This is a genomic window from Desulfobacter hydrogenophilus (assembly GCF_004319545.1).
Lineage (GTDB): Bacteria > Desulfobacterota > Desulfobacteria > Desulfobacterales > Desulfobacteraceae > Desulfobacter > Desulfobacter hydrogenophilus.
Map to the genome: position 1 here is coordinate 1 of NZ_CP036313.1, position 57,671 is coordinate 57,671.

General features: G+C 46.3%; 57 protein-coding genes and 1 tRNA gene. 31 read left to right on the forward strand and 27 right to left on the reverse strand.

Features of this window, described 5'->3' with window-relative positions:
- The first annotated feature begins 250 nt into the window (after positions 1–250).
- Complete coding sequence (locus EYB58_RS00005) at positions 251–898, forward strand: peroxiredoxin (protein ID WP_111956559.1); 648 nt, start codon at positions 251–253, stop codon at positions 896–898.
- 139 nt (positions 899–1,037) lie between these two features.
- Complete coding sequence (locus EYB58_RS00010) at positions 1,038–2,420, forward strand: MBL fold metallo-hydrolase (RefSeq protein WP_111956561.1); 1,383 nt, start codon at positions 1,038–1,040, stop codon at positions 2,418–2,420.
- A 63-nt stretch (positions 2,421–2,483) separates the two neighbouring features.
- On the opposite strand, the gene EYB58_RS00015 is transcribed toward EYB58_RS00010, so the two are convergent.
- Positions 2,484–2,957 (reverse strand): chemotaxis protein CheX, encoded by a 474-nt coding sequence (locus tag EYB58_RS00015; RefSeq protein ID WP_111956563.1) that lies wholly within the window; start codon positions 2,955–2,957, stop codon positions 2,484–2,486.
- Positions 2,958–3,156: 199 nt separating this feature from the next.
- On the opposite strand from EYB58_RS00015, the gene EYB58_RS00020 reads away from it, so the two are divergent.
- Positions 3,157–3,426 (forward strand): HU family DNA-binding protein, encoded by a 270-nt coding sequence (locus EYB58_RS00020; protein WP_111956565.1) that lies wholly within the window; start codon positions 3,157–3,159, stop codon positions 3,424–3,426.
- Positions 3,427–3,497: 71 nt separating this feature from the next.
- Positions 3,498–4,250, forward strand: coding sequence for a PilZ domain-containing protein (locus EYB58_RS00025; protein ID WP_111956567.1), 753 nt, complete (start codon positions 3,498–3,500; stop codon positions 4,248–4,250).
- On the opposite strand, the gene EYB58_RS00030 is transcribed toward EYB58_RS00025, so the two are convergent.
- From EYB58_RS00030 to EYB58_RS00125, 20 genes are all read right to left on the reverse strand, one after another.
- Complete coding sequence (locus EYB58_RS00030) at positions 4,224–5,672, reverse strand: exodeoxyribonuclease I (protein WP_111956569.1); 1,449 nt, start codon at positions 5,670–5,672, stop codon at positions 4,224–4,226. The genes EYB58_RS00025 and EYB58_RS00030 overlap by 27 nt on opposite strands.
- 108 nt (positions 5,673–5,780) lie before the next feature.
- Positions 5,781–6,176, reverse strand: coding sequence for a 30S ribosomal protein S9 (gene rpsI / locus EYB58_RS00035; protein ID WP_111956571.1), 396 nt, complete (start codon positions 6,174–6,176; stop codon positions 5,781–5,783).
- Positions 6,177–6,199: 23 nt separating this feature from the next.
- Positions 6,200–6,634, reverse strand: a complete 435-nt coding sequence (gene rplM / locus EYB58_RS00040; RefSeq protein ID WP_111956573.1) for a 50S ribosomal protein L13 — start codon at positions 6,632–6,634, stop codon at positions 6,200–6,202.
- A 72-nt stretch (positions 6,635–6,706) separates the two neighbouring features.
- The gene (locus EYB58_RS00045; protein WP_111956575.1) at positions 6,707–7,126 is read right to left on the reverse strand and encodes a bactofilin family protein; all 420 of its coding nucleotides are present in this window, start codon (positions 7,124–7,126) and stop codon (positions 6,707–6,709) included.
- A 44-nt stretch (positions 7,127–7,170) separates the two neighbouring features.
- A complete protein-coding gene (locus EYB58_RS00050) occupies positions 7,171–8,115 on the reverse strand; it encodes a hypothetical protein (RefSeq protein ID WP_111956577.1) in 945 nt (314 codons plus the stop codon).
- 145 nt (positions 8,116–8,260) lie between these two features.
- Positions 8,261–8,437, reverse strand: a complete 177-nt coding sequence (locus EYB58_RS00055) for a L,D-transpeptidase (protein ID WP_242637491.1) — start codon at positions 8,435–8,437, stop codon at positions 8,261–8,263.
- Complete coding sequence (locus tag EYB58_RS00060; protein WP_111956581.1) at positions 8,434–8,649, reverse strand: hypothetical protein; 216 nt, start codon at positions 8,647–8,649, stop codon at positions 8,434–8,436. The genes EYB58_RS00055 and EYB58_RS00060 overlap by 4 nt, the downstream gene beginning before the upstream one ends.
- Positions 8,649–9,686, reverse strand: a complete 1,038-nt coding sequence (gene ruvB / locus EYB58_RS00065) for a Holliday junction branch migration DNA helicase RuvB (protein WP_111956583.1) — start codon at positions 9,684–9,686, stop codon at positions 8,649–8,651. The genes EYB58_RS00060 and ruvB overlap by 1 nt, the downstream gene beginning before the upstream one ends.
- The gene (gene ruvA / locus EYB58_RS00070; protein ID WP_111956585.1) at positions 9,683–10,324 is read right to left on the reverse strand and encodes a Holliday junction branch migration protein RuvA; all 642 of its coding nucleotides are present in this window, start codon (positions 10,322–10,324) and stop codon (positions 9,683–9,685) included. Before ruvA ends, ruvB begins: the two co-directional genes overlap by 4 nt.
- A gap of 2 nt (positions 10,325–10,326) precedes the next feature.
- Positions 10,327–10,821: a crossover junction endodeoxyribonuclease RuvC gene (locus EYB58_RS00075; RefSeq protein ID WP_111956587.1), complete on the reverse strand. Its 495-nt coding sequence runs from the start codon at positions 10,819–10,821 to the stop codon at positions 10,327–10,329.
- A 31-nt stretch (positions 10,822–10,852) separates the two neighbouring features.
- Entirely contained in the window at positions 10,853–11,698 is an 846-nt protein-coding gene (ybgF, locus tag EYB58_RS00080) for a tol-pal system protein YbgF (protein ID WP_111956589.1), read from the reverse strand.
- A 126-nt stretch (positions 11,699–11,824) separates the two neighbouring features.
- Complete coding sequence (gene pal / locus EYB58_RS00085) at positions 11,825–12,403, reverse strand: peptidoglycan-associated lipoprotein Pal (RefSeq protein WP_111956591.1); 579 nt, start codon at positions 12,401–12,403, stop codon at positions 11,825–11,827.
- Positions 12,404–12,459: 56 nt separating this feature from the next.
- Complete coding sequence (gene tolB / locus EYB58_RS00090; protein WP_242637492.1) at positions 12,460–13,803, reverse strand: Tol-Pal system beta propeller repeat protein TolB; 1,344 nt, start codon at positions 13,801–13,803, stop codon at positions 12,460–12,462.
- Between the two features lie 187 nt (positions 13,804–13,990).
- Positions 13,991–14,962: a cell envelope integrity protein TolA gene (gene tolA / locus EYB58_RS00095; RefSeq protein ID WP_111956593.1), complete on the reverse strand. Its 972-nt coding sequence runs from the start codon at positions 14,960–14,962 to the stop codon at positions 13,991–13,993.
- A 9-nt stretch (positions 14,963–14,971) separates the two neighbouring features.
- Positions 14,972–15,391 (reverse strand): protein TolR, encoded by a 420-nt coding sequence (gene tolR, locus EYB58_RS00100; RefSeq protein WP_111956595.1) that lies wholly within the window; start codon positions 15,389–15,391, stop codon positions 14,972–14,974.
- Positions 15,392–16,096: a protein TolQ gene (gene tolQ / locus EYB58_RS00105; protein WP_111956597.1), complete on the reverse strand. Its 705-nt coding sequence runs from the start codon at positions 16,094–16,096 to the stop codon at positions 15,392–15,394. It lies immediately after the preceding gene.
- A gap of 198 nt (positions 16,097–16,294) precedes the next feature.
- Positions 16,295–17,947, reverse strand: a complete 1,653-nt coding sequence (groL, locus tag EYB58_RS00110; protein ID WP_111956599.1) for a chaperonin GroEL — start codon at positions 17,945–17,947, stop codon at positions 16,295–16,297.
- A 105-nt stretch (positions 17,948–18,052) separates the two neighbouring features.
- Positions 18,053–18,340 carry a co-chaperone GroES gene (gene groES, locus EYB58_RS00115; RefSeq protein WP_111956601.1) on the reverse strand — a complete coding sequence of 96 codons (288 nt, stop codon included), beginning with the start codon at positions 18,338–18,340 and terminating at the stop codon, positions 18,053–18,055.
- Positions 18,341–18,421: 81 nt separating this feature from the next.
- Positions 18,422–18,694 carry an FmdB family zinc ribbon protein gene (locus tag EYB58_RS00120; protein WP_111956603.1) on the reverse strand — a complete coding sequence of 91 codons (273 nt, stop codon included), beginning with the start codon at positions 18,692–18,694 and terminating at the stop codon, positions 18,422–18,424.
- Between the two features lie 143 nt (positions 18,695–18,837).
- Positions 18,838–19,350 carry a hypothetical protein gene (locus EYB58_RS00125; protein ID WP_111956605.1) on the reverse strand — a complete coding sequence of 171 codons (513 nt, stop codon included), beginning with the start codon at positions 19,348–19,350 and terminating at the stop codon, positions 18,838–18,840.
- 104 nt (positions 19,351–19,454) lie between these two features.
- Between EYB58_RS00125 and EYB58_RS00130 the strand changes: the two genes are divergently transcribed.
- Positions 19,455–19,559 (forward strand): 30S ribosomal protein bS22, encoded by a 105-nt coding sequence (locus EYB58_RS00130; RefSeq protein ID WP_004074089.1) that lies wholly within the window; start codon positions 19,455–19,457, stop codon positions 19,557–19,559.
- Between the two features lie 108 nt (positions 19,560–19,667).
- On the opposite strand, the gene hflC is transcribed toward EYB58_RS00130, so the two are convergent.
- On the reverse strand, positions 19,668–20,651 hold the full coding sequence (hflC, locus tag EYB58_RS00135; protein WP_111956607.1) for a protease modulator HflC: 984 nt from the start codon (positions 20,649–20,651) through the stop codon (positions 19,668–19,670).
- A 2-nt stretch (positions 20,652–20,653) separates the two neighbouring features.
- Positions 20,654–21,730: an FtsH protease activity modulator HflK gene (hflK, locus tag EYB58_RS00140; RefSeq protein ID WP_111956609.1), complete on the reverse strand. Its 1,077-nt coding sequence runs from the start codon at positions 21,728–21,730 to the stop codon at positions 20,654–20,656.
- A gap of 262 nt (positions 21,731–21,992) precedes the next feature.
- On the opposite strand from hflK, the gene EYB58_RS00145 reads away from it, so the two are divergent.
- The 4 genes from EYB58_RS00145 (at position 21,993) to EYB58_RS00160 (ending at position 24,326) form a co-directional block, all read left to right on the forward strand.
- Positions 21,993–22,313, forward strand: a complete 321-nt coding sequence (locus EYB58_RS00145; protein WP_111956611.1) for a DciA family protein — start codon at positions 21,993–21,995, stop codon at positions 22,311–22,313.
- A 25-nt stretch (positions 22,314–22,338) separates the two neighbouring features.
- Positions 22,339–23,019, forward strand: a complete 681-nt coding sequence (locus tag EYB58_RS00150; protein WP_242637493.1) for a tRNA1(Val) (adenine(37)-N6)-methyltransferase — start codon at positions 22,339–22,341, stop codon at positions 23,017–23,019.
- 38 nt (positions 23,020–23,057) lie between these two features.
- Positions 23,058–23,149 (forward strand) — tRNA-Ser (locus tag EYB58_RS00155).
- Between the two features lie 118 nt (positions 23,150–23,267).
- Positions 23,268–24,326 carry a KamA family radical SAM protein gene (locus tag EYB58_RS00160; protein ID WP_111956615.1) on the forward strand — a complete coding sequence of 353 codons (1,059 nt, stop codon included), beginning with the start codon at positions 23,268–23,270 and terminating at the stop codon, positions 24,324–24,326.
- Positions 24,327–24,375: 49 nt separating this feature from the next.
- Here EYB58_RS00160 and EYB58_RS00165 read toward each other — a convergent pair whose 3' ends face one another.
- Positions 24,376–25,308: a DHH family phosphoesterase gene (locus EYB58_RS00165; protein ID WP_111956617.1), complete on the reverse strand. Its 933-nt coding sequence runs from the start codon at positions 25,306–25,308 to the stop codon at positions 24,376–24,378.
- Between the two features lie 274 nt (positions 25,309–25,582).
- The gene (locus EYB58_RS00170; protein ID WP_111956619.1) at positions 25,583–26,917 is read right to left on the reverse strand and encodes a UDP-glucose dehydrogenase family protein; all 1,335 of its coding nucleotides are present in this window, start codon (positions 26,915–26,917) and stop codon (positions 25,583–25,585) included.
- A gap of 385 nt (positions 26,918–27,302) precedes the next feature.
- Between EYB58_RS00170 and elbB the strand changes: the two genes are divergently transcribed.
- Both elbB and pepN read left to right on the forward strand, forming a co-directional pair.
- Positions 27,303–27,959, forward strand: coding sequence for an isoprenoid biosynthesis glyoxalase ElbB (gene elbB, locus EYB58_RS00175; RefSeq protein ID WP_111956621.1), 657 nt, complete (start codon positions 27,303–27,305; stop codon positions 27,957–27,959).
- A 63-nt stretch (positions 27,960–28,022) separates the two neighbouring features.
- Positions 28,023–30,629, forward strand: coding sequence for an aminopeptidase N (gene pepN / locus EYB58_RS00180; RefSeq protein WP_111956622.1), 2,607 nt, complete (start codon positions 28,023–28,025; stop codon positions 30,627–30,629).
- Between the two features lie 148 nt (positions 30,630–30,777).
- On the opposite strand, the gene EYB58_RS00185 is transcribed toward pepN, so the two are convergent.
- Entirely contained in the window at positions 30,778–31,782 is a 1,005-nt protein-coding gene (locus tag EYB58_RS00185; RefSeq protein ID WP_111956624.1) for an NAD-dependent epimerase, read from the reverse strand.
- Positions 31,783–32,522: 740 nt separating this feature from the next.
- Here EYB58_RS00185 and EYB58_RS00190 point away from each other — a divergent pair.
- On the forward strand, positions 32,523–32,945 hold the full coding sequence (locus EYB58_RS00190; protein ID WP_242637494.1) for a universal stress protein: 423 nt from the start codon (positions 32,523–32,525) through the stop codon (positions 32,943–32,945).
- A gap of 280 nt (positions 32,946–33,225) precedes the next feature.
- On the opposite strand, the gene EYB58_RS00195 is transcribed toward EYB58_RS00190, so the two are convergent.
- A complete protein-coding gene (locus EYB58_RS00195; RefSeq protein ID WP_111956627.1) occupies positions 33,226–34,365 on the reverse strand; it encodes a PQQ-dependent sugar dehydrogenase in 1,140 nt (379 codons plus the stop codon).
- A gap of 501 nt (positions 34,366–34,866) precedes the next feature.
- Here EYB58_RS00195 and EYB58_RS00200 point away from each other — a divergent pair.
- The 19 genes from EYB58_RS00200 to EYB58_RS00290 all read left to right on the forward strand — a co-directional run bounded on the left by EYB58_RS00200 (position 34,867) and on the right by EYB58_RS00290 (position 57,585).
- Positions 34,867–36,009 (forward strand): SpoIIE family protein phosphatase, encoded by a 1,143-nt coding sequence (locus EYB58_RS00200; protein WP_242637495.1) that lies wholly within the window; start codon positions 34,867–34,869, stop codon positions 36,007–36,009.
- Positions 36,010–36,106: 97 nt separating this feature from the next.
- Positions 36,107–39,934 carry a PocR ligand-binding domain-containing protein gene (locus EYB58_RS00205; protein ID WP_111956631.1) on the forward strand — a complete coding sequence of 1,276 codons (3,828 nt, stop codon included), beginning with the start codon at positions 36,107–36,109 and terminating at the stop codon, positions 39,932–39,934.
- 166 nt (positions 39,935–40,100) lie between these two features.
- The gene (locus tag EYB58_RS00210; protein ID WP_111956633.1) at positions 40,101–42,551 is read left to right on the forward strand and encodes a glycogen/starch/alpha-glucan phosphorylase; all 2,451 of its coding nucleotides are present in this window, start codon (positions 40,101–40,103) and stop codon (positions 42,549–42,551) included.
- Positions 42,552–42,729: 178 nt separating this feature from the next.
- Positions 42,730–43,074, forward strand: a complete 345-nt coding sequence (locus EYB58_RS00215; protein ID WP_111956635.1) for an STAS domain-containing protein — start codon at positions 42,730–42,732, stop codon at positions 43,072–43,074.
- Positions 43,075–43,078: 4 nt separating this feature from the next.
- The gene (locus EYB58_RS00220) at positions 43,079–43,522 is read left to right on the forward strand and encodes an ATP-binding protein (protein ID WP_165477742.1); all 444 of its coding nucleotides are present in this window, start codon (positions 43,079–43,081) and stop codon (positions 43,520–43,522) included.
- 387 nt (positions 43,523–43,909) lie between these two features.
- Positions 43,910–44,191, forward strand: a complete 282-nt coding sequence (locus tag EYB58_RS00225) for a hypothetical protein (RefSeq protein WP_111956637.1) — start codon at positions 43,910–43,912, stop codon at positions 44,189–44,191.
- Complete coding sequence (locus tag EYB58_RS00230) at positions 44,188–45,903, forward strand: ABC1 kinase family protein (RefSeq protein ID WP_111956639.1); 1,716 nt, start codon at positions 44,188–44,190, stop codon at positions 45,901–45,903. Before EYB58_RS00225 ends, EYB58_RS00230 begins: the two co-directional genes overlap by 4 nt.
- Positions 45,904–46,102: 199 nt before the next feature.
- Positions 46,103–46,897 carry a bifunctional demethylmenaquinone methyltransferase/2-methoxy-6-polyprenyl-1,4-benzoquinol methylase UbiE gene (ubiE, locus tag EYB58_RS00235; RefSeq protein ID WP_242637496.1) on the forward strand — a complete coding sequence of 265 codons (795 nt, stop codon included), beginning with the start codon at positions 46,103–46,105 and terminating at the stop codon, positions 46,895–46,897.
- A gap of 36 nt (positions 46,898–46,933) precedes the next feature.
- Entirely contained in the window at positions 46,934–49,924 is a 2,991-nt protein-coding gene (locus EYB58_RS00240) for a 4Fe-4S dicluster domain-containing protein (RefSeq protein WP_111956643.1), read from the forward strand.
- A 174-nt stretch (positions 49,925–50,098) separates the two neighbouring features.
- Entirely contained in the window at positions 50,099–51,406 is a 1,308-nt protein-coding gene (gene nrfD / locus EYB58_RS00245) for an NrfD/PsrC family molybdoenzyme membrane anchor subunit (RefSeq protein WP_111956645.1), read from the forward strand.
- Positions 51,407–51,409: 3 nt separating this feature from the next.
- Complete coding sequence (locus EYB58_RS00250; RefSeq protein WP_111956647.1) at positions 51,410–51,925, forward strand: DUF3341 domain-containing protein; 516 nt, start codon at positions 51,410–51,412, stop codon at positions 51,923–51,925.
- Entirely contained in the window at positions 51,922–53,151 is a 1,230-nt protein-coding gene (locus tag EYB58_RS00255; RefSeq protein ID WP_111956649.1) for a polysulfide reductase NrfD, read from the forward strand. Before EYB58_RS00250 ends, EYB58_RS00255 begins: the two co-directional genes overlap by 4 nt.
- Positions 53,151–53,780 (forward strand): cytochrome c3 family protein, encoded by a 630-nt coding sequence (locus EYB58_RS00260; protein WP_111956651.1) that lies wholly within the window; start codon positions 53,151–53,153, stop codon positions 53,778–53,780. The genes EYB58_RS00255 and EYB58_RS00260 overlap by 1 nt, the downstream gene beginning before the upstream one ends.
- 7 nt (positions 53,781–53,787) lie before the next feature.
- Positions 53,788–55,170, forward strand: coding sequence for a cbb3-type cytochrome c oxidase subunit I (locus EYB58_RS00265; protein WP_423201849.1), 1,383 nt, complete (start codon positions 53,788–53,790; stop codon positions 55,168–55,170).
- Entirely contained in the window at positions 55,167–56,099 is a 933-nt protein-coding gene (locus EYB58_RS00270; RefSeq protein WP_111956653.1) for a cbb3-type cytochrome c oxidase subunit II, read from the forward strand. Before EYB58_RS00265 ends, EYB58_RS00270 begins: the two co-directional genes overlap by 4 nt.
- 132 nt (positions 56,100–56,231) lie before the next feature.
- A complete protein-coding gene (ccoS, locus tag EYB58_RS00275; RefSeq protein ID WP_111956655.1) occupies positions 56,232–56,483 on the forward strand; it encodes a cbb3-type cytochrome oxidase assembly protein CcoS in 252 nt (83 codons plus the stop codon).
- 63 nt (positions 56,484–56,546) lie between these two features.
- On the forward strand, positions 56,547–56,822 hold the full coding sequence (locus tag EYB58_RS00280; protein WP_111956657.1) for a hypothetical protein: 276 nt from the start codon (positions 56,547–56,549) through the stop codon (positions 56,820–56,822).
- 4 nt (positions 56,823–56,826) lie between these two features.
- Positions 56,827–57,060 carry a hypothetical protein gene (locus tag EYB58_RS00285; RefSeq protein WP_111956659.1) on the forward strand — a complete coding sequence of 78 codons (234 nt, stop codon included), beginning with the start codon at positions 56,827–56,829 and terminating at the stop codon, positions 57,058–57,060.
- Positions 57,061–57,585 (forward strand): c-type cytochrome, encoded by a 525-nt coding sequence (locus tag EYB58_RS00290; RefSeq protein ID WP_111956661.1) that lies wholly within the window; start codon positions 57,061–57,063, stop codon positions 57,583–57,585.
- Positions 57,586–57,671 lie beyond the last annotated feature (86 nt).

Below are 57,671 nucleotides of genomic sequence, written 5' to 3' on the forward strand. Positions count from 1 at the left end.
ACATTACCGGCAACCTCCCCAAAAAAACCTAACCCCCTTTTTTTACAAAGGCTTTCTATCTGGAAATTGATATTTCATCAGACCGCTTCAAAGGGACTTTAAACCGAACCAATTTAAAAGAACATGTTTGGCACGGAACCTGCTGAACAAAAAAACGAAAAATGCTGAGGCCCCTTAGATACATAAATAGATCTCAGGTAGAAATAAACAAATACGTAGTTTAATCTGATATCAAAAAAGGAGAAAAAACATGGAACAACAAAACACAAACCCGCCCCTTCTTGGTGATGAATTTCCGGAAATGAATGTGGCCACCACCCATGGTCCCATGAGTCTACCCAATGATATGAAAGGGAAATGGTTTGTTCTTTTCAGCCATCCGGCTGATTTCACCCCGGTTTGCACCACTGAATTTGCAGATTTTCAGAGCCGTGTTGCCCAGTTTGAAAAAATGGGGGTAAAGCTGATCGGCATGTCTGTGGACCAAATATTCAGCCATATTAAATGGGTTGAATGGATCAAGGAAAACCTTGATATCGAAATTACATTTCCCGTGATTGCGGCCAACGACTCAGTGGCAAACAAGTTGGGCATGCTGCATCCAGGTAAGGGCTCCAATACGGTGAGGGCGGTGTTTGTGGTTGATCCTGAAAGCAAAGTGCGCTTGCTCCTGTATTATCCCCAGGAAATCGGACGGAATATGGATGAAATTGTCCGGGCCACAAAGGCGTTGATTACTTCGGATCAAAACGGGGTGGCCATGCCTGCCAACTGGCCGGAGAATGAACTTCTCAAAGACCGGGTCATTATTCCGCCGCCACAGTCACAACAGGATGCGGCGCAACGGATGAGTCAATACGAAGGATACGACTGGTGGTTCTGTCACAAAGCGCTCTAATCCTACGTTAAATAAAATATAGCACCAGGCCCGGAAAATCTATTTTTCCGGGCCTTCCTGCGATATCAATGTATCATTATCAACAAGTTGAAATTATATCAGCTTAACAAGTTATTTACTTCAAAAGGAGGCCTGCTCCATGTATTTTAACCAAATTTCAGTAAAAGGTCTTGGGTGCCAGTCCTATTGCATTGGCTGCCCTGCCGCACAACAAATGATGGTCGTGGATCCCAAAAGGGACATTCAGGACTATCTGGACATTGCTTACCAGGAAGGTATGCGCATCACCCATATTGTCAATACACACCTTCATGCAGACCATATTTCAGGCGACCAGGAGTTAAGCGCAGCTACCGGCGCGGATATTTATATTAATGACAGTGTAGAAATCAGTTATGCCCATAAGGGTATTGAACCAGGCGATGTTTTCACCCTTGGGGCGGCAAAGGTGGAAGTGCTGCACACACCGGGTCATACGCCCAATTCCATTTCCCTAGTCGTCACGGACACAGGACGTTCCGATAAACCGGAAATGATTCTGACCGGAGATCTGCTGTTTGTGGGGGATATTGGACGGCCCGACCTTCCTGGTGCCGAAATCCTGGATGAACAGGTTGAGAACCTTTACAACAGCCTGTACAAAACCCTTGCAGCCTATCCCGACTACCTTGAAGTCTATCCCGCCCATGGAGAAGGGTCTCTTTGCGGCAGGGGCATGAGCTCAAAAAAGAGTTCCACGCTGGGATATGAACGCAGCGCAAACCCCATGCTGCAGTTTGATTCCTTTGAGGCTTTTAAAGAAAACATTATGTCTGCCTTCCCGGCCCGGCCCAAAAGCTTTTCATATATCATTTCCACCAATAGAAAAGGCGCAGACCTACTGGATGCATGCACCCTGGACAAACGACTGACACCCGACCAGTTCCAGGAATTGATGGAAGAGGAAACCACATTGGTCATGGACACCCGGGACAGTGCTGCATATGGTGGATTCCACATTCCCGGCAGCATCAACATCGGGTTTGAAAAGCAATTGGCTAACTGGGTGGGGATGGTGATTGATCCGGGCACTGAACTGCTATTGGTGGTGGAAAACCGGGATGCGTACGACCGGATGCTCACCGAACTTCACCGTATAGGCTATGATACAGTCCTAGGATATCTTTCAGGCGGTATAAATGAATGGCTCATGAGTGGCAGACCTGTGGATCAGCTGGCCCAGATTTCTCCCTTGCAGCTTCACAAAAAAAATGGTCCGGATGGCCCCTTAATTCTGGATGTCCGTACCATGGCAGAGTGGAATAACGGTCATATTGAACACGCCATTCACTTTCCTTTGACCGATATTTTAGATCATAAAATGCCCAAAGCAGATAAAGACCGGGAGATAGTTTTGCAATGCGGCAGCGGATACCGGGCCAATATTGCAGCCAGTTTTCTTAAAGACCAGGGATTTACCAATATAAAATCACAGGCAGGCGGCATATTTGCCTGGCACAACGCGAATCTGCCCTTAGTGTAATAATCTAAACTTTTTTCGGGTTCATGATCAACATTTAAGCACCACAGATAGGCAAAATTTTGATCATGAACTTTGATCCGAATAACAAATTTCAAGCAACACCTTACCCTTGGTTGTACGAAAGGGGATACCTACGACATGACTACCGGCCTCGGTATGTAAAATTTCCTCGGTTTGACCGGTCACAACCCTTACGAATTTAACTTTTACTTTTTTTCCCAATTCCCCAATTTTTGTTGTCACATGTCCGGCAACCATGTTGCTGATCTCACCAACTGCATCGGTAATTTCTTCATTAATTTCGGTCATTTCCTCGCCAAACATAGCCGATACAATGCCTAATATACTTTTTTTGGTAAAAGAAATCGCAACGGTTGCTTCCAAATCTCCCTCAACCGTCAAAAGCCCTGAAATATCGCCATGATGAACGGTATCTCTCTTTAAAAAAGGCGGCTCTGGCTTTACTTTTACTAGAGCAGTGGTGTCAAGAATGTGTAAAGTTCCTTCAATGAAAGGATTGACAAGCGCTACATCCATTTTTACCTCCTAGTTTTCAAACATTTTATGCTGTCCAGAGAAAACAGGCAACCAATTTTTAATAAAACCGAATAAATACTTGACACACGCGGCTCAACGACGTAACGTAGCCAGAAAAGCTGAATGAAAATATTTTCACTAAAAATATACTTTTAACTTAAATATTTCCTAACAAACCCCAAAAAAAGGAGTGAGCACGATGAACAAAGGCGATTTAATTAACAAGGTTTCAGAAGTTCTCAGCAGTAAAAAAGACGCTCAGGCAGCTGTTGACTGCATGATTGAAACAATCACTGATGCGCTGGCTTCTAATGACTCTGTTACCTTGGTGGGTTTTGGCACATTCAAAACCGCTGAGAGAAAAGAGAGGAAAGGCAGAAACCCCCAGACAGGAAAAGAAATCAATATTCCGGCCAGAAATGTTCCCAAATTCGTACCCGGAAAAGCACTTAAAGACGCTGTAAAGTAATTTATATTACACAGGCATCAATCAGGCAGCATTGACGGGGGAGTCAATACTGCCTGATTAAATTGTAGGGCATGGAATTTGACGTCAAAAAAATATTTTTCCCTTCGGTGGGAGTAAATCTGGTATTTAACATAAATACCGATTTTCCCATTTCAAAAGCCTCTATTATTTATGATGCTGATTATAAAAAACAAACCATCACCCTTGCCCAACCAAGTATTCCTGTAACCCAAAACACACCGTTTGAACAGCTTCACCTGACAACGCTTGTTTATATTAAGCAACGCAGGCTCCGGATAGGAATCCGTTGCAAGCCGACCCAGTTTACCAGCAACTATCCCATGGCCGACGGTACCCCGGTAAAAGCATTTGTGGTGCAATACCGGCTACCAGCCATCGAAACTAATATACGGTCCGCATTCAGGCTTCTAATGACCAACAGGTATGCGGTAAAGGGTAAAATAGTCTATAATAAACAGGAATACCGAACACCGGGTGATTTCAAAATAAAGGACATCTCTTTTTCAGGTTTAGGTCTTGTCATACTTGAAAAAAAAGGGCAGCGCCCGTCCCCCTTGTCTGCGCTGAAAGTCGGTACAAAGATGATCATGGGGCTTGCGTTAGTGGATCGTGACCAACCGGGCGCTAAAAAAACTGTACCCGTTCAAATTCAGGTTGCGCGAATAAACATTAATTATTCAGAAATCCATACATTGATCGGCCTGAAGATCACTAACATTACCAGAGAGGATGAAGAGGTGCTAAACCTGTTCATCCACACTGCCCAGATAGAGGAATTAAAACGCATCAGCAAAAAAAGATAATTGACCCTGAATATGGACTTTAAGCCACTTTAAAAGATCTTTCTGGCCAGAATCAAAGGACTGCATTGTTTCTGTTTCAATTTTTTCAAGCTCGTCAAGCGCCTTGGCACAGGTCAATTTGACATCCGCCTTGTACCCTTTGATAGATTCCTCCGGATCACTCCCACAAAGGCATTTTAAATGCGCACAGAACTCAGGGGCACAACCCGGATTTTCATTGAAATTGCGCACAAGGATTCTTTGGGCCAGCATCCGCACCCTGTCACTTTGAAAGCCCTGGGCAATCTGACATCTGTTTTTTTCTTCTGCTTTATGAAAAATCGCGATCTCTTTTTTATCTTGAAATGAAAAGAACCCGCTCTGATACAAATCCGCATCGGGATCTATATCAGGCACCTGGGGATATTTGAAATTCTGATGAAAACTGACCGTTTTATCAAAACCGGACATGTTCTGTTTTATAAAATCAAGATTCCGTATACACACTGTACGCGATCCAGGTGAAAGTTTTTCCCAAAAACGATCCAGAACAGGCAAAATAAACAATTGATCACCCGGCTTTTTTCGTATTGTAATGAGATCATATACGCCAAAGGCCTCATCTATCCGGTCAAACAACCTGTCCTTATCCAAACGAATCCACAGGCTTTGATTTTTATAAGGAACAGATCCACCCACATAAACCACTGGGGCCATATAGTTGCAGTCTGCACCAAATGAGACTGATACCATAAGGGCTAAATCCATTCCGTACGCCTGAGATAATTTCGAACTCTGAAGACTGTTCATGCGTTTAAGATCATCATTCTTGTCGAAAAAACTTTGGACATACGACCAGATTCTGCTGTATTTTGAAAACGCCTCTGCAAGACCAACAACAGATTCAACATCACTCATGGCTTCATGAGCCCTACCCGAAGTCTTAAATTTATTTTGCCGGGTTAAATGCTCAAGTTTCATGGTTGGCTGCCCATTTTCAAGCACAGGCCAGGAAAGCGCCTGGGCACAGAAAAGATAATATATCAATGTAATCGGCAACATATCCATCCGGCTGCACCCGTTAGCAAACTGATGCGAATACGGATCCAATAGATTACGATAAAAAAGGAAACGTAAAAATTCGTCATCAAATCCAAGGGAATTATACCCTATGCTGATGGTCTGTGGCGTATTCAAAAGTCCATGAATTTTCAAGGCTGCATCATATTCACAGATACCGGTCTCAAGTATTTGAGCATCAAGTTTGTGCGTAAGAAACGCCCATGGAGAGGGGACGATATCCTTCCTGAGACGAATGACAATATCCTCTCTGCCGATCTCATTTAAAGACAGATCCGTGCGAATGCACGCAAAGGTCAGTACCTGGTCAAAGGCTGGATTCAGCCCGGAAGTTTCGATATCATAGAATAAAAGTGTTTGCATTGATTATATAAGGGATGAATCCAATACGTTAAAACTCAAAAAAGGGAAGCAAATATAAATTTGCTTCCCTTTGATATTTTTTGAATACGTAAAATGAGATAGTGTATTTTATCTCTTTGAGAACTGGAAGCTTGCTCTTGCTCCCTTTTGACCGTATTTTTTACGCTCTTTCTGTCTAGCGTCCCTGGTAATAAAACCTGCAGATTTCAAAACACCACGCAGATCCGGATCGGATAAAACAAGCGCTTTGGAAACGCCGTGACGAATTGCGCCTGCCTGACCGCTAGCCCCACCGCCCATCACAGTTATTTTAATATCAAAGGCATCGCTTTTATCAGTGAGAGTAAGAGGAGAAATCAACACATTCCTGTTTACCGGGATATCAAAATACTCATCCAATGCCCTATCATTAACAACAATCTTTCCTGTACCAGGCATAAGCCACACTTTGGCCACAGAATTCTTCCGCTTACCTGTTGCGTAAAATTGGTTTGCACTTTCCATTTATTCTATCAAGTCCTTATGTATTAGAATTCAACAACCTGAGGCTTCTGGGCAGCGTGGGGATGCTGATCGCCTGCATAAACAAATAACTTTTTCCCAAGTTTACGGCCCAGTCTGTTTTTTGGAAGCATCCCGCGAACAGCCTTTTTTAAAACATTTTCGGGGTTTTTCCCAAGCATCTCTTTAGCCGTCTGGGATTTAATTCCCCCGATATAACCAGAATGACGGTAATAGGTTTTCTGTCCCATTTTATTTCCGGTCAAACGTACCTTGTCCGCATTGACAACAATCACCCAGTCACCAGTGTCCACATGGGGGGTGAAAAGTGTGTTATGTTTACCCCGGATTCTATACGCTATCTGGGAAGCAAGCCGCCCAAGCACTTGGTCTTTTGCATCAATAATGCACCAGTTTTCTTTGTTGTCAGATCTTTTCGCACTGTATGTATATTTTTCCAATGTTCTCCATGCTCCTCTAAATAAACGCAATCAGGTATAACTATAGAACTTCGCTTTTAAAGTCAAGCGTTTTTATAATTCTATCTGTTTTTCCTCTTTCTGCTTTGATCCGCCCTCCTTTGAAAAAAACGAGCTCTCTTTCTTGGCAGGCGCCATTTTGCTGGATGTCTTACAGGAGATATCCGCATTAAGCACTCCGCCGTTTTCCACAATCAGGTCCTGGCATACAACTTTTCCTGCACAGGAACCGGTGGCCAGAATAATCAACTCTTTAGAGGCGATCAACTCTCCTTTAAAGCTGCCACCAATGATCAGACTAGAGACCTTTGTCAAAGTTGAGTGAACCTCGCCATCCTGGGCAATAATTACAACATCTCCATCAATTGTGCCCTTTACCTCTCCTTTGATGATAAGTTTTCCACAACTTTCTATGGAGCCGTCAATCTTGAGTTCCTTATCAATGATGCTTAAATTTTTCGTATTTTTTCTCACAACGCCGGCCTCCTTACAAAGCACGTAAAATTTAAAAATCCGTATCAATCATGTTTATTTTTTTCAATGTCAAAGGTGGTCTTAAATAACAATTTTTCGGTTTCGTCAAATATAAATACGGAAGCATCGGAAAAATCCTGCAGCGGCGTCTTGGTGTTGATGGTGAGCTGAATAGGTTTAAACCGGGAAATAGAAAAATAATGACCTTGTTTATAGGGACCGGGAACACCGTTTTTCATAATTGAGGATTTGGGTATCACCACCCATTTATCAGGTGTGGCACCTTTGGGTCTGAGTACCCAGAAAATCCGACCGGATATTTCCTTGGAATTTTCTGTAGTATTCCTGACATTAAACCGAACAATGAGCTCATGGGCATCCCTGCCCGATGAAAGCGAAAACGATCCAATGCTTACGTTAGACAACGCGTCAGGGAATTGCTCTACTGACTGGTCAGCGCGTTCACCGGATTGAGCCGGACTTGATGCTGAATTGTTATCATCCAACCCAACACGATCACCTTTACCGATTTTCGAATCAGGCGTTGTCCCTGTAGGCAAAAATTCAGCGCCATCCAATTTCCCCTTCATGCCTGAGCGTTGTTCTTGCTTGGGAGGGTCCTGACCAATCTTTCCGTGACGGGTCAATGCTTCAAGTTCAACTGCATTACCCGTCACCACCAACCTGGCCATGAGAATTTCTTTTTCACTGGTCAAACGGTCTACTTTTTTTTCAAAAACGTCCTGGGAATTCTTTAATTGGATATTCTGATTGTTCACTTTGGAATAGAGCCGATAAAATACAACGGTACCCAGTCCCCCTATCAAGCTGATTACCAAAAAAAAATAAACAAAAACTTTCAAAAAAGCCCCGGATCGCATTTCACCGAAATCATTAATGATCAAGATACTATTTTCCTTGCGCATTTTATGCGGCGCAGGTTTTATTTGGGCTATTTCCCTTTCCAGTTCTCTCGAAATATCTTCCATTCCCCATCCTGTCTGACAAGTTTAAGCCGTTTTCTGCCCTCACCAATTTATTCTGTTGACTCATCCTGAAAAAGCGTTCTTGAAGCTGCCAGCAACGGTGGCTCACCGGAGTTAAAAGCTTTATCTTTTGTCTGGAAAATATCTCCTATAATAAGGGACGCGACAGTTCCCTGACGAATAAAAAATTGCCGTTTACCAAGGAAGTAGAATCAATCTGTTCAACAATAATCAAGGGCGTGGCGTCCAGGTGAATGAAATCAGAGAGGGCAATGATATTTTTATTTTCCAGGGCAACGCACCCATTTGAATCCGTGGGTTTCAAAGGCTTGTCTGTTCCGTGAATCCATACGGCGGAACCCTGCTTGCCAAGGCGCAGATCCAGATAATTAGAATGGCATTTTCATTTTCAGGTATCCGGATCAAAGCCCCCGGCACTGATGCCGCGAGGGCCGCCATTCCCGGATAAAGCCATACCAGACAGACGGTTATAATCATTACGCCCATGGGCATTGTTAATTTCGTTTTGTCGATCATTACCCTCTTTTTTCTAAATTCAAATGCCGGTACGCATTTTCCGATGCTCTTCTGCCGCTGGAAGTGCGCAGCGCAAGGCCGATTTTCAATAAATAGGGTTCCACCACATCCACCAAAGTATCAGTCTCCTCCTGCAGGGTCGCTGAAATGGCTTCTATTCCAACAGGCCCGCCGTTGTAAAACCGAATAATCGTTTCAAGATAATTGCGATCCAAAGGAGTCAGACCCAGGTCATCAATGCCTTCTAAATACAGGGCCTCCTGAACGCCCTTCGCCGTCATAAGTCCCTGATGCCTGACCATGGCATAATCCCGGACACGCTTGAGAAGCCGGTTGGCAATTCTAGGGGTTCCCCGTGATCTTTTAGCAAGTTCCAAAGCGCCGTCATCTGTGATACGCGTCTTCAAAAGCATGGCCGATCGCTGAATAATCACTGTCAACTCTTCAAAAGAATAAAAATCAAGGGTACGAAATATGCCAAAGCGGTCTCTTAACGGCGCGGACAAAAGTCCCACCCGGGTGGTTGCCCCGATGAGTACAAACTGTTTAAGCCGGTACCGGTGGCTTCTGGCATGGATTCCCTTGTCAAAGACAAAATCCACGGCAAAATCCTCCATGGCCGGATAAAGAAACTCTTCCACCACTTTTGGAATCCTATGAATTTCGTCAACAAAGAGGATATCTCCCTCCCCCAGATTGGTCAGAATACCCACAAGATCTCCACCTTTTTCCAGGGTTGGGCCGGAGGTAACGGTCAAATCTTTTCCCATTTCATTTGCAATAATGTAGGACACCGTTGTTTTCCCAAGCCCCGGAGGGCCGTGCAACAAAATATGATCTAAAGGTTCCCCTCGCATTTTTGCCGCCTGGATGGCGATCTTGAGTGTTTCCACGGCTGCGGTCTGTCCCACATAATCATCAAAGCACCCGGGACGAAGGGAAACAATCTCCTGGGAATGGTCTTCGATTTTCAGCTTTTCTGAAACCACGCCCTTTTTATCTGAACTATAGCTTAAAATGTCGCCGTCAACCGTCATCTGGTCTCCTGATAAATTTCGTCAAACAGGTCTTCAGGGGAACTGATGCCTGGATTTTTTTCAAGGGCTTGTTTAATCATTCTTCTTGCCGATGACCCAGAATGCCCAAGCTGTTCAGTGAGGACCTCAGTCACCTGACTGACCATGAGCTGCTTTTCTTCAGGCAGAAAATCTGTTGGTTCGGTTGGCCCAGGGTCCGGTTCAGGGCTTTGGGTTGCAGCAAACGCTAAAACCTTTCCGTTAAGGGTGGCCACAATTTTTTCTGCTGTTCTTTTTCCGATACCTGTCAACTGTGACAAAAAGACCGTATCACGGTCTTCAATGGCTCGGGCCACCTGGGGCACCGGTCTTGTCAACGCCTTTATTGCCTTCATGGGCCCGATGGCGGCCACGGTGATGAACAACTGAAAAAAATCCTTATCATCCGGAGTCAAAAATCCGATGAGCACGGGCTTAGGTTGCCGATCAGTCACATGATAATAAATATACAGCGCAATTGTTTCATTCGCCTGGGATTTTTCCATGCACATAGACAACGTAATGGTGTCCAAAAGGATCTCATAACCGATATGGCCAGCCAGCAGGATGATGCCATCCGCCTCTTTACTAAGAATTTTTCCCTCAAGATATGCGATCATATTTAAATCCTTGCCCCCCAATCCCCCCCATATCGGAAAAGCCCGGTCAATGCCATTCCCAACGCATCCGAAGCGTGAAAAGGACGAATGGGCTCATGGTGATTTAATAAGTGGCGCACGGCACGTTCCACCTGACGCTTATCCGCACCGCCGTTTCCCGAAATCACCTTTTTAACTTCCCTGACAGCCACCTCGCGAATCTGCACATCCGCCTTGAAAGCCGCTAAAATCAGCACCCCTGAGACTTTGCCCAGCATGATACCCGATCCCGGATATTTTTCAAGGGAGTAAATGTCTTCAATAACAACCAGATCCGGCTGTTGTTCAAGTAGAAAGGACTTGGTTTTACGATAAATTTTGTCCAGCCTCACCGGCGTGGATTCACCGGCATCTGTGGAGATGCTGCCAAAGGAATATCCTGCAATATGACGCCCCTGTCCCTCAATGACTCCGATGCCGGTTCCGGCAAGGCCGGGATCAATGCCTATGATTTTCATATTCTATTTTCACAACCAAAGGAAAACGCAATCAGTTGAGATTTTTAAGCTTTTCCTTAGCATACTTGGCTTCCTGGGAATTGGGATACCGGGTGATCAACTCTTTGAGAATCAGTCTGGCATTGGCCTTTTCACCAAGGGCTACAAATGCATATCCCTGCTTAAGCCGGGCGGCCGCATTTTTATTTGAATCTGGATAATTTTCAAGCACTTTCTGATATTCCAGAATGGCCTTTTCATACCATTTTTCAGCATAATAAGAATCGGCAATCCAGAATCTTGCATTGTCAGCGTTTTTGGAATCCGGGTATTTGTTGATAAAATTCTCAAACTGAATTTTTGCGCTTTCCAAGTCGCCCTGGTCAAACAATTTTTTCGCATAGCTGTATAAACCGTCCTCGGAATTTTGCATCTCACTGGGCACCGGGTCATTCTTCCGGGCAGGCGATCCTGACACACTAGGCTCAAACCCCATATATTTTTCCAGGGCAATCACCTTCTCATAATTCTTGGAAATGGCATTATCCAGACGCTCCAACCGTTTTTCCAAACTTTCCTGACGTTCCTGCCCAGTTATACCGAACTTGTAACGCACCTCTTCAAGTTGCCCCTGAATGCTGTGAAAGTCGTCCTTTAGCGACTGAAGATCATACTTCACCTCAGCATAATTCTCACGGGTGTTTTTGGAAAACTCATCCACCTGTTGTTTAAGGTGCTCAAGGTCATCGGTATTTGTCTGAGCAAGCACATTCCGGCGGCTGTTATTCTGTTCCATAACCGCCACCCGGGTCTCCAGAGCCTGATACTGACTGGGTGCCACGCAGCCCGCTAGTAAAACCATGGCTGTAAGGCAGGGATAAAAGCACAAAGGTTTCATTTGATACGAAGTCCGAAAATAGTTAAAGGAGATATGGGTATAGACAGGCAATTCCGTCTGTCTATACCCGCCAAACGTATAAGAAGACATCCCCAAGAGGGTTATCTTGCCTATACCGCCGGTCTTCTACCTGAATATAAATTGTGCCCGTCTGTTTATGCGATAAGCCGCTTCTGTGGATGCCGGATCCAGAGGTTTTTCTTCTCCATAGCTGACCGTCCCCAGACGATGGGCTGAAACACCTAAATCCACAAGATAATTTTGGGCTGCGTTGGCGCGTCTTTCCCCCAAGGCCAGATTGTAAACCGTGGTACCACGCTCGTCACAATGACCTTCAATCATAACGGTCTCAGAGGGATTGGCCTGCAGCCAAGCCGCTTTTTCCCGCAGCAGGTCCTTAGCCTGATCGCTAAGTTCAGCACTGTCATAGTCAAATAAAATGTTCTGATTCAGGAAACGGGATTCAGCTTCGGCAATCTGGGCTTGCCGCTGATCGTCCAGTTGCTGGGCTTTGATTCTGTCAGCCTCAAGCCGAGCAGCTCGTTCAGCCTCAAGACGGGCCGCTCTTTCAGCATCTGTCTCCTCACTTTGCCCCTGGTATACATTACCAGGATCAGCCACCTGTGGTTTTGAACAGGCGACCATGGTTAAAAGTCCTACAACCATTACTGCCATCATAACATTCATCAACAATTGTTTTTTCATCGTACTTCTCCTTTTTTGATTTACCTTAACGATCTTGCTTATATTTCCTAATCAGTTCAAAAACCAGTGTCACCGGACCAATCCGGTTCACTCTGTAGGCCGGGCATGGAAAGAAGTCGGCGCTGATCCGTACCGGCCGCGGTCATGACAAATAAATTTGCTCTTCCGCCGTTCCTCTTGGATTTAAAGACGATCAGGGTGCCGTCCGGTGACCAACAAGGATCTTCATTATCGCCCTGTTCTGCGGTCAACTGCACCGGATTACCGATATGCGGATAAACAGATATCACAAAAATATTAATTTTATTTTTTTCAATCCCCACATAAGCAATCTTTTTTCCGTCCGGGGACCATGCCGGGCTGGTATTATATCTTCCAGTGAATGTTACGCGCTGCGCCTCTTCCGAATCCAGCCCTTGAATATAAATCTGTGGATTGCCGGACCGGGATGAGGTAAAGGCGATCATTCTACCGTCCGGGGAAAATTTAGGTGACACATTGGATCCCCAGCTCTTGGTCACTCTTTTAATAATTTCTCCTTTACGGGTCAACAAATATATTTCCTGATCTCCTGAAAAACTTAACGTTGCCGCCAGATTAAGCTTTCCAGGCATCCAGTCCGGAGAAATATTAATCCCTTTATAATTAACAATGGCTCCCAAGTTCTCCCTAAGATTTTTTATAAAAATATCAGGTTTTCCCTTGGCATAGGAGACGTAAGCCAGCCATTGACCGTCATGGGACCAGGCAGGAGACAACGAAATACTTTTATGATGGGTGATCTGTCGGGGGTTAAATCCGTCAAAGTCGCAAGAATAGATTTCTTTATTACCATTGACGGTGGAAACAAAGGCAATTTTTGATCCAAAAACCCCAAAATTTCCAGTCAGCGCTTTGGCAACTTCCGCACAAAACCGATGAACCATCGCCCGGATCTGGGTAGTCGGCCCGCTGTATATTTTCCCAACTAAAAGCTTTGTATTAAAGGTATCCATAAGGCGAAGCTGCAATTTAACCTGGCCGTCAAGCTCTTCTACGCCTCCTGTAACCAAAAGTTCAGCCCCGATGCCTGTCCAATCCTTGAAATTTATCTGCCCCAGTTGGATGCCTGATTCCCCAGGATTGGATAAAAAGGCAGTTGGGTCCATAATTTTCAGATATCCTGTGAAATCAAGCCCTGCTTTCAGAATCTGTTCAGCCTGAGCGCCTGCAGCAACCTCAGCTTCATGGCCACTGAAAGCCTTGAACGAGGTCACCGCAACAGGCGTTTTGTTTAAAAAGGGATTTGAAATGCTGATATAATCATAATCCTTTGCCAGGGCCTGGACAGCCAGGAGAAATATACTTGCCCATATCCAGACCATGGGGTTCAGCACACACAAAAATTTGCCTTGTTTCATTTGACCACCTGTTTATATTTGATTTCCACAAAAACTATTTAGTGATAGTGTCCGTCCAGAAATAAGATGTCTTGTTCAAGTTCAAGGCGGATGAAAATTTTAACCACAGGCATATACAACATATTCCGAGGATTAAAATTTTCATCCAACGAAGGAATTGGACAAAAAAGCTATTTCTGGATGGGCACTATTTAAGGCCCCGGGGGGAAAACCCGAGCACCAATTCATAGGAGAACATCCCTTTGGGCAATTCCGGCAGGGGATTTGCCCTTTGTACTGCCTTTTTAGCAGAGTCATCAAGATAATTGTTTCCGGACCGGGTCTCAAATGAAATATCCCGGATATCACCGCTTTTTAATATTTTTATAAAAATTCTGACTTCAAGATCCTGATCAAGTCCGGCCATGGCATCATTGAAAATCCAATTCTGCTCAATGGCAGACTTGATTATCATCTGATACAGCGTCAAGGGACTGGCTTCTCCGGCACCCCCGCCGCCTGTAGCACCAGCAACCTTATTGCCGTTGGGATTTGTACCCTGGGCACCATTTTCTTTTGAGGCGACCGAGGCCTTCATCCGTTCCAGGGCGTTTTTAAGCTGAGCCTGCCTGTGTTCTTCACTCTTTTGAGCCTGCTCTTTTTTGGTCTTTGCCAACTCTTGTTCTAACTTTTTCTTGGTTTTTTCTTCTTGTTTACTTTTCTTTTCAACAGAATTTTCTTTTGGCGGCTTTTTTGGGGGTGGTTCCTTTTCTCGGGCTGCGATCAAATTTTTAAGGTTATGGGGCTTTGACTTCAAACTGACCTCAGGTTTGATTATCGGTATTTCTGCTTTCTTGGGTTCAGTGGGCTGGGAAGGCCTTTGTGAAACAGCATCAGGGCTCACACTGTCTGCCTTGTCAGGCGTCGGTTCACCAGGCATCGATAATTTTTCCGAAGTGGGAGCATTGACAGGTCCGGGAGCAAACGCAACCAAATCCACAGTAATAACTTTGGGCTTGGGTGCGGAAAACTGAAAATCATGCAAAAAATACAGGCTGATAAAAAAAAGCGCATGGCAAATCAGGGATACCAGGCAAACCAGAAAGAACCTTCCAGGGCCGGTGCTTTGGAGCTCGCTGGCAACGCTTCGCCTATTTTGGATTTGAGACCGAATATTCATCTTACGCCATTAACCAGCCGGGGTCTCATCCTCAGGCAGGGTGATCATGCCAAGGCTGGTAACACCGGCTTTTTTAATTTGGGACATGATATTGACCACCACACCATAGGGCACTTTTTTATCCGCCTTCAGGTAAACATTTTTCTTATCCAGATTCTCCATGACAGCTTCAAGCTTTTCTGCCAGAAACGCGGCGCTGATCTCCTGCTCATTAATATACACTTTCATATCAGCATCAATGGAGATGATCAGATTCTGCTCATCCGTGGGCAATGATTCCGAAGTTGCTGTGGGGAGCTCAACGTCCACACCCTGAACCATCATGGGTGCCGTGACCATAAAAATTATCAATAAAACCAGCATGACATCCACAAACGGCGTCACATTGATTTCAGACATCAAGGGGTCATTTCCTGATCCAAGCTGCATTTATGCCTCCAGCTTTTTAAAAACATCCCGTTCAATAATATTCAAAAGATCTGAAGAAAAACTTTGAAGTTCTGAATTCAGCACCCGTATACGGTCATTGAAGTAATTATATGCAATAACCGATGGAATGGCCACGGCAAGGCCGGCCGCCGTAGCCACTAAGGCCTCGGAAATACCGGGTGCCACAACGGCAAGACTGGCAGACCCTGAAAGCCCGATCCCCTGGAAGGTGCTCATGATACCCCACACCGTACCGAATAGGCCGATAAAAGGGGCAGTATTACCGGCTGTTGCCAGAAAGGACACCAACTGAACCAACCGCCGGTTTTCCACATTAATGGCCCGATTAAGCGTGCGGTTGACACTTCCCATGGTCTGAAGGGTCGATCCGGCATTTTTCTTTGCGGCAAGATTTTCCTTATTCTCAGTCCTTGAAGCCTCCATGTAAGCGGCAATAAAAATTCGGGCCAGGGGACTGGAGCGAAGCGCCTTGGCCTTGGAAAAGGCATCGGCCAGGGTCCGGCATTGCCAAAACACTTCGGTAAAATAAGCCGAATCTCTGAATGCCGTTCTAACATACCGAAATTTTATGAATATGATAGACCAGGAGATAATAGAAAAAAACAGCAGCAGCAACATGATAAACTTTACAACTGGCCCGGCATTGGTAAGCATATATAACAGGCCGACTGATTCAGTGGTCATAAATTCTTCCTTAAACTATATTGGCACCTTGGGAAATATATCAGATAAAAATACATAAATCTACATGGTGTTTGGGCACAAGCTCACCCATCTGCGATTAAATAATAAAAGCCCCTTTGCCTTGGACAAAGGGGCTTAATATTACTAAATCACATCATAACCGAACAAGCCGGCTTCATGTATCACAGGCAGAATTGATTACATCATACCAGGCATTCCACCGCCCATACCGCCCATGCCGCCGCCCATTCCACCAGGCATACCACCACCTGCATTTTCTTCAGGCTTTTCAGCAATCATGGCTTCGGTAGTCAGCATAACAGAGGCAACAGAGGCTGCGTTCTGCAGGGCAAATCGAACCACTTTCTTAGGATCAATAACACCAGCTTCAATAAGGTCTTCGTATACGTCGGTTCTGGCGTTGTACCCAAATGCACCGTCCGCCTCTTTAACTTTATTGATGACAACAGACCCTTCAACACCTGCGTTGTCAGCAATCTTGCGCAGGGGCCATTCAATGGCCTTGGCAATAACATTAACACCCAGTTTTTCTTCACCGTCCACATCAAGGGAATCAAGGGAAGGAATGCATCTAACCAGGGCCACACCGCCGCCAGGAACAATGCCTTCTTCAACAGCTGCACGAGTTGCATTTAACGCATCTTCCACGCGGGCTTTCTTTTCTTTCATTTCAGTTTCAGTGGCAGCACCGACATTAATTACAGCCACACCGCCGACCAGTTTAGCCAGACGTTCCTGCAGTTTTTCACGGTCATAATCAGAAGAAGTTTCATCAATTTGGGCACGAATTTGTTTTACGCGGCCTTCAAGGGCTTCTCTGGCTCCGGCACCGTCAACAATAGTGGTATTATCTTTGTCAATGGTGATTGTCTTGGCCTGGCCAAGATCCTGAAGAGTAATATTTTCCAGTTTGATGCCGATATCTTCGGAAACAACCTGACCGCCGGTGAGGATAGCAATATCTTCCAGCATGGCCTTTCTTCTATCACCAAAACCGGGCGCTTTCACAGCAGCCACATTCAGGGTGCCGCGCAGTTTATTAACAACCAGAGTAGCCAAGGCTTCGCCTTCTACGTCCTCTGCAACGATAACAAGGGGCTTACCTGTTTTTGCAATCTCTTCCAGAACAGGAAGCAAATCTTTCATCGAGGCTACTTTTTTATCGCAGATCAGGACAAAAGGATTTTCCAGGTAAGCAACCATTTTTTCTGTATCGGTTGCGAAATAGGGAGAAAGATATCCGCGGTCAAACTGCATACCTTCAACAACATCAAGGGTGGTATCCATGGATTTGGCTTCTTCAACGGTGATAACACCTTCTTTACCCACTTTATCCATGGCTTCAGCAATGATGTTACCAATGGTTTCATCATTGTTGGCGGAGATGGTGCCGACCTGGGCGATTTCGTTCTGATCTTTGGTAGGTTTAGCAAAAGACTCAAGGGTTTCAATGACCTTGGCAACCGCCTTGTCAATACCTCTTTTGATTCCCATGGGGTTGTTGCCGGCAACAACCAGACGCTGACCTTCTTCGTAAATTGCCCGGGCAAGGACAGTGGCGGTGGTGGTACCGTCACCAGCCATATCAGATGTTTTTGAAGATACCTCTTTAACCATCTGGGCACCCATGTTTTCAAACTTATCTTCGAGGTCGATCTCTTTGGCAACAGTTACGCCGTCTTTGGTAACAGTGGGAGAGCCCCAGGATTTATCAATAACAACGTTTCTTCCTTTGGGACCAAGGGTAACAGTTACTGCGTCAGCAAGCGCCTGGACGCCTTTGAGCATAGCTTCACGTGCTTTGGCATCGTACTTAATTTCTTTAGCCATTGTATTTTATCTCCGTCAATTTATTTCATTAAATTCTATTGAAGTCTGTATTAACTTAAGCCTAACACCCTGAAATAAAAAATACGTTTCAGGGTTTAACAAACATTAGTCAACAACGCCCAGGACATCGTCCTGGCGCATAATCAGATAATCAATTCCGTCAACTTTGACTTCCGTACCACCGTATTTACTGAACAATACGCGATCACCAACTTTCACGTCCATGGGAAGAAGCTTTCCGTCTTCGCCCATACGCCCGTTACCGGTTGCAACCACTTTACCTTCAGCAGGTTTTTCCTTTGCTGTGTCCGGGATAATGATACCGCCTTTGGTTTTTTCATTTTCTTCAACACGTTCAACAAGAATTCTGTCGCTCAATGGTCTGAAACTCATGATACAATTCTCCTTTAATTATTAAAGTTAGGCATTAAATTTTATTTTTGAATTAAGTCAATTTGTTAAGCAAATCATCATCTACTTAGAATCTGATGTAGAATCTGACTTTTCTGACTTTTCTGACTTTTCTGATTTTGCGGATGATTGTTCATTAGGCGTAGAACCTGTCTTGGTTCCACCGTAATCCGTTACATACCATCCGGATCCTTTAAGGTGAAAGGTGCTTTGGGAAATAATCTTTTTTAGTTTACCATTGCACCTGGGACAAACTTCCAAGGGGGACTCCGAAATTTTCTGAAAAACCTCTTCTATATGTCCGCACCCACTACATTGGTACTCGTAAACCGGCATTTTTGTTTTTCCTTCCTCTAAATTGCTGAAACCGCTTATTTTGCGGGACTCCTTGCTTGAAAAACAAAACTAAAATAATAAGTCTTTTTTCCTTGTCAAGGATGTGCCCTTAAAATTTTTAAGGATATTCCTATTTAAATTTGTCAATACCATTTTGCATAAAATTCAAAAACTTGTAATATCCCAGACACAGTTTGGGGTGCAATAATATCGTGGGTAATTCCATGCACTTTTTTTTCTTCTTCCAAGGTCACCTCTGCTTCACAGGCGTTTTCATAGCGATGCTCAAACCTGGCAAACCGTACTACATGGACAAGCTCATGAACCAAGATATATAAAAGAAAAGGAGCAAGACAAATCTTAGATTGTTCTGCAATAAATGAAACAATCGCAGGATCCTGGATACAGACATGATAGAGGCTAAAAACCGAAGAGCATAGCGACCGGTCCTGATGACGACCTTCATACTTAAGCACCTGGGCAAAAGGGCCTTCTACCCGCTCATGGGGATCCAGATTTCTGGCCGTTTTAATATCATATCTATTTTTAAGCCATTGGGAGGATGACAACTTAAAATAATTGTATACCATCTCCTCGGCCCGCAGTGCTGCAGTAGCCACCTGTTCAAGTTCACTCTCATTAAAAAACCGTGCCATTTAAACGACTGCTCCATGCAACAAAAGAATGGACACTTAATTTAAAACTATGCTATAGTCAAAATTTAGCAAATAAAATGATCGTTTTACTAATTTAAAAGGAGGTGATTTTTTTGGGCAGCGTCATAAAGAAGAGAAGAAAAAAAATGCGCAAGCATAAACATAGAAAGCTCCTTGCCAAAACCAGGCATCAAAGAAAGAAAAAATAGGTTCTAAAGAAATTGGATTTGCCTTTTTCTTTCCTAAGCCCGTGGGGAGTATTGAGTTGTATCAACTCAGCTCAATACTCATATCCCACATATCCAAATCTCTTACTCTTAATCTGAACTTTGCTTAAAATACTTCATCAACTCTGAATCCGTTGACAAAATAACAGTACTGTCCTTTTCAAGCGTCTTTTCATACAGTTCCATACTCTTCACAAACGCATAAAATTCAGGATCCTGACCATATGCGGCTGAATAGATCCGAGTAGCCTTGGCATCAGCCTTACCCTTTATTTCCTGGGCCTGCTTATACGCCTGGGATCTGATAACCTGCAGATCTCGTTCTTTTTCTCCTCTGATATTGCTGGCCTCACCTTCACCTTCGGCCCTGAATTTTTCTGCAATCTGATTTCTTTCGGCAATCATCCGGTCATATACAGAACTGCGGACACTGTCGATATAATTAATTCTCTTAATCTTAACATCCACAACCTGAATTCCGAAATCCGTTAATTTTTCCCGGGCCTGTTTTTCTATCTGACGGGCAATTTCAGCCCGCCCTAAATCCACACGGTAACGAACCATCCGTTTAGGCGTTTCTTCACCGTCCTGGGCCCCCTGCTCCTGGATAGCATCAAACGTATCCATGGGGCGATCTGTGTTCCTCACACTTTCAACAAGCGAGTATGAGGAAATCAAATCACGCATGGCCGGATCAATAATATCGTCCAGCCTTTTAAGCCCAGAGAATTCATCTTTCACCGTCTGGAAATATACAATAGGATCACTGATCCGCCATCGGGCAAAGGCATCCACCCAGATATATGTTTTATCCTTTGTGGGAATCTGTCCCGGATCTCCGTCCCACTCAAGCAAATTTTTGGGGAAATAATTCACCTTCTGGATAAATGGAACTTTGAACTTTAATCCCGGTGTTTTCTTCGCATCACCCACAATACGTCCGAACTGGGTGATAACCACCTGTTCAGTTTCATCTATCACATAAGCAGAATTATATAGAACCAGAGCTGCAACGACTGCAACTGCGAGCAAAACGGCACTTACCCTTCCCATATTTTTATTTATACCTTCCATACCTATTCACCTTTCTGAAGGGTTTGACCTGACAATTTAGCCCCCATATTTAAAAACGGCAGCAAGTTTTTCTGATCTGAATCAATGATATATTTATTTTCCAGTTTGGGCAGAATCTCAAGCATGGCTTCCAGATACATCCGTTTTCGGGTCACATCCTTTGCCTTGGCATACTCATCATAGATGGCCTTGAATTTGGTAGCGTCACCCTGGGCACGGTTCACCCGATCAATGGCATACCCTTCGGCATCTTTGATCAGACGCTTAGCTTCGCCCCGGGCCAGGGGAATCGCCTTGTTGTAGTCTTCCCGGGCTTTATATATAGTCTGCTCCTTTTTCTGAGTGGCCTGGTTAACCTCATTAAAGGAGTCTTGCACCGGTTCCGGCACATTGGTTTTTTTCATTTCAATATTGACGATACCGATCCCGGCTTGTGCATTGTTCATTTCCTTTTGAAGCATTTCCTTGGCCACATTAGCAATCTCTGCGCGGCTTGAAATGACCTCATTAATGCTTCTGTCTCCCACAACCATTCTCATGGTTGCTTCGGACATATCCTTTAAAAGAGATCTGACATCTTTTACATTAAAAAGATACGCCTTGGGGTCAGATCTGCGGTACTGAACAATCCAGGGAACAACGGCAACATTAAGGTCGCCTGTGAGCATTAAAGATGCATCCTGCTTGGAAGATTCCACAGACGAAGGATAGGAACCGCCGCCGTTGTAAGTTTTAAATCCAAACTCTTCGGTTTCAACCTGCCGGACATTCACCTTAGTCACCTTTTCTATGCCTGCGGGCATCTTGAAATTCAGGCCGGGCTGGGCCAAACGAGTATACTTCCCGAAACGCTGAATCACCCCGACCTCACTTCGACCAACGGTAAACACGGTGGAGACGCCTATCAACACAACGATAATAATAATACCAACAAAAAAGATGCCGGAAAACTTAAACTCCTTAAATTTGTTTAGCAGGTCATCCATCTGGGGCGGTGTAGGCATTCCAGGTCCTCCTCCGCCTTGTTTTTGTTCATACTTTTTCTGATTTTCTCGAAGTTTTTCCCAATCCCAATTCATAAAATTATATCCTGTTTAATGAATGACCAATTTGATAATAAGCACTGTATCCATTGGTGCGCTTGAATATTTTATATAGGCAAAATATTACTCTAATTATAAGAATCAAGGTTAAAAGGCAATATTTATTTGGAACACCTCCTTTGTCCAAGGATCTCAGGCAAGCTTGAAATAAGATTGGACTGCACCGCAGATTCCCTATCCTCTAATATTATGCTATGACATTATCGAAACAGAATAAAATATCAATTGGGACTTAAGCATGGATAAAAAAGCAGGCACAACACACCTGACCCATATCAGTGACATATTGTCAAAGGCCTTGTCAAAATACAGGCCACCCCAGGAGACAGAAATCACACGGATATGGGAAATATGGGATTTGGCGATAGGAACCTCCATTGCGCAAAATGCCAAACCTGATACATTTAAAAATGGTCAATTGCAGGTAATCGTATCGAGCTCGGTATGGATTCACCAACTCAAATTTCTTGAAAAAGAAATGATTGCGAACCTGAATGCAAGACTGAACACACCTTTAATCACACATCTACGGTTTAAAATTGGAGAAATACACTACTGATCGGTTTTTTGGGGGAAAGTTATCTGTGTTGCAGCCGACAAAGGGCTACCGTTACAGCATGGATCCCTTTGTACTGTGCAGCCAGGTCCCACCCGTCTGTTCCGGTGATCGCATCCTTGATGTAGGCTGCGGTTGCGGTATTATTCCTGTTATCCTGGGATATTGCTTTCCCCAATCCCATATTACAGGCGTTGAAATTCAAAATAAACTTGCTGAAATTGCGCTGAAAAACATCATCAATAATAAACTTGCACAGACGGTATCCATTATTAACGAGGATATTAAGCATATTAATCCTGAATCCACAAACGGACCGTTTGATCTTATCCTGTCAAACCCGCCCTATAAAAAACAAAACACCGGAAGATTAAACCCGGACCTTCAAAAAGCCATCGCCCGCCACGAGATTACCATAAACATCCAGAGTCTTGCCGCAAAAGCAGAAACACTTCTCAGGCACAAGGGCAGATTTATGATAATCTTCCCTTCCGAACGTCTGATAGATATCGAACAGGCAGTGCAGGCAACCTCTATTTATCCGGAGTGGATACGCTATATTCATACTGGGCAAAAAAAAATACCTAAACGTGTTATCTTCTCAGGGCGCAAGAACATAGCCGCCCGAAGACGCATTCTGCCCCCCATTTACCTGTCGTCCGAGAATATCGCTAATATGGATATATTATCCAATTGCATTAATCCTTGACACTTTGGCTAAAAGATACTATTTTACTTGGGTCTTTCGGAGAGGTGACCGAGTTGGCTGAAGGTGCACGCCTGGAAAGCGTGTGTACTCTAACCGGGTACCCGGGGTTCGAATCCCCGCTTCTCCGCCATTTTAAAAGAAGAGCTACTGTAATCACAGTGGCTTTTTTTATTTCATAGTCGCTTTTCGGTGATATCCCCATATCATTATCTGTATAATTTACCAATAACCTGGTAAAAGATTCGGTCATGAATAATAGAATAAAACAAAACAATCTTAAGACACCTGTTGATATAGTGAAAAATCGTTCGCCCCTGTGGAAAAAAATTTTTACCGAGGCAGTGCGTGATCCTTCTGAATTATGCAGACACCTGCAAATTTCAATTGAAAATGTGGACTTAAATCCAAATTTCCCAATGCTTGTGCCTGAACCATTTTTACGACGCATTAAACCGAAAGATCCCTTGGACCCACTTTTACTTCAGGTTCTTCCCAGAAAGGAAGAATCAACTGTAAGTCCGGATTTTACAACCGACCCTGTTGGTGAGAATGGGAACTTAAGCCCTGAAGGCACCCTGTCCAAGTACCACGGTCGTTCTCTTATCGTAACAGGCAAGGCGTGCAGTATCCACTGCCGGTTCTGCTTCAGGCGGCATCTGCCGCTTCCAGGAATAGAGGAAAACAGCGTTTCAGGCGGTTTCTGTATGGATCCGAAAACGATTTCGGCTCGATTTAAGGCTGATCCCACAATCCACGAGGTAATTCTCAGTGGCGGAGATCCTCTGATGCTAAGCGACAAGCAACTTGAAGGTCTCATTTTCCATCTTAACCAAGTCCCAAGTATAAAAAGAATAAGAATTCACACGAGGATGCCGATCATCATTCCCCAGCGGCTTACTGAAAATCTGCTTAGCTTTCTTGGTAACAATAAACGTAATGCCAAGGCAGCTAAAATGATTATTGTATTACATGTGAATCACCCCAATGAACTTGATTCCGAGGTTTCCCGTTCAATAGAGGAATTAATTGATTGCGGGGGTATTTTATTAAGCCAAACAGTACTTTTGCGACAGGTGAATGACTCCGGGCCGGTCCTGGCTGATCTTTTTGAGCGGCTTATTGACTTAGGGGTGATGCCATATTATCTCCATCAACTTGATCGAGTTGCAGGCGCTAAACATTTTGAAGTTTCACCTGAAAAAGGATGTGACCTGATAACAAAGTTAAGGACAAGATTGCCGGGATACGCAGTCCCACGCTATGTCAGGGAAATATCAGGGGAACCGGGTAAGGTTGTATTAAAGTAGCTGATGTTGATTACGAACATTAGGCCTGGTGCCGGAGAATATTTTTTGCCTATGAAACAGGATCTGCGTCCTTATTCAGTTCTCCCAAAAGTACCTTGATAACATCGTCTGCCGTGTCGATGGGGACCTGGCAGGTTCCCACACGCCTGTGGCCGCCGCCGCCATATTTAAGCATTAAAGATCCCACATCAGCTCTGGCGGTTTTGTTGATAATACTGTAGCCGCAGGTAATAACGATGTTCCGACGCTGGAAGCCCCACATAATCTGTATGGAAATATTCGCATCGGGAAACAGGCTATACAATAAAAACCGGTTGCCGGTGTAGATTTCATCCTGCTCCCTTAGATCAAGAATCACAACATTTCCTTCCATGCGGCTATTGCCAAGGAGCATCTGACGAAATAGTTTGTCCTGTTCAAAGTACCGCACTGTTCGTTCCTTGATATCCGGAATTTCAAGGATTTCCTTGTCTGTCTTATTCCGGCAGTAATCAATCATATCCATCATTAAAGCGTAGTTACTGATGCGGTAATCCTTGTAACGTCCAAGGCCGGTGCGGGGATCCATGATAAAAGACAAAAGAACCCAGCCTTCGGGATTGAGAATTTCCTCTTTTGTAAACTGGGCAGCATCTGCTTTATCAACGGCACGGATCAGATCATCAAGGTGCTCGTTCTTAAAATGCTTCAACCCGCCATAGTACTCGTAAACAACCCGGGCAGCACTTGGCGCCGACGGTTCGCTGTTTCCTTCAAAGTTACCGAATGTCTTGCGTTCCTGTTCGCTGGAGTGGTGATCAAACCAGATACCGCAATCCGGAACGAAAGGAATATTTGCCAGAATATCGTCACAAGTTATTTCAATTCTGCCGTCCTGAATATCCTTGGGATGGACGAATGTAATGTCATCAATAATTCCTTTTTCCTTAAGAATGGCTGCACAGCCAAGGCCATCAAAGTCGGATCGGGTAACCAAACGCATGAATATCTCCTTTTGATGCGAATATTTATAAGGTAAGGATCTTAATAGACTAACATAAAGCCCACAGGAATCTCAAATAATTTGAATACCCGGACGCTAAGGGCCGCGGATTAAATAAGTTGGGCAGAAATAACGCCGAATTTTGGTTCATCGACAAGGCGCATTAAAGGTTGAATAGCTGGCCTATTGGACCTTTGATGCAACGAAGTAGATGAGCCAAAAAGCAAGCTATTTCGGTCAAATTATTTAATCTGTGGTTCTAAAAGAAAAAACGCTACCCCAACTCTCGTCCTATGCCATGATACTCAAACCCGGCTTCTTTGATTTCGTCAGGGTCGTACTGGTTTCTACCGTCAAAAATCACCCGTTCTTTCATCAGGGATGCCATCTTTTTAAAATCCGGCTGCCTGAAGGCCTTCCACTCCGTAACCAAAATACAGGCATCCGCACGGTCCAGGGCTGAATACTGATCCTGGGCGAAACTAATCTTTTCCTGCTCCTGTACCGGGATCTCCTTTTTAGCCTGGTCCATGGCCACAGGGTCATAGACATTCATCCGAGCCCCTGCATCCACAAGGGCTTTAATCAATACAAGGGAAGAGGCTTCACGCATGTCATCGGTGCCGGGCTTAAAAGCCAGACCCCAGATGCCAAATGTCCGTCCGGTCAAATTCTGTCCGAATCTATTGATTACCTTGCCTCCAAGTACTTGTTTTTGGAGGTTATTTCTTTCTTCCACCGCTGCCAGGAGGCTGGGAGTGAACCCTTTATCCCTACCGGTTTTCACAAGTGCCTTAACATCCTTGGGAAAACACGACCCGCCGTATCCGCAGCCGGGGTAAATAAATGAATACCCGATGCGTGAATCCGAACCGATCCCCTTTCGCACGTTCTCCACGTCCACGCCCAACCGTTCACACAGATTGGAAATCTCATTCATGAATGAAATCTTTGTGGCCAGCATGGAGTTGGCCGCATATTTTGTCATTTCAGCATCTTTAACATTCATAAACAACATTTTGTCCCGGTTCCTTGAAAAAGGCGCGTAGAGCCTGCGCATCAGCTTTGCAGCCCGGTCAGAGTCCGCGCCCACAATAATCCGGTCCGGCTTGAGAAAATCATTAACAGCCGCACCCTCTTTAAGAAATTCGGGATTTGATACCACGTCAAACTCAATGGTTTGCCCCCGAGCCTCAAGTTCCTTGCTGACCTGCGCCCTGACCTTGTCTGCCGTTCCCACGGGCACCGTGGACTTATCCACAATCACGGCATAATCGTCGATAACGGAACCGATCTGCCGTGCCACTTCCAACACATACTGCAGATCAGCCGAGCCATCTTGTCCCGGCGGGGTGCCCACGGCAATAAAAAACACATTGCAATCCTTTGCGGCCTGGGCCAGATGAGTGGTAAATTCAAGGGTACCTTCCGCATAATTATTAAGGACTATGGACTCAAGGCCTGGTTCATAAATAGGAAGAATGCCTTTTTTTAAGTTATCTATTTTTCCCCGGTCAATGTCCACACAAGTGACATGACTTCCCATTTCAGAAAAACAAGCACCTGTGACAAGGCCTACATATCCGGTACCGATAATCGTTAATTTCATTTATTTAGTGCTACCTTTCATTTGTTGCCAAACCGGACCCAGTCATTTTGGCTCTGAACAAATTGAATTTGAATTAATTGAATATTACCAGACAATGAATCTGAAGCTTTTACAATGGTAATTAATCCTTTTATGGATGTCAATCTAAGCCATTTGTTGATTAACGTAACAATCCATATATTATCCGTCAGGATAAATTCATAGCCTCTTCATAAATTGCTTGTCAACTCAATTTCTTTTTGATAGGGGAAATTAAATGGGGTCTTTCCGGCTGTCTATTGAAAACAACTACATGATTACGTGTTCACATTTGTTATTCGGGTCATATATACTTTCTAACAGAATTAACCAAAAACCGACCATTTTTAAATTTGGAGGATAGGCTATGGGCAAAAAAATAGGCGTATTATTAGCAGGGTGTGGCGTATACGATGGTTCTGAAATTCAGGAAGCCGTATTGACAATGCTGTATTTGGATCAAGCCCATGCGGATATTATTTGTATGGCACCGAACATGGAACAATATCATGTCATTGATCATTTATCCGGGACGGAAACTGCCGAAAAAAGGAATGTACTGGTAGAATCTGCACGAATTGCCCGCGGAGAGATTAAGGATTTAAAAGATGTCCAAGCCAGTGATATGGATGCCATCATCATACCGGGTGGGTTTGGTGCCGCCAAAAATTTAAGCGATTTTGCCATTAATAATGTTCAAGCGAAAGTTCATCCGGAGGTTCAACGAATTATAACCGACATGATTAACAGCAAAAAACCTGTTGGCGCCCTTTGTATTGCGCCGGCAACGCTAACTAAGATAATTGCCGACAAACAGCCTGAAGTCACCATTGGAAATGATATAGGAACCGCAGACGCGATCAAAAAAATGGGCGGCAAACATGTGACATGCGCTGTTGACCAAACACATATAGACAAGGATAATAAAATTGTGACAACACCGGCATATATGCTTGGTCCCAATATCAAAGATGTCGCAGTCGGAATTGAAAAATTAGTAGCAGAAGTGCTGGCCATGATATAATTCCTATTTTTATATATCCCTTAATTGACATGGTTACGGGCCGGTTGTATTTTAGCTTGTATTATGAATGAACACAAAAAAATACAATTAAAAGACTACCGGCCTTTTGAATTCATTGTTGACCATGTCGACCTGATCTTTGACATCCGGGATGACCACACCCGGGTGACATCCAAACTTAAAATGAGAAAAGATCCGGCCAGGGCAAATGAAACAACGCCTTTGGTGCTGAACAAGGGAACTTTTGACATTGTTTCCGTGGTTGCCGGCGACATGGTGCTTTTGCCCAGTGAATATAAAAGCGATGATGAAACCTTTAGCCTTCTCGCCACCCCGGATCTTTTTGAGCTTGAAATCACAAACATTCTTAAACCGGATGAAAATACAGCGTTAGAAGGCTTATACCGTTCGGGCAACATTTTATGTACCCAGTGTGAGGCCCAGGGATTTCGCAATATCACGCCCTACCCTGACCGTCCCGATGTGATGGCTCCGTTTTCCTGTACCATTGTGGCGGATAAAGCCCGCTACCCTGTGCTGTTATCCAACGGCAACCTCGTAAAATCCGGAGACCTTGATAACAACCGCCACTTTGCCGTCTGGGAAGATCCCTTTAAAAAACCCTGCTATCTTTTCGCCCTGGTGGCAGGAGATCTTGCCGTATTAAAGGACCAGTTCACAACAGCATCCGGCAGGGATGTGGCCCTTAACATCTATTCCGAAAAAGAAGATATCGCCCTTTGCAGCCATGCCATGACGTCCTTGAAGCAGGCCATGGCATGGGATGAAAAACGGTTTGGCCGGGAATATGATCTGGACTTGTACCAGATCGTGGCTATCAATGATTTTAATGCCGGGGCCATGGAAAACAAGGGACTGAACATATTTAACGCCAAATATGTACTGGCAGATCCGCAAACAGCCACGGACGACGATTTCATGGGCATCCAGGGAGTTATTGCCCACGAATATTTCCACAACTGGACCGGCAACCGAGTCACCCTGAAAAATTGGTTCCAGCTTAGTCTCAAGGAAGGTCTCACTGTTTTCAGGGACCAGGAATTTTCATCGGACATGAACTCACGACCGGTGAAGCGCATCCGTGTTGTAAAAAACCTTATGGCAGCACAGTTTCCCGAGGACAGCGGGCCCATGACCCACCCGGTACGGCCGGACTCATATATAAAAATGGATAACTTTTACACCATGACCGTGTACGAAAAGGGTGCAGAAGTGATCCGCATGATCTATCAACTTTTAGGACAGGATCTGTTTAGAAAAGGCATGGATCTCTATTTTGAAAAATTTGACGGTATGGCCGTAACCCTTGAAGATTTTGTTGGTGTTATGGCAAAGGTGTCCGGCCGCAACCTGGATCAATTTTTCCTGTGGTATACCCAGTCCGGCACACCGGCGGTATCCATGACCCGGCAATATGATGAAAATACAGAAATCCTGTCTTTAACCTTTACCCAGACCACATCCCCGGATAGAAATCAATCCGAGAAAAAACCCTTTCACATTCCTGTCCGGATCTCTTTGATCAACAGGGCCGGGGAAACCGTTAAACAAGATGCACTGTATGAGCTGACAAAGGAAACCGACACCTTCAAATTTGACAATGTACCCGCAGATACATACCCGTCCGTATTCAGGGAATTTACTGCGCCTGTGCGTCTAACCACGGATTTTTCAGATCAAGACCTTGCCTTTCTCATGGCCCGGGATACCGACCCCTTTAACCAGTGGCATGCCGCCCAGACCCTGTTCGTCAATGAGATAAAAAATCTGGTGACGGCTATCCAGGCCAACAAACCCATGACCGTATCATCAGGGCTTGTTAAGGCCTTTTCCCTGGCCCTGGAAAACAGGGAAAAAGACAGGGCGTTTCTTTCCAAGGCCCTTACCCTGCCCCTGGAAACAGAGATAAAGAATCATTTTAAGATCATTGATGTTGAGGCCATCCACCAGGCCAGGACCTTTTTGAAACAAACCCTGGCCAAAAAACTGGCATCAGAATTGAAAACCGTATATGAAATCTGCCGGTCCGCAAATCCCGATGATATTTCAGGTGCGGCCATGGCAGACAGAAGCCTTAAAAACCTTTGCCTTTCCTATCTTGGCTGCCTGGTTAATAAAGATATCCAGGACCTTGTACAAAAACAGTTTGAAACCGCCGGCAACATGACAGATGAATTTGCCGCCTTCAAAATCCTGAGTCACATGAATCCAGACGTGCGTGATGAGGCATGCCACGCATTTTATGACAAATGGCAGACCAGGACCCTGGTTATCGACAAATGGTTTTCTGTCCAGGCCCAATCCAGCCTTGAAGACACCTTAGATCAAGTAAAAAAACTGACCGCACACAAAGATTTTACCATGGCCAACCCCAACAAAGTCCGGGCGCTCATATTTGCCTTTGCCATGAACAATCCCATGCATTTTCACAGGGCTGACGGTCGAGGCTATGAATTTGTGGCAGAACGGATTCTGGCGCTGGATAAAATCAACCACCAGACAGCCGCACGGCTTTGCTCATGTTTTAATCTATGGAAACGCTATGATGGGAACAGACAAGTCATGATGAAAAAACAACTTGAAACCATGGCCGGACAAAAAGAGTTATCCAGAAATCTATATGAAATTGTATCCCGGGCGTTAGAATAGTGCTCATCCAGAAATAGCCTTTTTGTCCAATTTCTTTGTTGGATGAAAATTTTTATTCTGGACGGACACTAAAATATCCATAAACACCCAAAAACAAGTCGCCCCGCAGTCAAAACTACGGGGCGCTCTTTCTCTTGATCATCAAGTTTCAGGCATAGTATTTCTTATACCAGTCCACAAAAGCCTGAATCCCCTGTTTTACAGACGTTTCAGGCTTAAACCCGGTGGCGGCAATAAGATCATCCACATCAGCCCAGGTGGCAGGCACATCGCCGGCCTGCATGGGCAGATAGTCAATTGTTGCTTTTTTGCCCAAGGCATCTTCAATGGCATGGACAAAGTCCATCAACGGCACAGAATCATTATTACCAATATTGTAGATCCTGTAAGGCACACACGAGCTTGAAGGAATGGGATTTTTGCCGCTCCAGGCCGGATCAGGCTCAGGAACCTTATCCATCACCCGGACCACCCCTTCCACAATATCGTCAATATAGGTAAAATCCCGCTGCATCTCACCATTGTTAAACACCTTGATGGGCTCGTCAGCTAAAATGGCCTTTGTGAAGAGGAACAACGCCATATCAGGCCTGCCCCAGGGACCATACACAGTAAAAAACCGCAGCCCTGTTACCGGCAGATTATACAGATAACTGTAAGAATGGGCCATGAGTTCATTGGCTTTTTTTGAAGCCGCATACAGGCTGACCGGATGATCCACATTATGGCGAACCGAAAAAGGCATATGTGTATTCAGACCATACACCGAACTTGAAGATGCAAACACAAGATGCTTGACGCCGCCATGGCGGCAGCCTTCAAGAATATTGCCAAACCCCACCAGATTGGCATCCACATAGGAGGCCGGATTTTCAAGGCTGTACCGAACCCCAGCCTGAGCCGCCAGGTTCACCACGCAGTCAAAGGCATTTTCCTCAAACAGCTTGGCCATGTTGGGCCGGTCGGCAAGATCCAGAAGAATAAATTTGAAATCCGGATACCCGGACAAACGCGCCAGTCGGTCTTTTTTCAGATTCACATCATAATAATCATTGAGATTATCAATCCCCCATACACGGTGACCGTCATTCAACAGCCGCAAAGAAAGCGCAGACCCGATAAACCCGGCTGCACCAGTGATCAATATATTCATGTTCAATCCTTTAAACTAAAAATATGAAGTCAGGAAAACCGTGATTCGGTTCTTCCATATTCTGCCATAGGTCGCCCCGGATAAACCGGAAAGCCTTTATATTTATTCAAGCTTAGGACCGCAGATTAAATAAGTTGGGCAGAAATAACGCCGAATTTTGGTTCATCTACAAGACGCATTAAAGGTTGAACCGCAGGCCTATTGGACCTTTGATGCAACGAAGTAGATGGGCCAAAAGGCAAGCTATTTCGTTCAAGTTATTTAATCTGTGGTCCTTAAGTATTGTACCACGATCAGGTATGCATGACAAATCACAGGGATACAATTCAAACAAGGTCTTATAGATGGTTCTGCTCTTAACTCACCTTAATTAATTCGGTTATTAAAATGGTATGTACAGACCATTGCGCATAATGTATCCTAAAATATAGCAGCACGTCATGAATCGTGGACGCCGTGGAGAGCGGATATTTGAATCCAAAATAGGTACAGGTATTTACCTGTACCTATTTGAGATACATATATCAAGTCATGACTGAAACCAATTTATTTTGCTCAATATATCTTTGTATGAAATCATATCATAGGGATATGATCTCTTATCTGTTCTGCTTTTTCTATTTTTTTTTGCTGAGGCAGTGAATGGCTATCTCTGCCCAATGGGTTTAATTCATAAGAAATTGGCTTTGACCGGACTTTTAAACTTTCCAATGCCGGCCAAAAACCAGAGAGGAAGAAATATGAAATTTAAAAAAATTCTTAATCCCGTGGATGGTTCAGAACATTCCATGCGCGCCACCCAATATTCCATTGAATTGGCAAAGCAATTTGATTCAAAAATCATCTTGCTTCACTGTCACGCCAGGTTCCCCATTGTTCTGGCAGAACCGCAATTCCAAAATGTCCTCAATGAAATTATGAAAAATTCTGAGGAACTGATCAAGCCTTTTGAAGATTTATTGGAAGAGAGTGGCGTTGAATATGAAATCCGGATTCTGGAGGGTTCCCCGGCAAAGAATATCGACACTGTAGTGAACGTAGAAAAAATCAATTTAATTGTCATGGGCTCCAGGGGGGTTGGTAATATTGAAGGGCTTTTCCTTGGGTCAGTGGCCCATCAAGTCCTTCATAAGGTTCAATGCCCTGTATTTATAATAAAATAAATAGTCACTGTACCGAAAGACGCGTGTTTACCCCGGGATGTCTCCCATGTGCCAAAACAGCTGGGGGCCGGGTAACCGATCCTTGACCGCATGGGGGATGTCATACTTTACGGCAATGCCCGAAAAAAGACTGGTACGTGATCCGCATGCCGGGTGCGTGGGAGAGCGCTTCAATAATAGGGCGTTCTATCCCAATTATGCCAATATTTCTTCAATTGGCAGTAATTGCTTGCCGTGACGAACGGTTAGAATAGATATCTGTTTATCTTCAAGGTTTTATTCACTCGTGTGGCGTGAGCCGAAGCAGGCGGCCATCTTTTTTATCCTCGAGAACCCATATTGAACCTCTGGGACCTTGCTCAACCTCTCGAATACGTTTGCTCATGGCAAAACGTTCGACCTCATAGGCCCGTTCACCGTCAATCCTGATCCGTACCAGTGACTTTGACCTTAGCCCGCCGATAAAGGCATTATCCCGCCACTTAGGAAACATATCCCCGTTGTAAATAATCAGACCTGACGGTGCAACGGTTGGAACCCAGTATAACTCAGGTGCATTGAATTCCGGACGCGTATCATGATCAGGAATGGGTATTCCTGAGTAATGATCGCCCCAGGATACAATGGGCCAGCCGTAATTATCTCCACCAATGGTCAGGTTGAATTCATCACCATGCCTTGGGCCCATTTCGTGAGTCCACAGTTGCCCCTGCCTGTCGAAAGCAATGCCCAGCAGGTTCCGATGCCCTATAGACCAGAATGTTTTTGCAAGCTCCCCCTTGTTTTGAAACGGATTGTCAGAAGGCACAGATCCGTCCGCGTTGATCCTGATAACTTTGCCCAAATCTTGTGTCCAGCTTTGGGCTGGGGTTTGTTTTTGCCGATCACCGGAAGTAATGAACAAACGCCCATCCGGGCTGAATGCTAAACGGTGTGAGTAATGCCCATTGCCTGGGACCTTTGGCTTTTGCTGCCAGATAACTTCAATCTTTTCCAGTTTCGGCTTGGCAGACTCATGTATAAACTGAGCCCGGACAACTACCGCGCCCTTTTTTCCTGACGCATCCTGCTCAGCGTAGGACAGGTATATCCAGCGGTTGTCAGAGAACTGGGGATGAAGAATTATATCACCCAGACCACCCTGGCCACCGTAAGCGACCTTGGGTACCCCTCCGACTAACACTTTGGAGCGGTCATGCACGTTGAATAGAATTAACGAACCGCTTTTTTCAGTTACCAAAAGATCGCCATCCGGGAGAAATGTCATGGCCCAAGGTTCATTAAATTCTGCATAACTCTCGGCAAAGAGTCTTGAGCCCGCATTACCGTCAATCGATTTAACAATGGATTCGCTGTAGGTGTTGCAAGAAAGCAAAAGGACTAACTGGGAAAGGTAACTAACAGCTTTTAATGATTGCATGATTATCTCCATATTTTAAATTAGGTCTTGAACGTCGGGAAGAAATCGAAGCGTTTGCTATCTGGGGCATGCACAGTTAAACTATCAGCCTTTATCATATTTTATCTGAAATGGTAAGACCCATGGTCAAAATAAAATCGCCTATCTGCTTGTCTTTTAAGTCGCTCTCGGCGTTACGCCAATGAAATTCTATAATATCCGATTGGAGATATTGACCTCCTCCCATTTCTTAATATAAAGTTGAAAATTGAGTTAAGGACCGCGGATTAAATAAATTGGGCAGAAATAACGCCGAGCGTTGGTTCATCTACAAGGCGTATTAAAGGTTTAATAGCAGGCCTATTGGGCCTTTGACGCAACGAAGTAAATGGGCCAAAAGGCAAGCTATTTCGTTCAAGTTATTTAATCTGCGCTCCTAATGGTTACGATGTTACACTAAGAACACGATAGTATAATGGAGAGCCTGCGGTTAGGGACCTGTCCAAGGGAGCAGTAATGATAATGACAAACAAGATCACGGAATCTATTCTCCTGGTTGACGACCAACCTGCGAACCTTCAGGTATTGATGAACACTCTAAAAAGTCTTGGCTGCAAGTTGCTGGTCGCCAAAAATGGCGAGACGGCCTTGACCATTGCCCAGAAAATGCGGCCGGATCTCATTTTGCTGGATATAATGATGCCGGGAATCGACGGATTTGAGGTATGTCGACGGCTAAAAGCGAATCCGGACACCCAGAAAATTCCGGTAATCTTTCTTTCCGCCCTCGATGATACCGGAGACAAGGTACGCGGGCTTCAGCTGGGGGCGGTGGACTATGTAGCCAAACCCTTTCAGCCCGAAGAGGTCATTGCCCGCGTGAATACCCACCTAACGATCCATCGGCTCAATTACGAGGTGCAAAAGCAAAGGGATGAGCTGGAGCATGAGCTGCAGGTCGTCTCCCAACTTCAACGTAACCTTCTGCCCGAACGTTTGCCCCAGGTTCACGGGTTGAAATTGGCAGTGCACTATGAAACCAGCCGTTATGCCGGTGGTGACTACTATGATTTTATGACGCTGCCTGGGGATCTTCTGGGCGTTCTGATCGCCGATGCGGAAGGCCACAGTGCTCCTGCCGCTGTCATGATGGCTATGACCTGCGCCCTGTTTCGTTCCTGTTCCACCGACCTGAATGAGCCGGATAAAGTACTCTCCTTCATCAACGAAAATTTATGCAAGGTGAACAGGGAAAGTTTTGTAACGGCAGCCTATGCTGTTTATGACACCGCCTGCAGGACCCTCAGGATCGCCAGTGCAGGCCATCCGCTCCCCATACTCTATCGATATTCGGAAAAAACTGCGACCGAAATCCCCTGTGACAGCGTTATGCTGATGGGATTTACTCCTTATACCGAAGTGCCGGTTTCCGAAGTCGTCCTTTATCCCGGTGACCGCATTCTGTTTTATACGGATGGGGCCACCGACCGATTCAATACATCCGAGGAACGTTACGGGACAAACCGCCTGCTGCGGCAATTTACAAACGCCGCCGCCGATGACCCCGAAGTCATTCTTAAGGAGATTGTCGATGACATCTCGCAGTTCGCAGGAGACTGCGCGGCCGATGATGATCAGGCCATGGTAGTTATCGTTGTTGATTAGCATCAATGTCTTTGGGCCTTTTCAAAAAATCTGATATGGTACGCTGGCATACAACGCCTGCTCGTTAGTTTTAGCGGAAAAATTTAGGAGTACACTATTGAAAGAAAACGAAAACACTAACGCAAGCAAGACAGAGACGGGACAATCCGATGCCAAAAATGACCAGGTGGCTGTCGAGAGCGAAGAGTTTTCCTTGACGGAAGTGCTCGATATTGCTCAGCTGACACCCGTCCTTGAAAACTTCGGTAGTGTCATGGGGATCGCCTCGGCCATCGCTGATTTGGAGGGAAATATCCTGATATCCGCCCGCTGGCAGCGGATCTGCGCCGACTTTCATCGTGTTGATGCGCGGACATGTTCACGCTGTGTCGAAAGTGACACGAAACTGGCTGCAAATCTGAAGGAGGGGAAGCCTTTTTCGATTTACCACTGCAAAAACGGTCTGACCGATGCCGCTTCACCCATCATCATTAAGGGCCGGCATATGGCCAATCTTTTTGTGGGGCAGTTCCTTACGGAAACGCCAGACAGAAACTATTTCAAACAGCAGGCCCATAAATTCAATTTCAATGTGGCGGATTACCTGCGTGCCCTTGATGAGATTCCGATCATTTCCCAGGAAAAGCTGCTTGCCATTTTGGGTTTTTTGACGGAATTTGCTAACATTGTTGCCTGTTTGGGTCTTGAGCGGATTAAAGCAAAAAAAGCTGAACAAATTGCCAGAGCCCAGGTCAAAAATGCTGAAAAGGCCAAAAAGAAGTTACTACACTACAAGGCACATCTTGAAAGCCTGGTGAAGGATCGAACTGAAAGGCTCGAAGAATCAGAGAACTACACCCACCTTATCCTGCAATCGATGGCAGAAGGTGTTTTCGTTACCGATACTAAAGGTCGATGCACCTATGCCAATGAAGCCGCGCAGAAAATGCTCGGATACGAGATCAAAGAACTTGTCGATCAAAACGTACATGACCTGTTTCACCATTCAAATGATGATGGATCGCCACACCTTCGCGAGGACTGTCCGATTTATTGGGCCTATACCCAGGGGATCACCAGCTTTCGCAGGGACGAGATTTTCTGGCGCAAGGACGGCTCATTTTTTTATACCTCCTACACAAGCGTGCCCCAGCGCAAAAGCAAAACCATCATGGGATCTGTCGTGGTCTTCCGCGACATTACTGCCCGCAAAAAAACTGAAGATGCCCTGCGGAAAAGCGAAGAGCATCTTAAAACCATTTTGATGACGACCAATGAAGGGTTCTTTTGGGTAGACAATGAGGCGCGCTTCTTGTCCCTTAATGACACCATGTGCAAAATTTTAAAAAGACCCCGAGAGGATATTTTGGGAAAGACACTCTTCGAATTTCTGAACGAAGAAAATACGACGGTCTTGAATGAGCAGCTTGAACGCAGGGTTACCGGCCAAATGGGCGTATATGATCTCTCCTTCAACCTTCCGAACGATTCAAAAGTGGCCTGCCTGCTCCATGCCACCCCCCTTTACGATGAAAACGGCGTAAAAAAAGGGTCCTTTGCCATGGTTTCGGACATCACCTACCGCAAAAGGATGGAGGAGGAACTCATTCTCGCCCGGGATAAAGCAGAGGCAGCCACCCAGGCCAAAGGCGAGTTTCTAGCCAACATGAGCCACGAAATCCGCACCCCCATGAACGCGGTTATGGGGATGACACATCTAGCCCTCCAGACGAACCTGACGCCCAAGCAGCGGGACTATCTTAACAAGATTCAGATTTCCGCCAACTCCCTGCTCGGGGTCATCAACGATATTCTCGATTTTTCAAAAATCGAGGCCGGCAAGATGACAATGGAGTCCATTGACTTCAACCTGGATGAAGTCCTGGAGAATCTTTCCACCATGATAGCGACGAAAACTGTGGGAAAAGAAGGGGTTGAAGTTCTTTTCAACACCGGAACCGACGTACCCCGCCAGCTGATGGGAGATCCCATGCGGCTGAGCCAGATCCTGGTCAACCTGGCCAACAACGCAATCAAATTCACCGAGCGCGGAGAAATAGTGGTTTCCACCAAAGTGCTCAGCCGGGCAAACCATGTTACAGTCCTCCAATTCTCCGTACGGGATACGGGCATCGGCCTCACCGACGAACACATGGCCCAGCTTTTCACGGCCTTTAGCCAGGCAGATACCTCTATCACCCGCCGGTACGGCGGCACCGGGCTGGGGCTGTCTATCTGTCAGCGTCTCGTAAAAATGATGAACGGCAAAATCTGGGTGGAAAGCACCTACGGAAAAGGCAGCACGTTTTATTTTACTGCGGCTTTCCAGACCGTGCGGGAAGCCAGAGGGGTATGCCACATACTCCCGCCGGAGTTGAGAGACCTCAAAGCGCTGGTGGTGGACGACAATGCGACCTCCCGGGAAATTTTTCAGAATATGCTGGAATCTTTCTCTTTTAACGTTACCTTGGCGGCGTCCGCAGAAGAAGGGCTGGAGGAGATTGAAAAGTCTGTCGGAGGACGGCCCTACGACATCGTGGTAATGGACTGGAAGCTGCCGGGCATCGACGGCATTGAGGCCTCAAAACGAATCAAAAAGAATTCGCGGTTGACCGATATTCCGCTCATTATCCTGGTCAGCGCCTACGGCCGGGAAGAGATCATGTGGCAGGCTGAGGCGGCCGGGCTGGACGGTTTCCTGATCAAGCCCATCAGCGCCTCGGTGATGTTTGATACGATCATGAACGCACTGGGCAAAGATGGCTGCATAGAGACACCGCTGGCAGCGGAACAGGAGGAGAAACAGGTCTCAGATCTGCTCAAGTGCCTCAAAGGCGCCCGTGTGCTGCTGGCTGAAGACAATGAGATCAACCAGCAGGTTGCCATGGAAATCCTTGCCGCTGCGGAAGTTACCGTCACCCTGGCGGTCAATGGCCAGGAAGCCGTTGACGCAGTGCAAACAAATTATTTCGACGCCGTGCTGATGGATCTGCAGATGCCGGTGATGGACGGCTATACCGCAACCCGGACCATCCGCCAGGATGCGCGCTTCAAAGATCTGCCCATCATCGCCATGACGGCCCATGCCATGGCCGAAGATTCTGAAAAAAGCCGCCATGCCGGCATGAACGGTCACATCACCAAGCCGATTGATCCGGAGGTACTCTACGCAACCCTGGCGGAATGGATCTCAGCCGCCACCCCTGAAGAGGAAACACCTGAAGAGGAAACACCTGAAGAGGAGACCGAATCAAAGGCGGAGACAACACAGCAGCCCACACCAGACAATAGCGGCGCTGTCGTCCCGCCTTCCCCGGATGAGAAGACGTTTCCAGCGTTTCTGGACGAATTTGATCTTCCTTCCGGGCTGAAGCGTCTCCAAGGAAACAAGGCCCTGTACCGCAAGCTGTTGATCAATTTTGGCCATACCTATGCCCAGAGGGCCGACGAAATCCGACAGGCCCTGGATGCCGGGGACTACAGCAGCGCCCACAAACTGACGCATGAAATCAAGGGGGTTGCCGGCAACCTCTCGGCATCCCGGCTGCATACCGCAGCCACGGCGCTGGACCAGCTGGTCAAGCATGCGAACCCGCAGAATCCCCCCCCGGAGGATGCGCTCGCCACGGCTTTGACCACCTTGGAAAGTCGGATGGAAGATGCCCTTGGATCCGTCCTGCAGCTGTCGTCATTAACGACAGACTCCGAACCCGAAACCGCCCCGGAATCGGCGCAGCGACTGCCCCCGGACCTGGCCAAGGAGGCCGCTATACGGCTGCGGGAGGCTGCCGAAATGGGTGACGTGTCGGCACTGACGGAAATTTGCGAGGAGATGGCCGCCCGGTCAAAGGACTTTACCCCCTATCTCGACAGAATTGCACAAATGACGGAAGACTTTGATTTTGAAGGGATCATTGGTCTAGCCGATGATCTGGAAACTCGATGATTAAATTTTTGTTAATTTGCCCAACGTCGGTGTTGGAAACAATTTTTAATCCTCAAAATATGTTGTATATTCCTCCGGTTAAAAATTGTTTCCGCCTTGAATTTGAACAAATTTCCTAAAGACTTGATGATCGAGGGAAAAAGAATCTGGAAAAGAAAGAGGAAAAATGAAACCAACTGTTAATAAAATCTCGAAATCCGACTTAAAAACATCAATAGACTACCATCTGCGCTGCTCCCTTTGCAAAGAAACGCCGACAAAGGATTACCGGGACCTCTTTTTGTCGACGGCCTTTTCCCTGCGGGACCGAATGGCGGAAAAAATTCTGCATACGGAGCAGCGATATCAGGCATCCCAAACTAAACGGGTATATTATCTATCTTTAGAATTCTTAATCGGCAGACTGATGGGCAATAATCTTCACAATCTCGGGATGTTTGATGTCTGCCGTGAATTCATGGCAGAGGCAGGCATCGACATCGAGGAGGTGCGTGAGCAGGAAAACGACCCTGGTCTTGGAAACGGCGGGCTCGGTCGTCTGGCGGCCTGTTTTCTTGATTCCATGGCAACGCTGGATATTGCCGGTTTCGGCTACGGGATCCACTATGAATACGGTCTCTTCAAGCAGGAGATCGATAACGGGTATCAGCGGGAAAAACCGGATAACTGGCTGGCGGATCTTAACCCCTGGGAGTTCAAGCGGACCGATGAAAAATGTATCATCCCCATCAAGGGACGGATCGAACACTTTCAGGACCGTGATGGTGAGTACAATCCCATGTGGCTTGACTGGAATTTCATCGTGGGGATTCCCTTCGATATTCCCGTCGTCGGATACGGGGGGAAAACAGTGAACTGGTTGAGACTATACGGCGCAGGTTCCTCTGCCGATTTTGACATCCAGATCTTCAATGAGGGTGATTACTTCCGGGCGGTGGAGCAGAAAGTCGAGTCTGAAACCATCACCAAGATGCTTTATCCCCTTGACACGATCATGTCAGGAAGGGAGCTTCGCCTGGTGCAGGAATATTTTCTTGTGGCCTGCACCCTCAAGGACATCATTCGACGTTATATGAAAAATAACGAAAATTTCGACCGCTTCCCTGATCAAGTCGCCATCCAGATGAACGACACCCATCCCTCTCTGGCAGTGGCTGAACTGATGCGGCTTTTAGTGGACGAATATGCACTGCCATGGGGGCACGCCTGGGAGATTACCCAACAGACCCTGGCCTATACCAACCATACGGTGCTGGCCGAAGCACTGGAAAAATGGCCCGCAGCCCTTCTCGAACGTATTATTCCCCGCCATCTACAGATCATTTATGAAATCAACCGTCAGTTTCTCGAAAAGATTGCCGCTCGTTATCCCAACGACGTCGACCTTCTCCAGCGTATGTCTCTCATCGAAGAGGGAGAGAGCAAGCAGGTCCGGATGGCCCACCTGGCACTGGTGGGGTCCCATTCCGTTAATGGGGTCTCCTCACTCCATACGGAGATTCTAAAGCAGGACAATTTTTCAGACTTTTACGCCCTGTGGCCGGAACGATTCGTCAATGTCACCAACGGCATCACCCAGAGACGCTGGCTTCTGGGGGCCAATCCCCGACTGGCGGAACTGATCACCGACACTATCGGAGACTCCTGGATCACCGATTTAAGCCAACTTCGACGTTTGGAACCCCATGCCGATCAGACGGTTTTCATGGATGAATTCCGTGACATCAAGCGGGCGAACAAGGAAGACTTGTCGAAAATCATCTCCGACACCCTCTGGCTTTCCATCGACCCCGACAGCTTGTTCGATATTCACATCAAACGAATTCACGAATACAAACGCCAACTCCTGAAAATCATGCATATCGTACATGAATATCTGCAGATCATCAGGGGGGAAAAAACACCCACGGTTGCCAAAACTTTTATTTTTGCCGGCAAGGCTGCGCCCGGATACTGGGTGGCCAAACAGATAATCAAGCTGATTCACAATGTCGGGCAGGTCATCAATCAGGACAGACGGGTCCGGGATGCCCTGAAAGTAGTCTTTTTACCGGATTACAGCGTCTCTCTTGCTGAAAAGATCATTCCGGCGGCGGACTTAAGCGAACAGATTTCCATGGCCGGCCAGGAGGCGTCTGGAACAGGAAATATGAAATTCATGCTTAACGGTGCTTTGACCGTGGGAACATTGGACGGTGCCAATGTCGAAATGCTCGAGGAAGCGGGCGCGGACAATATTTTTATCTTTGGATTGAAGGCGGAAGAGATCACCGACATGATCAAAAAGAAAAACTACCACCCTGTGGAGTATTATCGCCTCTTTCCTGAAATCCGCAGGGTTTTGGACGCTTTTCGGGATAATACTTTTTGCCCTGACGAGCAGGGGATCTTTCAATGGATTTACCATCGGATGATGAATAATGAGGATTCCTATTTCCATCTGCCGGATTTTTCCCCTTATATCCAGGTGCAGGATCAAATAGAAGCGGAATACCTGGACCCGGTCAATTGGACGAAAAAAGCGATCCTAAACGTGGCACGGTCCGGAAAATTTTCCAGCGACAGGGCCATTTCCGATTATAACCGCTTAATCTGGAATAAAAACGCCCAGAGCTGACCGCTATGAAAAGAAAACGTTTCAATGTGGGATCTGTAAAAATTAAATTAAAATATCTATATAACAGCCTTGGGCTGACTTGGTCTATCAATACCGAGGTTCAACCCACAACAAAGCATGAAAGTAATTCAGTCACTTATTGGAACTTTCATATAAAATAAATTTTAGGAAAAAAATTATGCAACTGAAACATAACAATGTCGAGGATGTCCTGATCGTGAGACCGATGGAAAAAAGAATCGATGCGTCAACAGCTGGTGAATTCAAACAAAAAATGAACGAATGGATTGATTCGGGAAATCGGAGGATTGTGCTCAACCTTTCCGAAGTGGACTTTATCGACAGCAGCGGACTTGGCGCCATTATTTCGGGGTTCAAAAAAATCGGCAATAACGGCAATCTCGTGATCTGCGTCGTGAAGGAAAGCGTCATGAGCCTTTTTCGCCTGACCCGCATGAATCGGGTATTTGATATCTATACCTCTGAAAATGAAGCCCTTGAGGCGCTTTCCGGGAAGGCATAAAGAAATGAAAGCAGCGAACATGATCCGGCTGATTATTGACAGCAGGCTTGAGAATGTTTCCCTGGTAGGGAGTGCCGTGCGTGGCATCGCCAACACCCTGTGCATAGACAGCACGACGAGTTACCAATTAGAGCTGTGTGTCGTGGAAGCTGTGAACAACGATATAAAGCATGCCTATCATTGCCAGGCAGGGCATTCGGTGGAAATAGATGTCCTGCTTTATCCGGACCGGTTGGCCTTCAAGATTTACGACAAAGGAGAAAGCATGAGTCCTGCAAAGGTTGCGCCCTTCAGCTTCGATCCATCAAAGGTTGAAACCCTCCCTGAAGGAGGGATGGGGGTCTATATCCTGCACGCCCTGATGGACGAGGTCCATTATAAAACTATAAACGGACAAAACATTATGACTCTGGTCAAATATTTAAAAAACCATGAAAAACCCGGATAACCAATGATGTAGCGTAGTTCCAGATTTTTTAAAAAAATATCTGCCCGGGGCTCATTCAAACAATAACCTAATCGATTCATTTCCCTGTTGATCTTCTTACGAATTGGGTGTCATTTGTGGAATACGAACGCCACGTTCAATTATTTACAGTGGGGTTATTTCCTTAATAGAACGGGGAAGTTATAATAACAACAAAAATGATATATGTAATCAAGTCTTTACAAATTTTGACAGATTGTGATAGTTTAGGAAACTTTCAGGCCGAATGCAGCCGACGCCCGATCCAACGTGGGTTTTCATGAATGGGCATTTGCCTTGCCTGGAAGCAAAATGACAACGGATACAACAATTTGTTCTTAATATTTAAGATTATTTGGAGGTGTTATTTTGAAAAACGCCAATTGCCCTAAATGTGGTTCTGGTGAAGTCTATTCAGGCGCTGAGCTGATTGTGAAAGACGGACCGATCGCCAGTCTTCTGAAAGGTGGCCCTTTTGCCAGTAATTCAATTCCCATAAGCCTTTCAAGCATGGCTCCCATTGATAACTACGTTTGTGTTAACTGCGGTTATGTTGAACATTATATCTCCGACCGATCCAAACTGAAAGAGATCGCAAAAAAATGGGATAAAGCCTCCGTAAACAAATCGGACAACGATTCTGACGAGTGATTGTTTTGAGACTCTGTCTGAACGTTAAGCTGTTCTGGCGGCTTGTGTGTATCCTCTGGGTCGTAGTCTGGTATGGCATCAAGGATGTGACCGGTCGTGTTACCAGGGTTGCGCCCAAGGCCCCTGGATCTCCAGAAAAGAACAGAAATGCTGCTGCAACCGAATTTCCGTCCCCCAGGATGATCCGCCTCTGCATGGAGCAGCTCGGTCCCAGCTTTATCAAGCTGGGCCAACTTTTGAGTACCCGAGATGATATTCTGCCTTTTGAATATGTAAATGAATTCAAAAGACTACAGGATCAGGTACAGCCTCTTCCCTTATCTGCGATTTCCAATGTAGTGGAAAGGGAATTAGGCAAACCCCTGACAGCCCTGTTTGATCGCTTCAATTCCGAATCCATTGCCGCAGCGTCCGTGGCCCAGGTTCACGAGGCCCGGCTTTTTTCAGGAGAGCGGGTTGCGGTCAAGGTGATTCGGCCTGATATCCTTCCCATTATTCGAAAAGACATCCGGCTGATGTATTATCTTGCCCGGATGATGGAGAATCGTTCTCAACGCGGCAGGATACTCGGTGTCGTGAATCTTGTCAAAGAATTTGAACGGACCATCTTCAACGAACTGGATATGTTTGCGGAAGCCGGTAATATTGAACGATTCAGAACTAATTTCAAGCATACGCGCGAAATGCATATCTGCAAAGTCTATCGTGAATACACAAGCCGGTCAGTCCTGGTGATGGAGTATATCGATGGTATCAAGGTGGATCAGGTAGAGGCCATCAGAGCTGCCGGCATCGACCCCGGTGAGGTAGCACTTATAGGCCTTCGATCCTTCTCCCGCCAGCTCATGGAATTTGGCTTCTTTCACGCTGATCCCCACCCGGGAAATACTATTGTTATGGCAGATGGCCGGGTCAGCATTATCGACTTCGGGCTGATGGGTTACGTGGATGATGAAATGATGAAAGAACTTGCCAATATTTGCCTTGGGTTTGCAGACCACGATTATGATTTGGTTATGGATGCCTTGAAAAAGATGGGTCTTTTGAACAAGAAACAGATTCGCCTCAAGGAATTCAAAGCCGACCTGAAGGATGTCAGTGAACCTTTTTATGGGCGTCCCCTCCCCTCCATCTCGGTCAAAGAGGTCTATGACAAGGTAATACAGATGGTGCTCAAGCACCGGATCACGATGCCAAGAAATCTCCTGCTGATTTTCAAGACCTTTGTTCAAAACGAAGCCATTGGGAAAAAACTTGGCAGCACGTCAAGCATTCTTCAAGTTGCCAGGCCATATGCCGAAAACCTGCTAAAGCAGAATTTAAAACCGGACCAACTCTTCAAACGATTCAATGCAGATGCCCGCAAAATGGCAGGCCATCTTCAATCCATGCCAGAAAGCATTAGCGAAATGCTTGCCAATGCAGCAGCCAACAGCCTTTCCATGGAGATTCGACACACAACCTCCTCCAAAATACAACAAACCCTGGAAAAATTATTCAACCGGCTGATTGTGGGGATTATAATCGCTTCTTCAACCATTGCGGCTGCCCTGATTCTTAATTCTTCCCAGAAGCTTTTCGACATTGATTTTGAGTTTGCCGGATTGCCCGAAATATCGCTCACCGGGCTTCTGGGTGTTACAGGATATGTCATCGCAACTTTTCTCGGACTTTGGTTGATAATTTCGATCCTTCGCTCAGGACGCTTGTAACACCTAACACTTTCATGAATTGCCCTCCAAAAGGGTTGTCGCCTTGAGATGTCTTTTCCAAGGCCGCCATATTGGGATACAATCCAATGCCGGCAGATAGACGATTTTTGAAAAGCACAAAAAATATTTTCATTTGTTACGGCAAATGCTATGACAACTATATTTTTAACATCTCTATCAAATGGACCCGGACAAGAAAATGATCTTAGATATTGATAAATGGTGCAATCGAAAAAAACGACTCGAGCAGTTTGAAAGTCATGTATCAGAAACCCGGACAGCAACATTCGGGTTTACCACCTATGCCGAATCAGAGAAGCGTCACCGGGTTAACCGGCATTTCAATTCCATTGCCACACAATACGACTTTATGAATACCATTTTGAGTTGCGGAATTCATTATGCATGGAAACGAAAGGCCGTTGAAACCCTCATGATCAAACCGAAGCAAAAAATTCTGGATGTCTGCGGCGGAACGGGTGATATAGCCAGGTTGTCCGCTTACAGAACAGGCAAAAACGGTATGTCGGTTGTGTATGATATGAACCGGAAAATGATCGAACAAGGGAAAAAAAAATCCATAAAAGGGGTAACCTTTGTTCAAGGCGATGCTGAATCCATCTCTTTTCCTGATGGTTCATTTGATGCGGTTTCCATCGGCTTTGGGATTCGAAACGTCACCCATCTTGAAACCGGTTTCAAGGAGATCTTCCGGGTGTTGAAAAAAGGCGGTGCCATGTGTTGCCTGGAATTTTCAAAACCTGACAACCCTTTCTTTAGATATTTTTATGATCTGTATTCATTCAAAATAATGCCGTTGATAGGGGGACTCATCACCGGTTCAACAGAGGCTTACACGGCATTCCCGGAATCCATACGCGCGTTTCCACTCCCTGGGGAGTTAAGCTTGATTTTACAAAATATCGGTTTTAAAGATATCAAAATTACGAAGTTGACAAATGGCATCGCAGTGATTCATTCAGCAAGGAAATAAAAATAGATCAGCACCGTTTTAATAAAAGGACGCATAATGGATAGGCGAACATTTCTTAAAACTGCCGGAATCGGAAGCATTTCTGTTGCCTATGGCTGCAAGTCAGACTATGACAAAAATATTTTCTCACTGGTAACGGCCCCGAAGGATTTTGTAACAGGGCAAGCGGTATGGTATGCCTCCACGTGCATGGAGTGCCCTGCAGGATGCGGTATCCTTGCAAAAAACCGTGAGGGCCGGGTTATTAAGCTGGAAGGAAATCCCGCCCATCCGGTGAACCGTGGGAAACTGTGCATCCGGGGCCAGGCGGCTCTACAGTCTGTTTATGATCCAGACAGACTGATGATGCCTCAACTCAAAACAGGCCAGACATTTAAACCGATCTCTTATAATCAAGCCTTTGACATTCTGAAAAAGCGGATGCACACCGCATCAGACAAGGGAAGCAACCGCGTCAAAATGCTGACCGGCATAACATCAGTACCCCTTTGCACCCTGTTTGCAACCACCCTGGAGGCATTTGGCGCAACTCCCGCAGCCGTGTACGAACCTTACGCCCACGATGCCTTGAGAGCCGCCCACCAAGCCCTGTTTTCCAAGCCCATGCTTCCCTCTTTTCATATGGAAAACGCAGATTTTATTCTGGGATTTGGCGCGGATTTTATAGAAACCTGGCTGTCACCGGTTGAATATATCCGCAAATTCAAATCCATGCACAGCCCTAAAGACGGTACAAAGGGAACGTTCGTTCATGCAGGCCCCTACATGTCCTTGACAGCCGCCAATGCAGACAAATTTTTCCCGGTTACGGCAGGAACGGAATATATGGTGGCCTTGGGGGTGATCCGCCAAATTTTGGAAACCAGAACAATAGATCATCTGCCTGGGCCCTTTTTAAAAGAACTTACGGCTGTTGTCAGTCCATATCATCCTGACATCGTTGAAAAAAATACCGGATTTCCGGAAGCGGATCAAAACCGTTTGGCCCAATCCATGCTCGCATCCCACCGCCCCCTGGTTCTGGGGTCAACAGGCACCACAACGGCAGACACCTCCTTTGCCCTGGAGATGGCCGTGACCCTGATGAATCTTCTGCTGGACAAAGATCTTTCTCTGTATGATTTTGAACACAGGCACGCCCTTGAAAAAGTCATGACGGCAAAAGAAACCGCTAAATTCTTCAAAACGGTCGCCACTGACCCCACAGAGCTCTTATTGTTTTATAATACCAACCCCTTGTTTACGTTTCCAGAAAACGCTGATTTAACGGATATTTTTAATCGTAAAGAGATCTTCAAGGTCAGTTTTTCAAATGTCATGGATGAGACGTCCAAAAACGCAGACCTTATTTTCCCGGTGCAACTGCCGCTTGAGACCTGGGACAGTTATGAAAGCAACACGGCATGCATTTCAACCCTCCAGCCTGCCATGGGACGGCTCAGCAAGGCGCCTTCCATGGGCGATGTGTTCCTCGACCTGTCAGACAAAGACCGGCAGTTTGATGACTACTATCAATATCTTGCCGACTACCTGTATACGAATATGCCTGAAAAGAGCAAAGCCCATTTCATGCAAACAATTCAATCAGGCGGGATATTTCATTCCAACAGCAAATCCGTGGCCGGGCGTCCCCCCCTTGACACGGGATCCATCAAGGCGCTGAAAAATGCACCTTACGTCATCGAACTGTCTGAAGAACCGGAATTAAATTTTCTGGCGGTTCCGTCACTTCGGCTCTATGACGGCCGGGGGGGCAACAAGTCCTGGCTCAATGAAATACCCGATCCTGTGACCAGTATTGCCTGGGAAACCATGCTCATGATTCACCCTGCAACCCTGGAAGAACGTGGATTCGCACACGGGGATATCCTGACCATTGAAGCAGGCGACCACGCCATCACAGCACCGGTCTATTCCTACCAGGGCGTTGCCTTAGGCGTGATGGCCATGCAGATGGGCCAAGGGCACAGTGCCTGCGGCCGGTATGCCCAAGGATTCGGCAGCAACCCGGTTGATCTTTTGTCAGGAAACCTTGAGACCTCTGATTTTCTCTCCTATTTAATCACCCCCACTTCGATTAAACGGACCGGCAAGGTTGAAGCACTTCCCCAGACAGATGGCAGCCGGTCCCAGTACAAACGAAAAATTGCCCTGTCCATGACCTTGGCGAACAGCCACAGCGAAGACGGACACGGTAAATCTGCCGACCACGGCCAATCCGACGGGCATGGACAAAAAGAGGGCGGGGGCCTGGATATGAACCAGTTCCCGTTAACCCTGCCCACCGAGGAAGGATACGATAAAAAACGAGATGTTTACGCACCCCACGAACATGATGGCTACCGGTGGGGGATGATCGTGGATCTGGACAAATGTGTGGGATGCAATGCTTGCGTGGCCGCATGTTATGCGGAAAACAATATCGGCGTTGTGGGAAAAGAGCAGATCATAAAAGGCCGGGAAATGGCCTGGTTGCGAATTGAACGATACCAGGATCAGAACGATGAAGACCGGCTGATTTTTCTTCCCATGATGTGCCAGCACTGCGATGCGGCCCCATGTGAATCCGTATGTCCGGTGTACGCCCCCCACCATTCCAAGGAGGGGCTCAACAACCAGGTTTACAACCGCTGTATCGGCACCCGGTTCTGTGCCCAGAACTGCCCGTACAAAGTCAGAAAGTTCAATTGGTTTGACTGGGAAAGACCCGCCCCCCTCAACCTTCAGCTCAACCCCGATGTCACCGCCAGAAGCAAAGGGGTCATGGAAAAATGCTCATTTTGTGTACAGCGAATTAAAAAAGCCCACAATCAGGCAAAAAATGAGAACCGTAAGATTCGGGACGGAGAAGTTCAGCCGGCATGCGTGCAGACATGTCCTGCCAATGCACTGACCTTTGGTAATTTCCTGGACAAAAACAGTGCGGTTTCCATTCTGGCCCGAGAATCACGGGCTTACCAGGTGCTTGGCTATCTGAATACCAAACCTGCTGTTATTTATTTGAAGAAAATGGTGCAGGAACTATGACTCGATAATCCAAATTTTTAGGGAATTTGTCCAAATTCAAGGCGGAAACAATTTTTAACCGGAGGAATATACAATATATTTTGAGGATTAAAAATTGTTACCAACGCCGAAGTTGGTCAAATTAACAAAAACTGGCTCATCGAGTATGAACCTTCAATTAGGGGTTTTAAACATATGTCTCAATTGACCTTTGAAACAATCAATACCACGGTCCTGGACACGCTGACCCGTCCGGGAAAGGCCTACTGGGGCATCATCGCCCTGTTGTTTTGCGGAGCCATCATGGGCGCTTCCTGCTGGGCCTACCAGATCTTTGTCGGCGTGGGCGTGGCAGGCATGAACACACCGGTCCACTGGGGCACCTATCTGATAAATTTTGTCTTCTGGGTGGGGATTGCCCATTCCGGCACCCTGATTTCCGCCATTTTGTTTCTGTTCCGGGCAGGATGGAGAAACCCCATTGCCAGGGCTGCTGAAACCATGACCGTATTTGCCGTGTGCATTGCGGGGCTTTTTCCTTTTATTCACCTGGGCCGTGCCTGGCTGGTTTTTTATATGCTGCCCCTTCCCAACCAAAGAACTTTATGGCCCAACTTTCAATCTCCCCTGATATTTGATGTTATTGCCATCTCCACCTATCTCACCGTGAGTAGTCTTTTCTGGTATACCGGGCTTCTCCCGGATTTAGCCATCATCAGGGACCGGTCCCGGGGCGTTCGCAAAAAGATTTTTCAGGTGCTCTCCCTTGGGTGGTCCGGTAAAACCGGTCAATGGATGAACTACTCCAGGGCCTATCTTTTGTTTGCCGGTCTTGCCACCCCCCTTGTTATTTCGGTCCACAGTGTGGTGTCCTGGGATTTTGCCCTTAGCGTAATACCCGGCTGGCACACCACCATTTTTGCTCCCTATTTTGTTGCCGGGGCCATCCATTCAGGCCTTGCCATGGTGCTGACCTTAAGTATTCCCTTGAGAAAAATTTTCAAGTACGAAGCGCTGATCACCATGAATGTACTCGAAAGCATCGCAAAAACCATTGTTTTTACCGGCATCATTGTGGGATTTTCCTATGCCACGGAGTTGTTCATCGCCTGGTACAGCCACAACAGTATTGAAATGGAAACCTTCTGGTGGCGGGCGTTTGGTCATTATGCGCCGGAATACTGGATCATGGTGGTCTGCAACACCGTCATCCCCCTTTTGTATTTATTCAAAAAAATCAGGACCCATGTCATCCCATTGTTTATCATCTCTATTTTTGTAAATATCGGCATGTGGTTTGAACGTTTTGTCATCATCGCGGGCAGCGTTGCCCATGATTTTCTGCCCAATGCCTGGGGGCATTACCGCCCCACATGGGTTGAGGGGGGAATCATGGTAGGTGCCTTTTGTCTTTTCTTTTTCCTGTTTTTGCTCTTTGTTAAGCACCTGCCGTCGGTTTCCATGACGGAAATGAAAGAAATGGTTCATCATCAAGTGGAGTAATTCATGAATACGGATGCCATCATAGTCACAGGCCTTTATAATACCCAGGAAGAAACCCTGGCTGCCGTAGAAAAAATACAGGAAAAAGGCTTTGAGGTAGCAGAAGTTCACAGCCCCATTCCCAGCGACGCCCTTGCCCAGGCGCTTGGCAGGAAAAAAAGCAAGATCGGATGGTTTACTTTGATCGGCGGGATCATTGGTTTTTTTTCCGGATTCTCCCTTGCCGTGTTTACATCCACCCGATGGGACCTCATTGTCAGTGGAAAGCCCATTATTTCCTGGATACCTTTTTTTGTCATCGCCTTTGAATTTACTATCCTGTTTGCTGTGCTTGGCAATGTATTGGGCATAGTGACCCAGGTGGGGCTTCTAGACCCAGACTATGAAAAAAATTATGACCCGGAATGCTCAGGCTCTATGTATGGGATTGAAGTGGCTTCAACGCCCGAAGATGCTGACAGTCTGAGGGATCTGCTCGACCACACAGGGTCTATTAAAAAACAGAGGGAAACCAAATGACGTCCATGGATACGGCAGTCACAGAACCTTCAGCACCTTTGAAAAAGAGTGTGTTCTTCATTCCTGCACTCATTGCCGGTGGAGGATTCCTGTTTTTCATTATTCTGGCAGCAACGGGCCACCCGGAACAAGCCTGGCTTGCCTTTCTGACAAATTTCATGTTTTTTACCATCATCTCCTGCGGAGGGCTTTTATTTTCAACCCTCATGCACTTTACCAAAGCCAAATGGAGCCACACCTTTGCAGCAGTGGCAGAAGCGTTTTCCGCTTTTTTCCCTGTATCCTTTGTTCTTTTTATCCTTCTTTTCATCGGACAGAACTACGTATTTCCGTGGGTGGGACAAGACCTGCACGGCAAGGAAGTGTGGCTGAATGTTCCCTTTTTATTTGCCCGGGACGGTGTGGCTTTTTTGATTCTCTACATCCTCGGGTTTGGTTACCTGTATTACTCACTTAAATTCAGATTAAAAGCGGCCCCCAAAAATACCCGGTTGAAAGCATTTTTATTCAAGCGGTTTGAACAATGTTCCCGTGACCCTGAAATCATCAAACACCGGATGACGGTTTTTGCAGGCTGGTATATGTTTGCCTTTGCCATGTGTCTTTCCCTTGTCGGGTTTGATCTGGTCATGAGCGCGGACCCGCACTGGTATTCCACCCTGTTTGGGGCCTACACCTTTATCAAAGCCATCTTTGCCGGGTTCGGTGCCATTATCCTTTTGGTCTCGCTACTTCATTTAAACCCCAAGGTGCCCTTTACCCTTACCCCGGCCCAATTGGGCGACATGAGCACGCTTTTTTTCGGCTTCAGCATTGTATGGGGGGATTTTTTCTATTCCCAGTTCGTGGTTATCTGGTACGGGAACATTCCCGAAGAATCCGCCTATATCATTAAACGAACCATGACCCAGCCATGGAGCATTCTGGCATGGACCGTATTTATCGGCTGTTTTATCCTGCCGTTTATCATCCTTTTGAGCAGAAAAATAAAGCAGTCTCCCAAATGCATGATCGTTGTCAGCTCATGTGTCCTGGCAGGACTCTGGATCGAGCATTTTCTTCTTTTGGGGCCCAGTTTTCTTGCCCACGATCCGGCGGTATTTCCCATTGGCATCGGTGAGATCATCATTACCCTTGGATTTTTAAGTCTCTTTAGTCTTTCCATTTTAGCCTATTTCAAAGAATTACCTGAAGCATTGAAAACCGACTCAGGGGAGGTGGCTTAATGGAAATAATACTGGTATCCCTGACACTCTTAACGCTAATCATTTTAGTTGTTCTGGTGGGAACAAAAGGCAAACCCCTGACTCTTGTCTCCCAGTTTCATTCTTTTTCAGCCCAGGTAAAAAAAAATAAAATCCAATTGCTTGTCTTAAGTGCCTTGATTATCCTGGTTGTTCTATTTGCCTATGTCTACTATATCATGCCCCATGTGAATGCAGGGCCGGTTCAGCCCATCGCTTTCAGCCACAGGCTCCATGCAGGCAACAAAAAAATTGACTGCCGTTTCTGTCATTCATATGTGGACAGGTCCGTCCATCCCGGAATTCCGCCGGTGGAAAAATGTCTTTACTGTCACAACTTTATTATTCCCAATCACCCGGAAATCAGAAAAGAACACAATTACTTTGATACCCAGACGCCCACACCGTGGAAAAAGGTTTTTTATGTGCCCGAACATGTCATGTTCAACCATGAACGCCACATAAAAAAACAGTTTGAGTGTGAAGCCTGTCACGGGGACGTTGAAGGAACTGACAGGCTTAAGCGTCACGAATTTAAAATGGGGTTTTGTGTCCAATGTCACAGGAAAGAAGAAGCTAACTTAGACTGCTGGCTTTCCTGTCACAACTAATATAGGAGTGTTTGTTTTGCCTGAGAAACCAACCCAACCCGATACTGCGACCTACATGACAGCCAAGGGGTTTTGCCTGACCTCCGCTGTCTGGATGATGGTGGCCACGCTGGCAGGATTTATTGCGGCCATAGAGCTTGTGGCCCCTGATTTAACCGGCAACATTGCTTGGCTCCTCTTTTCAAGACTTCGTCCCATGCATGTGAACCTGGTATTGTTCGGGTTTGTTACCCCGGGCCTTCTGGGCAGTTCATTTTATCTGGTTCCCCGGTTGCTGCGCACCGAGCTTTACAGTGAACGGCTGGGCGTATTTACGGTTGTCCTGTGGAATATTGCCCTGGTCGCCCTGGTGGTCAGTCTTGCCGCAGGCTTTACCCAGGGCCGGGAATACGCTGAAATGATCTGGCCCATTGATGTTGGTATTGTCATCGCCTTCTGCCTTATTTTTTTAAATTTGATGATGACGGTAAAAAACAGGCAGGAAAAAATCCTGTATGTATCTGTCTGGTATGTGCTGGCAGGCATCCTTCTGACCACCTGTACCTACTGCCTGGGCAACGTTATCTGGCAGCCGGACTCCGGCGCCCTGGTCGGCATTCCCGATGCCATTCTTCTCTGGTTTTACGGACACAATGTGTTTGGACTTTTGTTGACGCCTTTGGCTGCGGCCGTTGTTTATTACATTATTCCCCAGGTCTGCCGGACACCGTTGTACAGTCATACGCTGTCCCTCCTGGGATTCTGGGCATTGATTGTCATTTATACCCATATCGGAACCCATCACCTGCTGCAGGTGCCGGTTCCCACCTGGCTTAAAGTGGTCGCCATTGTTGACAGTATTGCCATGGTGATTCCGGTGATGGCCTTTCTCATCAATATCTGGTACACGGCCAGGGGAAAGCTTGGATTGATCAGTGAAGACATCGGTGGAAAATTTGTTTTTACCGGGACCATCATGTATTTTATCGTCAGTATCCGGGGATCAATGATGGCACTGCCCGATGTCCAGCGAGTGACCCATTTCAGCCACTGGGTTGTAGGCCACGCCCATGTCGGCGTTCTCGGATTTGCCGGAATGATTGCTCTGGGAGGTATGTATTTTACCCTCCCGAGAATAACGGGTAAACCGCTCTTCAGTCCATTTCTGGCCAATTTCCAATACTGGATGGTATTGATCGGCGTGGTCGGATTTACCATCGTGTTAACCATTTCCGGACTCATTCAGGGCAATGCCTGGCTGAACGGAGAAACCGTGTACCGGGTACTCCCCGAAATCCACATATACAATATTGTCCGGGCGTCCCTGGGTCTGTTAATTTTTCTGTCCGCCCTGTCAGGGTTTTATAATATTTTCAGATCACTCTTTTCAACTGCCGGAGAAACATCATGAAAATGACACCTGCGGCCATCGTCTTCGGCAGCCTTCTTATCCTTATTGCAGTGGTATCGGTGGTCATTATTCTTCCCTATGCCGACACAAGCAAAACCATTCCTTCGGACCTGTTCAGAACCCGGACGGCCATGGAAGAACAAGGACGGGCTCTTTATATCAGTAACGGATGCGTTTACTGCCATACCCAGTCGATCCGATCGGTGGACTGGGGACTGGGGGCAGAAAGGCTGGCCCAGGCCGGGGATTATCTAAAGGATTATCCCATTCTCCTGGGCTCCCAGAGGACAGGCCCGGACCTGTCCCAGGAAGGCGGAGAGCATCCGGATGACTGGCATCAGGCTCATTTTACAAACCCCAGATATACACGACCCCTGTCCGTCATGCCGCCATTTGAATTTTTGAAACAGGACAATCTGGACATATTGATCCGGTATACCCAGAGCCTGGGGCTCAAGAATGCAGACCTGCGAATGGAGAGACAAACCCTCTGGAAAAAAAGATCCGTTGAGGCATATACCGCGGGTGTAAATGAAAACGTTGCATGGCTTCATGAAAATGTCCCCAAGGGCTGGCGGGAAATCCCCACACCCTATGCGGCATCCGAGGCGAGCCTTGCAAGGGGGGAAAAAATCTACCAGGATTTCTGTTTTGGCTGCCACGGACCTGTGGGAGACGGCATGGGTCCGGCCCAGCCCTATCTGAATCCACCACCGTTGAACTTTACCATCCTCAAAGGCCGGGGGATCAGTGGGGGAATTATCTACTATCAGATCATGAACGGCATTACCGGAACGGCCATGCCTTACTTTAAACGGGAACTGGAATCAGAAAAAATATGGGATGTGGGAAACTATATTGCCAAATATTTTATTAATGAGATCGATGCAAATAAAGAACCCAAAGGTATTGATGCCGCATATGAATAACCCATTTAGATATCTCCGGGAGCGCGGGCGTCCCGCCTGCATCTTTACGATACTTGCGGACATGCAGGCGAGACGCCCGCGCTCCCAGGTTAAATTATTTCGGACTGATTCCTAAGGGGGGGGGGTAGAAAGATGTATTATCCATTTTTTCTGGCATATATCCTGACCGGACTTTTTATCGGCGTTGCCGTGTTTGTATGGGCACTGAAAACCGGACAATTCGCCGACCAGCAGCGGGCAAGATTTTTGGCCATGGAGGAGACCACACATCAGACCGTGCCGTCAGCAAAGGCCGGACGTGATATCTATTGTCTCTTTTTCCTGGCCCTTGCAGCCATTGGGGCAAGCTTTGCCCTGGTGGGCTATGCCCTTTTTTTCCGATAGGCAATGGTTTTTCCGGGAGACGGATGCAAACCCGAAACAGAGGCCAAAAACTAAGGATGACAAATGAGATTTTTCGAACTTTTAAACACCCAGCATGTGCTTGCCTTGATCATTCTGACCCTTATTTTCGCAATCCTGTTTGGCGTGACCCTGTCGGTTCTTCCCATGCTCGGCTCGAAAGCCAGGGTCTCCAAAATTAAAGCCGTCCAGCACTTTGTCGACGGCATACAAAAGGCAGACGGGCCGTTTCCCATGATCATCGCCCTCATCGTTGGCGGTACGGTTCTATGGGCGATTTATTATATTCTGTATTACGGCCTTTCGGAGGTAATATTATAATCTTATGAACACACTCGAAACCAAAAATAAAGAAACCCTTTCACGCACCTGTCTGTGGATCATAGTCATGGTTGCCATCATTCTCGGTGTTGGATATTTCTCTTTTGTGGTCGTGGCGGACAAAGGCGTGCCGACCTGGGACTACCGCCCAGTGAAAAGCCTGCCTTCGGAATCTCCCTATGCGGTATACCCGAAAAATCCCCAGGGCCAGCATGTCAGCGGCAAGGAGGGCAAATAGATGAAAAAGGTGCTGGTTATTGCAATCTTTGTGTCGCTGGTTTTAACAGGGGTCTATACGGTCATTACCCTGTATGATTCAAATTTAAAAGCCGGAAGAATGTATCAAACCCCGGTGGTTCGGCCCCATGAAGAACCGGAGCTTATAATGGACAAACGAACCATTGCCGACAAAAAAAGTGAGGCCCTGATCAGGGAATTGCTGAAAACAGGTTTTACCTTAAAACCGGCTGGGCCGGCTCAAGAGATGCTGGCCAAAGGTGAAAAGGATTACCAGGCATTCTGTTCCCATTGTCACGGTCCCAAAATGGACGGGCTTGGCACCGTGGGACAAAGTTTTTTTCCCCTGCCCACGGACCTGACCGGTGAGAAAGCCGTTGCCATGAGTGATGGGGAATTATTTGCCTTTATCAGCTATGGCAGCAAAAAAGCACCTGCCCTGGCAAGTTCCATGTCTGTTGAAAGCCGGGAAGCGGTTATCCGGTATATCCGGCACATACAGAAAATGGGCCACGGATCATCCTAATCCCTTACCAATGAAAACAATAGTCCCGTGCACGCTTTGCGGCCTGAATGTTAAGGTTTCTAAAGCGACGTCAAAAGACATCTTCT

Coding starts and splice junctions, on each gene's coding strand:
- EYB58_RS00005 (WP_111956559.1), top strand. CDS start 251: ATGGAACAACAAAACACAAACCCGCCCCTTCTTGGTGATGAATTTCCG.
- EYB58_RS00010 (WP_111956561.1), top strand. CDS start 1,038: ATGTATTTTAACCAAATTTCAGTAAAAGGTCTTGGGTGCCAGTCCTAT.
- EYB58_RS00015 (WP_111956563.1), bottom strand. CDS start 2,957: ATGGATGTAGCGCTTGTCAATCCTTTCATTGAAGGAACTTTACACATT.
- EYB58_RS00020 (WP_111956565.1), top strand. CDS start 3,157: ATGAACAAAGGCGATTTAATTAACAAGGTTTCAGAAGTTCTCAGCAGT.
- EYB58_RS00025 (WP_111956567.1), top strand. CDS start 3,498: ATGGAATTTGACGTCAAAAAAATATTTTTCCCTTCGGTGGGAGTAAAT.
- EYB58_RS00030 (WP_111956569.1), bottom strand. CDS start 5,672: ATGCAAACACTTTTATTCTATGATATCGAAACTTCCGGGCTGAATCCA.
- rpsI (WP_111956571.1), bottom strand. CDS start 6,176: ATGGAAAGTGCAAACCAATTTTACGCAACAGGTAAGCGGAAGAATTCT.
- EYB58_RS00050 (WP_111956577.1), bottom strand. CDS start 8,115: ATGGAAGATATTTCGAGAGAACTGGAAAGGGAAATAGCCCAAATAAAA.
- EYB58_RS00060 (WP_111956581.1), bottom strand. CDS start 8,649: ATGATCGACAAAACGAAATTAACAATGCCCATGGGCGTAATGATTATA.
- ruvB (WP_111956583.1), bottom strand. CDS start 9,686: ATGACGGTTGACGGCGACATTTTAAGCTATAGTTCAGATAAAAAGGGC.
- ruvA (WP_111956585.1), bottom strand. CDS start 10,324: ATGATCGCATATCTTGAGGGAAAAATTCTTAGTAAAGAGGCGGATGGC.
- EYB58_RS00075 (WP_111956587.1), bottom strand. CDS start 10,821: ATGAAAATCATAGGCATTGATCCCGGCCTTGCCGGAACCGGCATCGGA.
- ybgF (WP_111956589.1), bottom strand. CDS start 11,698: ATGAAACCTTTGTGCTTTTATCCCTGCCTTACAGCCATGGTTTTACTA.
- pal (WP_111956591.1), bottom strand. CDS start 12,403: ATGAAAAAACAATTGTTGATGAATGTTATGATGGCAGTAATGGTTGTA.
- tolB (WP_242637492.1), bottom strand. CDS start 13,803: ATGAAACAAGGCAAATTTTTGTGTGTGCTGAACCCCATGGTCTGGATA.
- tolA (WP_111956593.1), bottom strand. CDS start 14,962: ATGAATATTCGGTCTCAAATCCAAAATAGGCGAAGCGTTGCCAGCGAG.
- tolR (WP_111956595.1), bottom strand. CDS start 15,391: ATGCAGCTTGGATCAGGAAATGACCCCTTGATGTCTGAAATCAATGTG.
- tolQ (WP_111956597.1), bottom strand. CDS start 16,096: ATGACCACTGAATCAGTCGGCCTGTTATATATGCTTACCAATGCCGGG.
- groL (WP_111956599.1), bottom strand. CDS start 17,947: ATGGCTAAAGAAATTAAGTACGATGCCAAAGCACGTGAAGCTATGCTC.
- groES (WP_111956601.1), bottom strand. CDS start 18,340: ATGAGTTTCAGACCATTGAGCGACAGAATTCTTGTTGAACGTGTTGAA.
- EYB58_RS00120 (WP_111956603.1), bottom strand. CDS start 18,694: ATGCCGGTTTACGAGTACCAATGTAGTGGGTGCGGACATATAGAAGAG.
- EYB58_RS00125 (WP_111956605.1), bottom strand. CDS start 19,350: ATGGCACGGTTTTTTAATGAGAGTGAACTTGAACAGGTGGCTACTGCA.
- hflC (WP_111956607.1), bottom strand. CDS start 20,651: ATGGAAGGTATAAATAAAAATATGGGAAGGGTAAGTGCCGTTTTGCTC.
- hflK (WP_111956609.1), bottom strand. CDS start 21,730: ATGAATTGGGATTGGGAAAAACTTCGAGAAAATCAGAAAAAGTATGAA.
- EYB58_RS00145 (WP_111956611.1), top strand. CDS start 21,993: ATGGATAAAAAAGCAGGCACAACACACCTGACCCATATCAGTGACATA.
- EYB58_RS00160 (WP_111956615.1), top strand. CDS start 23,268: ATGAATAATAGAATAAAACAAAACAATCTTAAGACACCTGTTGATATA.
- EYB58_RS00165 (WP_111956617.1), bottom strand. CDS start 25,308: ATGCGTTTGGTTACCCGATCCGACTTTGATGGCCTTGGCTGTGCAGCC.
- EYB58_RS00170 (WP_111956619.1), bottom strand. CDS start 26,917: ATGAAATTAACGATTATCGGTACCGGATATGTAGGCCTTGTCACAGGT.
- elbB (WP_111956621.1), top strand. CDS start 27,303: ATGGGCAAAAAAATAGGCGTATTATTAGCAGGGTGTGGCGTATACGAT.
- pepN (WP_111956622.1), top strand. CDS start 28,023: ATGAATGAACACAAAAAAATACAATTAAAAGACTACCGGCCTTTTGAA.
- EYB58_RS00185 (WP_111956624.1), bottom strand. CDS start 31,782: ATGAATATATTGATCACTGGTGCAGCCGGGTTTATCGGGTCTGCGCTT.
- EYB58_RS00190 (WP_242637494.1), top strand. CDS start 32,523: ATGAAATTTAAAAAAATTCTTAATCCCGTGGATGGTTCAGAACATTCC.
- EYB58_RS00195 (WP_111956627.1), bottom strand. CDS start 34,365: ATGCAATCATTAAAAGCTGTTAGTTACCTTTCCCAGTTAGTCCTTTTG.
- EYB58_RS00200 (WP_242637495.1), top strand. CDS start 34,867: ATGACAAACAAGATCACGGAATCTATTCTCCTGGTTGACGACCAACCT.
- EYB58_RS00210 (WP_111956633.1), top strand. CDS start 40,101: ATGAAACCAACTGTTAATAAAATCTCGAAATCCGACTTAAAAACATCA.
- EYB58_RS00215 (WP_111956635.1), top strand. CDS start 42,730: ATGCAACTGAAACATAACAATGTCGAGGATGTCCTGATCGTGAGACCG.
- EYB58_RS00220 (WP_165477742.1), top strand. CDS start 43,079: ATGAAAGCAGCGAACATGATCCGGCTGATTATTGACAGCAGGCTTGAG.
- ubiE (WP_242637496.1), top strand. CDS start 46,103: ATGATCTTAGATATTGATAAATGGTGCAATCGAAAAAAACGACTCGAG.
- EYB58_RS00240 (WP_111956643.1), top strand. CDS start 46,934: ATGGATAGGCGAACATTTCTTAAAACTGCCGGAATCGGAAGCATTTCT.
- nrfD (WP_111956645.1), top strand. CDS start 50,099: ATGTCTCAATTGACCTTTGAAACAATCAATACCACGGTCCTGGACACG.
- EYB58_RS00250 (WP_111956647.1), top strand. CDS start 51,410: ATGAATACGGATGCCATCATAGTCACAGGCCTTTATAATACCCAGGAA.
- EYB58_RS00255 (WP_111956649.1), top strand. CDS start 51,922: ATGACGTCCATGGATACGGCAGTCACAGAACCTTCAGCACCTTTGAAA.
- EYB58_RS00260 (WP_111956651.1), top strand. CDS start 53,151: ATGGAAATAATACTGGTATCCCTGACACTCTTAACGCTAATCATTTTA.
- EYB58_RS00270 (WP_111956653.1), top strand. CDS start 55,167: ATGAAAATGACACCTGCGGCCATCGTCTTCGGCAGCCTTCTTATCCTT.
- ccoS (WP_111956655.1), top strand. CDS start 56,232: ATGTATTATCCATTTTTTCTGGCATATATCCTGACCGGACTTTTTATC.
- EYB58_RS00280 (WP_111956657.1), top strand. CDS start 56,547: ATGAGATTTTTCGAACTTTTAAACACCCAGCATGTGCTTGCCTTGATC.
- EYB58_RS00285 (WP_111956659.1), top strand. CDS start 56,827: ATGAACACACTCGAAACCAAAAATAAAGAAACCCTTTCACGCACCTGT.
- EYB58_RS00290 (WP_111956661.1), top strand. CDS start 57,061: ATGAAAAAGGTGCTGGTTATTGCAATCTTTGTGTCGCTGGTTTTAACA.